Annotated in this window: 56 protein-coding genes (2 of these 56 only partly in view); 24 read left to right on the plus strand and 32 right to left on the minus strand. The window is 67.1% G+C overall.

What is annotated here, in order from left to right; all coding sequences use genetic code 11:
* Positions 1–329, minus strand: the start of a protein-coding gene (locus TEF_14850; protein ANK81932.1) for a hypothetical protein. The gene continues 610 nt to the left of window position 1, outside the view; the window shows 329 of its 939 coding nt (coding positions 1–329); its start codon is at positions 327–329; the stop codon falls past the left edge of the window.
* Positions 330–502: 173 nt separating this feature from the next.
* Here TEF_14850 and TEF_14855 point away from each other — a divergent pair, with 173 nt between their 5' ends.
* Positions 503–1,000 carry a hypothetical protein gene (locus TEF_14855; GenBank protein ANK81933.1) on the plus strand — a complete coding sequence of 166 codons (498 nt, stop codon included), beginning with the start codon at positions 503–505 and terminating at the stop codon, positions 998–1,000.
* Positions 1,001–1,012: 12 nt separating this feature from the next.
* Here TEF_14855 and TEF_14860 read toward each other — a convergent pair whose 3' ends face one another.
* From TEF_14860 to TEF_14870, 3 genes are all read right to left on the minus strand, one after another.
* Positions 1,013–2,266, minus strand: a complete 1,254-nt coding sequence (locus tag TEF_14860; protein ANK81934.1) for a sodium:proton antiporter — start codon at positions 2,264–2,266, stop codon at positions 1,013–1,015.
* A gap of 114 nt (positions 2,267–2,380) precedes the next feature.
* Positions 2,381–2,695: a hypothetical protein gene (locus tag TEF_14865; GenBank protein ANK81935.1), complete on the minus strand. Its 315-nt coding sequence runs from the start codon at positions 2,693–2,695 to the stop codon at positions 2,381–2,383.
* A gap of 94 nt (positions 2,696–2,789) precedes the next feature.
* Complete coding sequence (locus TEF_14870; protein ID ANK81936.1) at positions 2,790–3,755, minus strand: hypothetical protein; 966 nt, start codon at positions 3,753–3,755, stop codon at positions 2,790–2,792.
* Between the two features lie 152 nt (positions 3,756–3,907).
* On the opposite strand from TEF_14870, the gene TEF_14875 reads away from it, so the two are divergent.
* Positions 3,908–4,924, plus strand: coding sequence for a hypothetical protein (locus TEF_14875; protein ANK81937.1), 1,017 nt, complete (start codon positions 3,908–3,910; stop codon positions 4,922–4,924).
* A gap of 3 nt (positions 4,925–4,927) precedes the next feature.
* Here the strand turns inward: TEF_14875 and TEF_14880 are convergent, their stop codons facing one another.
* Positions 4,928–5,419, minus strand: coding sequence for a hypothetical protein (locus TEF_14880; GenBank protein ID ANK81938.1), 492 nt, complete (start codon positions 5,417–5,419; stop codon positions 4,928–4,930).
* 160 nt (positions 5,420–5,579) lie between these two features.
* Between TEF_14880 and TEF_14885 the strand changes: the two genes are divergently transcribed.
* Positions 5,580–6,245, plus strand: a complete 666-nt coding sequence (locus tag TEF_14885) for a short-chain dehydrogenase (GenBank protein ID ANK81939.1) — start codon at positions 5,580–5,582, stop codon at positions 6,243–6,245.
* 8 nt (positions 6,246–6,253) lie between these two features.
* Positions 6,254–6,733: a hypothetical protein gene (locus TEF_14890; GenBank protein ANK81940.1), complete on the plus strand. Its 480-nt coding sequence runs from the start codon at positions 6,254–6,256 to the stop codon at positions 6,731–6,733.
* Here TEF_14890 and TEF_14895 read toward each other — a convergent pair.
* Complete coding sequence (locus TEF_14895) at positions 6,730–7,080, minus strand: hypothetical protein (protein ID ANK81941.1); 351 nt, start codon at positions 7,078–7,080, stop codon at positions 6,730–6,732. The two genes, TEF_14890 and TEF_14895, sit on opposite strands and share 4 nt — an antisense overlap.
* A gap of 877 nt (positions 7,081–7,957) precedes the next feature.
* On the opposite strand from TEF_14895, the gene TEF_14900 reads away from it, so the two are divergent.
* Positions 7,958–8,212 carry a hypothetical protein gene (locus tag TEF_14900; GenBank protein ID ANK81942.1) on the plus strand — a complete coding sequence of 85 codons (255 nt, stop codon included), beginning with the start codon at positions 7,958–7,960 and terminating at the stop codon, positions 8,210–8,212.
* 117 nt (positions 8,213–8,329) lie between these two features.
* Positions 8,330–9,142: a transglutaminase gene (locus TEF_14905; protein ANK81943.1), complete on the plus strand. Its 813-nt coding sequence runs from the start codon at positions 8,330–8,332 to the stop codon at positions 9,140–9,142.
* Between the two features lie 9 nt (positions 9,143–9,151).
* Here TEF_14905 and TEF_14910 read toward each other — a convergent pair whose 3' ends face one another.
* Positions 9,152–9,838, minus strand: a complete 687-nt coding sequence (locus tag TEF_14910) for a hypothetical protein (protein ID ANK81944.1) — start codon at positions 9,836–9,838, stop codon at positions 9,152–9,154.
* Positions 9,839–10,053: 215 nt separating this feature from the next.
* Between TEF_14910 and TEF_14915 the strand changes: the two genes are divergently transcribed.
* Complete coding sequence (locus tag TEF_14915; GenBank protein ID ANK81945.1) at positions 10,054–10,590, plus strand: protease; 537 nt, start codon at positions 10,054–10,056, stop codon at positions 10,588–10,590.
* Positions 10,591–10,612: 22 nt separating this feature from the next.
* Here the strand turns inward: TEF_14915 and TEF_14920 are convergent, their stop codons facing one another.
* Positions 10,613–11,599 carry a hypothetical protein gene (locus TEF_14920; protein ANK83508.1) on the minus strand — a complete coding sequence of 329 codons (987 nt, stop codon included), beginning with the start codon at positions 11,597–11,599 and terminating at the stop codon, positions 10,613–10,615.
* 122 nt (positions 11,600–11,721) lie between these two features.
* On the opposite strand from TEF_14920, the gene TEF_14925 reads away from it, so the two are divergent.
* Entirely contained in the window at positions 11,722–12,522 is an 801-nt protein-coding gene (locus tag TEF_14925; GenBank protein ID ANK81946.1) for a methyltransferase type 11, read from the plus strand.
* A 12-nt stretch (positions 12,523–12,534) separates the two neighbouring features.
* On the opposite strand, the gene TEF_14930 is transcribed toward TEF_14925, so the two are convergent.
* Positions 12,535–13,650, minus strand: coding sequence for a DUF3066 domain-containing protein (locus tag TEF_14930; GenBank protein ANK81947.1), 1,116 nt, complete (start codon positions 13,648–13,650; stop codon positions 12,535–12,537).
* A gap of 183 nt (positions 13,651–13,833) precedes the next feature.
* On the opposite strand from TEF_14930, the gene TEF_14935 reads away from it, so the two are divergent.
* The gene (locus TEF_14935) at positions 13,834–15,177 is read left to right on the plus strand and encodes a hypothetical protein (protein ID ANK81948.1); all 1,344 of its coding nucleotides are present in this window, start codon (positions 13,834–13,836) and stop codon (positions 15,175–15,177) included.
* A gap of 5 nt (positions 15,178–15,182) precedes the next feature.
* Here the strand turns inward: TEF_14935 and TEF_14940 are convergent, their stop codons facing one another.
* Positions 15,183–16,823: a hypothetical protein gene (locus TEF_14940; protein ID ANK83509.1), complete on the minus strand. Its 1,641-nt coding sequence runs from the start codon at positions 16,821–16,823 to the stop codon at positions 15,183–15,185.
* A 175-nt stretch (positions 16,824–16,998) separates the two neighbouring features.
* Here TEF_14940 and TEF_14945 point away from each other — a divergent pair, with 175 nt between their 5' ends.
* The 3 genes from TEF_14945 (at position 16,999) to TEF_14955 (ending at position 21,312) form a co-directional block, all read left to right on the plus strand.
* Complete coding sequence (locus TEF_14945) at positions 16,999–18,138, plus strand: hypothetical protein (GenBank protein ID ANK83510.1); 1,140 nt, start codon at positions 16,999–17,001, stop codon at positions 18,136–18,138.
* An 83-nt stretch (positions 18,139–18,221) separates the two neighbouring features.
* Entirely contained in the window at positions 18,222–20,201 is a 1,980-nt protein-coding gene (locus TEF_14950) for a C4-dicarboxylate ABC transporter (GenBank protein ID ANK83511.1), read from the plus strand.
* 109 nt (positions 20,202–20,310) lie between these two features.
* Positions 20,311–21,312 (plus strand): ABC transporter substrate-binding protein, encoded by a 1,002-nt coding sequence (locus tag TEF_14955; GenBank protein ID ANK81949.1) that lies wholly within the window; start codon positions 20,311–20,313, stop codon positions 21,310–21,312.
* Between the two features lie 16 nt (positions 21,313–21,328).
* Here the strand turns inward: TEF_14955 and TEF_14960 are convergent, their stop codons facing one another.
* From TEF_14960 to TEF_14985, 6 genes are all read right to left on the minus strand, one after another.
* Positions 21,329–22,144, minus strand: coding sequence for an ABC transporter ATP-binding protein (locus TEF_14960; GenBank protein ANK81950.1), 816 nt, complete (start codon positions 22,142–22,144; stop codon positions 21,329–21,331).
* 96 nt (positions 22,145–22,240) lie between these two features.
* On the minus strand, positions 22,241–23,551 hold the full coding sequence (locus tag TEF_14965) for an ABC transporter permease (GenBank protein ID ANK81951.1): 1,311 nt from the start codon (positions 23,549–23,551) through the stop codon (positions 22,241–22,243).
* 125 nt (positions 23,552–23,676) lie between these two features.
* Positions 23,677–24,741: an ABC transporter permease gene (locus tag TEF_14970; protein ID ANK81952.1), complete on the minus strand. Its 1,065-nt coding sequence runs from the start codon at positions 24,739–24,741 to the stop codon at positions 23,677–23,679.
* Between the two features lie 3 nt (positions 24,742–24,744).
* On the minus strand, positions 24,745–25,635 hold the full coding sequence (locus TEF_14975) for an ABC transporter permease (protein ANK83512.1): 891 nt from the start codon (positions 25,633–25,635) through the stop codon (positions 24,745–24,747).
* A gap of 34 nt (positions 25,636–25,669) precedes the next feature.
* On the minus strand, positions 25,670–26,491 hold the full coding sequence (locus TEF_14980) for an ABC transporter ATP-binding protein (protein ID ANK81953.1): 822 nt from the start codon (positions 26,489–26,491) through the stop codon (positions 25,670–25,672).
* A 10-nt stretch (positions 26,492–26,501) separates the two neighbouring features.
* Positions 26,502–28,493 carry a long-chain fatty acid--CoA ligase gene (locus TEF_14985; GenBank protein ID ANK81954.1) on the minus strand — a complete coding sequence of 664 codons (1,992 nt, stop codon included), beginning with the start codon at positions 28,491–28,493 and terminating at the stop codon, positions 26,502–26,504.
* 212 nt (positions 28,494–28,705) lie between these two features.
* On the opposite strand from TEF_14985, the gene TEF_14990 reads away from it, so the two are divergent.
* Positions 28,706–30,238 carry a hypothetical protein gene (locus tag TEF_14990; GenBank protein ANK81955.1) on the plus strand — a complete coding sequence of 511 codons (1,533 nt, stop codon included), beginning with the start codon at positions 28,706–28,708 and terminating at the stop codon, positions 30,236–30,238.
* On the opposite strand, the gene TEF_14995 is transcribed toward TEF_14990, so the two are convergent.
* The 3 genes from TEF_14995 to TEF_15005 are packed head-to-tail and all read right to left on the minus strand — an operon-like array spanning position 30,215 to position 32,568.
* The gene (locus TEF_14995; protein ANK81956.1) at positions 30,215–30,988 is read right to left on the minus strand and encodes a cobalamin 5'-phosphate synthase; all 774 of its coding nucleotides are present in this window, start codon (positions 30,986–30,988) and stop codon (positions 30,215–30,217) included. The two genes, TEF_14990 and TEF_14995, sit on opposite strands and share 24 nt — an antisense overlap.
* Entirely contained in the window at positions 30,985–31,539 is a 555-nt protein-coding gene (locus TEF_15000) for a bifunctional adenosylcobinamide kinase/adenosylcobinamide-phosphate guanylyltransferase (GenBank protein ID ANK81957.1), read from the minus strand. Before TEF_15000 ends, TEF_14995 begins: the two co-directional genes overlap by 4 nt.
* Positions 31,540–31,542: 3 nt before the next feature.
* Positions 31,543–32,568 (minus strand): nicotinate-nucleotide--dimethylbenzimidazole phosphoribosyltransferase, encoded by a 1,026-nt coding sequence (locus tag TEF_15005; GenBank protein ID ANK81958.1) that lies wholly within the window; start codon positions 32,566–32,568, stop codon positions 31,543–31,545.
* 111 nt (positions 32,569–32,679) lie between these two features.
* Here TEF_15005 and TEF_15010 point away from each other — a divergent pair, with 111 nt between their 5' ends.
* Complete coding sequence (locus TEF_15010) at positions 32,680–33,237, plus strand: hypoxanthine phosphoribosyltransferase (GenBank protein ANK83513.1); 558 nt, start codon at positions 32,680–32,682, stop codon at positions 33,235–33,237.
* A 6-nt stretch (positions 33,238–33,243) separates the two neighbouring features.
* Here TEF_15010 and TEF_15015 read toward each other — a convergent pair whose 3' ends face one another.
* The 3 genes from TEF_15015 to TEF_15025 all read right to left on the minus strand — a co-directional run bounded on the left by TEF_15015 (position 33,244) and on the right by TEF_15025 (position 36,075).
* Positions 33,244–33,969, minus strand: coding sequence for a hypothetical protein (locus TEF_15015; protein ANK81959.1), 726 nt, complete (start codon positions 33,967–33,969; stop codon positions 33,244–33,246).
* Positions 33,970–34,268: 299 nt separating this feature from the next.
* Entirely contained in the window at positions 34,269–34,892 is a 624-nt protein-coding gene (locus TEF_15020) for a hypothetical protein (protein ANK81960.1), read from the minus strand.
* 37 nt (positions 34,893–34,929) lie between these two features.
* On the minus strand, positions 34,930–36,075 hold the full coding sequence (locus tag TEF_15025; protein ANK81961.1) for a hypothetical protein: 1,146 nt from the start codon (positions 36,073–36,075) through the stop codon (positions 34,930–34,932).
* Positions 36,076–36,241: 166 nt separating this feature from the next.
* Between TEF_15025 and TEF_15030 the strand changes: the two genes are divergently transcribed.
* The gene (locus tag TEF_15030; protein ANK81962.1) at positions 36,242–37,075 is read left to right on the plus strand and encodes a hypothetical protein; all 834 of its coding nucleotides are present in this window, start codon (positions 36,242–36,244) and stop codon (positions 37,073–37,075) included.
* Positions 37,076–37,084: 9 nt separating this feature from the next.
* On the opposite strand, the gene TEF_15035 is transcribed toward TEF_15030, so the two are convergent.
* Together TEF_15035 and TEF_15040 are read right to left on the minus strand one after the other, a co-directional pair.
* On the minus strand, positions 37,085–37,498 hold the full coding sequence (locus TEF_15035; protein ANK81963.1) for a hypothetical protein: 414 nt from the start codon (positions 37,496–37,498) through the stop codon (positions 37,085–37,087).
* Positions 37,499–37,513: 15 nt separating this feature from the next.
* Positions 37,514–40,258 carry a helicase gene (locus TEF_15040; protein ANK81964.1) on the minus strand — a complete coding sequence of 915 codons (2,745 nt, stop codon included), beginning with the start codon at positions 40,256–40,258 and terminating at the stop codon, positions 37,514–37,516.
* 128 nt (positions 40,259–40,386) lie between these two features.
* Between TEF_15040 and TEF_15045 the strand changes: the two genes are divergently transcribed.
* Together TEF_15045 and TEF_15050 are read left to right on the plus strand one after the other, a co-directional pair.
* Positions 40,387–41,760 (plus strand): hypothetical protein, encoded by a 1,374-nt coding sequence (locus TEF_15045; GenBank protein ID ANK81965.1) that lies wholly within the window; start codon positions 40,387–40,389, stop codon positions 41,758–41,760.
* Positions 41,761–41,867: 107 nt separating this feature from the next.
* Positions 41,868–42,398 carry a hypothetical protein gene (locus tag TEF_15050; GenBank protein ANK81966.1) on the plus strand — a complete coding sequence of 177 codons (531 nt, stop codon included), beginning with the start codon at positions 41,868–41,870 and terminating at the stop codon, positions 42,396–42,398.
* 12 nt (positions 42,399–42,410) lie between these two features.
* On the opposite strand, the gene TEF_15055 is transcribed toward TEF_15050, so the two are convergent.
* Positions 42,411–42,923 carry a hypothetical protein gene (locus TEF_15055; GenBank protein ID ANK81967.1) on the minus strand — a complete coding sequence of 171 codons (513 nt, stop codon included), beginning with the start codon at positions 42,921–42,923 and terminating at the stop codon, positions 42,411–42,413.
* A gap of 233 nt (positions 42,924–43,156) precedes the next feature.
* Between TEF_15055 and TEF_15060 the strand changes: the two genes are divergently transcribed.
* Positions 43,157–43,768 carry a flavin reductase gene (locus TEF_15060; protein ID ANK81968.1) on the plus strand — a complete coding sequence of 204 codons (612 nt, stop codon included), beginning with the start codon at positions 43,157–43,159 and terminating at the stop codon, positions 43,766–43,768.
* Between the two features lie 189 nt (positions 43,769–43,957).
* On the opposite strand, the gene TEF_15065 is transcribed toward TEF_15060, so the two are convergent.
* A complete protein-coding gene (locus tag TEF_15065) occupies positions 43,958–44,731 on the minus strand; it encodes a sulfur oxidation c-type cytochrome SoxA (protein ID ANK83514.1) in 774 nt (257 codons plus the stop codon).
* Here TEF_15065 and TEF_15070 point away from each other — a divergent pair.
* Together TEF_15070 and TEF_15075 are read left to right on the plus strand one after the other, a co-directional pair.
* Positions 44,724–45,107, plus strand: a complete 384-nt coding sequence (locus TEF_15070) for a lactoylglutathione lyase (protein ANK83515.1) — start codon at positions 44,724–44,726, stop codon at positions 45,105–45,107. The genes TEF_15065 and TEF_15070 overlap by 8 nt on opposite strands.
* Before the next feature lie 205 nt (positions 45,108–45,312).
* Positions 45,313–45,756: a hypothetical protein gene (locus TEF_15075; protein ANK83516.1), complete on the plus strand. Its 444-nt coding sequence runs from the start codon at positions 45,313–45,315 to the stop codon at positions 45,754–45,756.
* Here TEF_15075 and TEF_15080 read toward each other — a convergent pair.
* From TEF_15080 to eutB, 4 genes are read right to left on the minus strand one after another with little or no spacing between them, the layout of a single operon-like run.
* Positions 45,753–46,472 (minus strand): hypothetical protein, encoded by a 720-nt coding sequence (locus TEF_15080; GenBank protein ANK83517.1) that lies wholly within the window; start codon positions 46,470–46,472, stop codon positions 45,753–45,755. The two genes, TEF_15075 and TEF_15080, sit on opposite strands and share 4 nt — an antisense overlap.
* A gap of 41 nt (positions 46,473–46,513) precedes the next feature.
* Positions 46,514–47,881, minus strand: a complete 1,368-nt coding sequence (locus TEF_15085; protein ANK81969.1) for a hypothetical protein — start codon at positions 47,879–47,881, stop codon at positions 46,514–46,516.
* A gap of 13 nt (positions 47,882–47,894) precedes the next feature.
* A complete protein-coding gene (locus TEF_15090; GenBank protein ID ANK83518.1) occupies positions 47,895–48,884 on the minus strand; it encodes an ornithine cyclodeaminase family protein in 990 nt (329 codons plus the stop codon).
* Positions 48,877–49,839 (minus strand): hydroxyectoine utilization dehydratase EutB, encoded by a 963-nt coding sequence (gene eutB / locus TEF_15095; protein ANK83519.1) that lies wholly within the window; start codon positions 49,837–49,839, stop codon positions 48,877–48,879. Before eutB ends, TEF_15090 begins: the two co-directional genes overlap by 8 nt.
* A 132-nt stretch (positions 49,840–49,971) precedes the next feature.
* Between eutB and TEF_15100 the strand changes: the two genes are divergently transcribed.
* The 3 genes from TEF_15100 to TEF_15110 are packed head-to-tail and all read left to right on the plus strand — an operon-like array spanning position 49,972 to position 52,776.
* Positions 49,972–51,165: an ectoine hydrolase DoeA gene (locus TEF_15100; GenBank protein ANK81970.1), complete on the plus strand. Its 1,194-nt coding sequence runs from the start codon at positions 49,972–49,974 to the stop codon at positions 51,163–51,165.
* On the plus strand, positions 51,162–52,322 hold the full coding sequence (locus tag TEF_15105; GenBank protein ID ANK81971.1) for an acetylornithine deacetylase (ArgE): 1,161 nt from the start codon (positions 51,162–51,164) through the stop codon (positions 52,320–52,322). The genes TEF_15100 and TEF_15105 overlap by 4 nt, the downstream gene beginning before the upstream one ends.
* A gap of 43 nt (positions 52,323–52,365) precedes the next feature.
* Positions 52,366–52,776, plus strand: coding sequence for a hypothetical protein (locus TEF_15110; GenBank protein ANK81972.1), 411 nt, complete (start codon positions 52,366–52,368; stop codon positions 52,774–52,776).
* A gap of 13 nt (positions 52,777–52,789) precedes the next feature.
* Here TEF_15110 and TEF_15115 read toward each other — a convergent pair whose 3' ends face one another.
* Both TEF_15115 and TEF_15120 read right to left on the minus strand, forming a co-directional pair.
* A complete protein-coding gene (locus tag TEF_15115) occupies positions 52,790–53,314 on the minus strand; it encodes a hypothetical protein (GenBank protein ID ANK81973.1) in 525 nt (174 codons plus the stop codon).
* An 83-nt stretch (positions 53,315–53,397) separates the two neighbouring features.
* Positions 53,398–53,928, minus strand: a complete 531-nt coding sequence (locus TEF_15120; GenBank protein ANK81974.1) for a hypothetical protein — start codon at positions 53,926–53,928, stop codon at positions 53,398–53,400.
* A gap of 493 nt (positions 53,929–54,421) precedes the next feature.
* Here TEF_15120 and TEF_15125 point away from each other — a divergent pair, with 493 nt between their 5' ends.
* A protein-coding gene (locus TEF_15125) for a lipid kinase (protein ANK83520.1) crosses the window boundary here: on the plus strand, positions 54,422–55,178 show its 5' portion. 308 nt of this gene lie beyond the right edge of the window; the window shows 757 of its 1,065 coding nt (coding positions 1–757); it begins with the start codon at positions 54,422–54,424; its stop codon lies beyond the right edge, outside the window.

A 55,178-nucleotide genomic window follows, 5' to 3' on the forward strand; every position in this document is an offset into this window, starting at 1 on the left:
ATCACGTACACCGCCAGGGTCCAGAATGACGGCCCCTCGGCGAAAGCGGACATCACGTTGGCGAGCCCCCGGCCGCCGGCCATGATCGATGGCTCCGGCCAGCGCCGCTCCAGCTCTTCGGCGATCCGCCGGGTATCGCAATAGATATCGGCGCCGATCTGCATGACCGGCGTCTTGCGGTAGCCGCCCGTCAGCGGCATCAGGTCCGGTTTCGGCAGCGTCGAGGGGATTTCGACGCCCGACCAGCCAAGCTGCTTCAGGCCGAGCATGAGCCGGACCTTCTCCGCGAACGAGGAGATACCGTAGTGATGAAGAACCGGTCTGGTCACGACCGCCTTCCCCCGTGGTCGCCCTTAACGTTCGTTCAGTGTAAGCCCGCCCCGGCGCCACACCAACCGTGATGTACACGACCCTGCCATGTTGTTGGCCACCGGCCCGCTCGTCGATAGGCTGCGGACGGAGGAGAGGGAGCCGCAAGGGGGAGACGCGGATGACACTGCCGATGGACCGGAACAACCTGCAGATGTTCCATATCAACGTGAACTGCAGCGATCTTGATCGTTCCGTTGCCTTCTACAAGGCGCTCGGGTTCAAGGTGATCAACGATTTCAGCATGGATGAGCCGGCGGGCGGCCGCGACCCGACCATTGGCGAGAGAACGCCCAATCTGGCGGAGATCCTGGGCGTGGATCCGGGCTCGCGGATGCGGGCGGCTTTCCTGCGCCTCGGCGACGATCCGCGCGCGACGATCCTCGACCTGATCGAGTGGATCGAGCCGAAGAGCAGCGGGGCGCCCGCGCACATGACCCAGATGGGTATGGCGCGGCTCTGCTTCCGGGTGAAGGACTGTGACGGGGCCTACCAGGCCGCCGCGGCCGCCGGCGCGGAATGCTTCACCGCGCCGACGATGCTCGCCATGGGCGGTTCGCGCCAGAAGGTGTTCTGCTGCTACGATCCCGATCGCACGATCCTGGAGTTCCAGGAGTTCCAGAAGCCCTGAGGCGGCGGCGCCTCATTCGGGCTCGGGGTTCTTCCTGGCGAGGAAATAGCGGATCACGTTCTCCATCGTCAGGCCCTGGACGATGATCGAGAAGATGACGATCACGTAGGTCACCGTCAGCAGCAGCGGCTTGTATTCGCTCTCGTCGGGCAGCGAAAGCACCAGCGCCACGGAGATGCCGCCGCGCAGCCCGCCCCAGGTGAGCATGGGAATCGCACCCGTGGTGAACGTGCGGCGCAGGCGCAGGACCGTGACCGGCAGCCCCACCGCCAGGAAACGGGCCGCGATGACAAGAGGGATACAGACGAGGCCCAGCAGGATGTCTTCGGTGTGGAAGGCGACCGCCAGTACCTCCAGGCCCACCAGCAGGAACAGCACCGCGTTCAGAATCTCGTCGATCATCCGCCAGAAGGCTTCGACATGTTCGCGGGTATTCTCGCTCATGCCGTAGCGGACGCCGCTGTGGCCGATCAGCAGGCCGGCGACGACAACGGCGATGGGGCCACTGACGTGCAGGCGGATCGCCAGAGCGTAGGTTCCCATCACCAGAGCGAGGGTGAGCAACACCTCCAGCGCATAGTCGTCCATGCGCCGCATCGCCTGGAAGACGAGCCAGCCCGCCACGCCGCCCAGGACCGCGCCGCCACCGACCTCAACCACGAAGAGCCGCGCCACATCCATCGCGCCGAGCGGGGACTCATGGCCGCCGAAGGCCAGCGCCGTGACGATCAGGAAGAGCACATAGGCCACCCCGTCGTTGAACAGGCTTTCCGCCGCGATCTTGGTCTCCAGCGAATGCGGCACCTTGATGCGCTTCAACAGGCCGAGCACGGCGACCGGATCGGTCGGCGAAATCAGGGCGCCGAAGACCAGCGCGATGATGAAGGGAACCCCGGCGAGAAAATGGAACCCCGTCGCCACCAGCGCCGCAGAGGTGAGCACGCCGATGGTCGCCATGGAAGCGACCGCCCACTTCTCCTTGCGCAGCGCATCGAAGTCGACATGCAACGCACCGGCGAACAGCAGGAAGCCGAGCATGCCCTCCAGCAGGGTGTCGGCGAAATCGATGCCGAACAGTTCCTTGCGCACCCTGTCGTCGAGAGAAAAACCCGGTATCACGGCGTCGAGGCCGATCAGGATCAGGGACGCGACGAGGCCGATGACGACCAGGCCGATCGTGTTGGGCAGGCGCAGGGAAAACTGGTTGAGGACGCCGAAGCCTGCCGCCAGACAGACCAGAATGGCGGCGATCTCGAAGAAATTCACCTGGCGGGCCTCCGGACGCGGTGATGGCGGGGCCCGTCACCGGATCCCGCCGACACTCTGACCGCGCCGCGTCTACGCTTCAAGCCGCGCGCAGGCGGCTCGCGTCGGGTCCGGTCAGTCCTTTCGGCGCTTCGCCACCGTCGATGCGCTCCCCGAGGGCAACTGGCGGCCTGGCGCATAGGTCGCGGTTTCGAAGATGTCGTCCCGCCGCCGCGCCAGTTCGAGGAAGGGTTCGGCGTCGCGCTGCGGACCGCCCGGGTTCCGGGCACGCTCGCGGAAGGCCCTGCTCATCTGCTCCTCATCGCCGTGGGGCGGGCGGACATGACGAACAAGCGAGGCAACCGACCGTTTGCGCTTCCGCGCCTGATCGGCGATTCCGTCGACATTCGGTTGAATGCGCGCCTCGTCCGTATTGATCCAGTAGGCCATGGCTTGCCTCCATCAACGCGTGAGCCAAGGGACGCTACCCTTGTGGAAGAGGTTGGGGCAGAGGGCGTGCCGTTCAAGCCGGCGCCAACGCCTGTCAGACCCGGATATCGACGCCCGTCCGCCTGACGGGCGCGGCGGCCTCTGCTGCCGCGGCCGGCACGGCTTGCGCATCCAGACGGGTCATGCCGCCCGTCGCGATGCCGGCGATGCGGTCGATCCCCTGGGCCAAGGCCGCCATGAAACCTTCGGCGCGCGGCTTGCCGTCGTCCACCGTCTGCGTCCCATCCGGCACGGCGCCATCGTCCCGTTCGTTGCGGGCCTCGGCGCCGATGACATCGCCGGCTGACTGAGATCCGGCCGTGGCCGCCGCCTCGCCAGTCGGGATTTCGGCAGCTTCGCGGGGCTCCGGCGCCTTCACCTCGCCGCCCTCGTCGAAGCGCGCTCCGGCCTCCTCGGCCGTCCGGGCGGCGATCTCGGCCCGGGCCGCATTGCGCTTGGCCGTGGCGTCAGCAGCGACGCGGCGGTCCTGCCCCGACGGCTCGGCCGGAGCCAGCGCCGCCTTGCGGACGATATCCATCTTGTCGACGGTCGCTTGCGGGTCGCCGGGCACCGGACTGGTCGAAATGGAGACATGGCCGCCGGTGGCGTAGCTGCGCCCGTCCGGACCGCGTTCGAATTCGTATTCCGGCGCGCTGGCGTAGCGGCCGCCGGCGCGGGCGTGCGCCTGTTCATGGGCGCGGACCTCACGGTCCCGGGCCTGCAGGTCGCGGACTTCCTTCTTCGCTTCCTGGCCGAGTTCCGAATGCGCGCCCGATCGGGGCTCAACCGTCGGTTCTTCGGCCGGCTTGCGGGAGCGGCTGCCTTCTTCCTGGGCCGCCACCAGCGTCCCGCCGGCAACGGTGAAGCCGCCGCGGGCCTCGGCGAATCCGTTGCCGCGGCCCCGGTACTCGGCGCGGGCTTCGGCCACCGGACGCACGGCCTGCGGGGACGCCTCGCGGCTCGAGCGAGCAGTCGAGTTCGCGACCGTCGCCGAAGGCGTCGATGACAGTCCGGCGATCATGCCGACCGGTTCGGCGCGTTAGAGACTTCTCGGCTCATGCCGCCAGCAGAACCCGGACAGGTTAACAAATCGTCAACGCCGCGCCCTCTGGCCGCGGCGGGCGAATGCGGTCAGGATCGCCTGCGGGAGAGAGACAGACGGGGAGAGAAACCATGGCCCGACCGCCGCTTCGGATCGGCGTCGCCTACGACTTCCGCAATCCGCCGGATTCCGGCATCGCCAACACCGAGCTCTACGGCACAATCCTGGACCAGGTCGCCTGGCTCGATGGCCTTGGGCTGGACCTGGTCTGGTTCACCGAGCACCACTTCCTGGAGGACGGCTACCTGCCGTCATGGACGCCGGTCGCCGCGGCCATGGCCGCGCGGACGAAACATGTCCGCTTCTCGTCGGACATCTGCCTGATGCCGTTCCAGAACCCCGTCAGGCTGGCCGAGGACCTGGCCGTGATCGACAACCTTTCGAACGGCCGGATCGAGATCGGCATCGGCATGGGCTATGCGCCGCACGAGTTCCGTGGCTTCGGCATTCCGGTGAAGCAGCGCGTTTCCCGCACCGAGGAAGGGATCGAGGTGCTGCAGCGATGCTTCTCCGGCGAGAAGTTCAGCTTCGCCGGCAAGCGATACCAGTTCGAGGATGTCGAGATCCGGCCCGGCTATGTCCAGGAAGGCGGCCCGCCCATCTGGATCGCCGCCATGTCGGAGCCCGGGGCGCGGCGCGCCGCCCGCTTCGGCGCCAACCTGCTGCCCCAGGGACCGCGGGCAGAGGTTCTCGATCCCTGGCGCGAGGACATGCGCGCCGCCGGCCACGATCCCGACAGCCGCCGCGTCGGCATCATCCGGTCCTGTCTCGTCACCGACGATCCGGAGCGCGACTGGCCCGCGGTGAAACAGGCCGAGCGGTACCGCATGGAGGTCTATCTGCGCTTCAACCGGGAGTCCGGCGACGGTCTCGCCACCAGCCGGGATGTCGACCGCATCCCTCAGAGCTGGGTGGTCGGCGACGTCGATCACTGCGTCGCCGATCTGTCCGCCTTCATCGCCGAGTACGGCATCACGGATCTGGTGACCTGGGGCGTGCCGCCGGGCATGACCGCCGCCCGGATGAACCCGCATCTGGAGCGGTTCGTGCGCGACGTCGCCCCCCGCCTCAAGGCGGCGGCGGGCTGAGCGCTACTCCGCCGCCTGGGCGCCGGCCATGGCGCGCGGCATCTGCCCGCGGATGATGTAGGCCAGCGCCTGCACCACCTGCTCGGGCTCCCGGGCGACGGCATTGGCCGCGCCGTCGACTTCCTTCAGCGCATGATCGTGCTGTTCCGGATGCAGGGTGATGTAGGGAATGCCCACCGCGGCCGCAAAACCGGCGTCGAAGGCGGCATTCCACTGCTTGTACTTCTCCCCGAAGCGGACGACGACAAGGTCCGCCTCCCGGATGAGCGTCTGTGTGCGCATGGCGTTGAGCTGCGCGCCCTTGCGGTCGTGCCAGAACTTGTCCGGTTCGGCCCCGAAGATCGCGACGCCGCAATCGTCGGAGTCCTCGTGGACGGTGATGGGCGCGCTCAGATCGACCGGCAGGCCGGCCTCGGCAATGCCGCTCTCGATCCGCTCGCGCCAGTCGCTGTGGATTTCGCCCGACAGATAGACGTTCCAACGCTTCTCGCTCATGGTTTCGCTCCTCGTTGGCATGGTTTCCCGCACTATGGCTGGTGCGGCCTCCGGTTCCAACCGGCAGGGCGCGCGGCGGTTCCATCCCGGCGCGCCTTCATCTAGCTTCGGGCGGTCGACACCGCCTTTGCGCCAGGATCCGTCTTCCGGGAACCGAACCATGACCAAGCGAACCGCCCTCGTCACCTGCGCCGAGCGCTATATGGGCCCGGCGATCGCCCGCAGGTTCGAGGAGCTCGGTATTGACGTGATCCGGGGCGGCGAGCCCATGAAGAGCCAGGCCGAATGCGAGGCGCTGGTCGCGGAGGCAGGCCGGATCGACATCCTGGTCGCCAACCTGGCCGAGCCGCCGATGACCGGGCCGGTCGAGGCGATCGACAATGCGGACTGGCGGAGGCTGTTCGAATCCATGGTCGATCCGCTGATGTATGTGGTCCGCGCGGTGGTTCCACAGATGCGGGAGCGGCGGTCGGGCCGGATCATCGCCGTGACCAGCGCGGCGCCGCTGCGGGGCATCCCCAACAACGCCGCATACTGCGCCGCGCGCGGCGCGCAGAACGGCTTCATCAAGGCCCTGGGGCTCGAACTGGCGCGCGAGAACATCCAGGCCAACGCCATCGCGCAGAACTACATCAATAACGACACTTATTATCCGGACGACATTCTGGACAACGCGAAGTTCCTCGAGCACGTCAAACGCAACGTGCCGACCAACCGCGTGGGCGCGGCCGAGGAAACCGCAGAACTCGCCGCCTACCTCGCCAGCGAACGATGCAACCACATGGTCGGCCAGGTCATCCCCCTGGCCGGCGGCTGGGCGACCTGAGGCGTGTCATGACCCGCATCTTCGTCGACGCCGACGCCTGCCCCGTCAGACAGGAGGTCGAGCGCGTGGCCGCGCGGCACGGGCTGGAGGTCTACGTCGTTTCCAATGGCGGCCTCAGACCCAGCCGCGATCCGCTGGTGCAGACGGTAATCGTCGCCGAGGGCGCCGACGCCGCCGACGACTGGATCGCCGAGCGCGCCGGACCGGGCGACATCTGCATTACAGGCGACATACCGCTGGCCGGCCGCTGCCTGGAGCGGGGCGCGATGGCCATCCGCCACAACGGCGACGCCTTCACGCCCGACAACATCGGCGCCCAGCTCGCGGCGCGGAACCTGATGGCTGACATCCGCGCGGCCAATCCCCTCTGGACCGGCGGCGGCGGCCGCCCGTTCGCCAGGGCGGACCGCTCGCGCTTCCTCGACCGGCTGGAGCGGGTGGTGCAGGCCGTGCGGAAACTGTCCGGCCCGCGCGACGACGGTCCCTAGAATTCGGTGGCCAGCCGGTCCAGGCAGGCATTGGCGAGACTGCGGTCCGGCCGTTCGTCGCCGGGCATCGTCGCCCAGCCGCTCTCCATCAGCATCTCGGCACGGGAATAGGTCGGCGCCTCCTTCATCCGGGTCAGCACCGCGACCCGCTGCGGGTCCGCACCCGCGTTCTGTACACAAAAGGGCACCAGCGCGGCCACCACCTCGGCGTGGGCGCGCTGCGCTGCCATCTGCTCGGCGGAACCGCCTGTCTCCCAACCGGCCCAGGCAAAGCCGACCAGGGCGAGAAGCGCTGCGCCACCGGCCGCGCCGAAAAGGGCTGGTTTGGTCCATACGGGGGTATTCATGTAAGTATTCCTTAAATTTGAGCTGCTGTAACTTCAAACTACGTGTACATGATAAATCAAAAATCCGCCATGATGGATTTTTTTATTTTGATTTCACATCTTGTTTTTTCCCGATATCGAACCTGTTTCGAAGCCTTTTTCATATCTCTCGGATAAGATGACACCGCGCTTTCCATCGAGGGCACAAGTTCCCGAGGCAATTCGCGGGGGGCGGACCGGCCTTGCCGGCCGTTTCACCCAGTGCCGCAGAGCATTTCCACCGCGGGACCGATGCGGCAGGCCAGGCTGGCGTTCCCGGAAAACCGCTTCCAGTGCCTCCTCGGTCACTGTCGAAATCCATGATTGAATTTCCCCCGCCCTATGGCTATATTCGTGGCTGCAGGCAAATTGTCAGGCGCGGGCTTCGAAGAAGTATCCGGGTCATTCGACGCAATCTGCCTGCGAAGCGAAAAAAGCGGCACGAGACGGCATTGCATCGAGTAACGCCCGACGCCGCGAACTGTTCTGGAGAAAGACAATAACCGTAGGCACCGTTAAGTGGTTCAATTCGACCAAGGGGTTCGGATTCATCGCTCCTGACGACGGCTCGAAAGACGCCTTCGTCCACATCTCGGCCGTTGAACGCGCCGGTCTCAGCACGCTCGACGAGGGCCAGAAGGTCGAGTACGAACTCGTCACCGGACGGCAGGGCAAATCCTCCGCGGAGAACCTCACGATCGTCGACTGAACTCGCGGTCGGCCGGGGTCCGGACTCATCTAGATCCGGATCATGGTTCGGCCACCGTGCATGTGCGGGGGTGCTGGCGACAGCGCCCCCGTCATTGCTTTTGGGATCGGTCCGCGCCGCTCCCCTCCCCTCGCAGATTGGGAAACCTTGATGAAGAAGCCCGCGATGACCGCCGCCGATGCGCGCCGTGAGGCGGACCGCAAGAAGGACAAGCAGTTCATCCGCGACAAGGAGAAGGAGCGCCAGTCGCGTCTCGCCAAGACCGAGAAGCTGCGCCTGCTCCGTCTGGCGAAAGAGGAAGCCGAGATCGAGGAAAAGGCGGCCGCTACCGCCGCCAAAGCCGCCAAGAGCGCCAAGAAGACCGCCCGGCCCAAGGCGAAGGCGTCTGGAACGCCGGGCGAATAGACGCGCCACCGGGACGCGGCCGGAGCGTCCCGCCAGATTGTCGCCGACCATGCATTGAGGCGGAAGCCCGCCTTCCTCCTTCCGATGTTCAACAAAACACACAGGGAAGGACCGGCGATGCTCATCAGGATCGGCTACGAGATCGTTCATGATTGCCCGCAGCCGACGCCAATGCTGCTGCTGCTGCACACTCATTTTTCACGCGTTTCGGATTTCGTCCGCCCGGACCACATGATCGTGAGTCCATCGGTTCCGATGGACGCCTATCGCGACGGCTTCGGCAACTGGTGCACGCGGATCGTCGCCCCGGCCGGTCCGACGACGGTCACCGCCGACGCGTTGATCCGGGATTCCGGCCAACCCGATCCGGCGCTGTACTCGGCCGCCCAACACCCGGTGGAGGAACTGCCCGCCGAGGTGCTGACCTTCCTGCTCGGCAGCCGCTATTGCGAAACCGACCGGCTGATGGAAGCCGCATGGGATCTTTTCGGTCATACGCCGCCTGGCTGGCAGCGCGTCCAGGCGATCTGCGACTATGTGCATAACCACATCACGTTCGACTATTTCCGGGCGCGGCCCACGATGACCGCCCTGGACGTCTTCAACGAGCGTTTCGGCGTCTGCCGGGACTACACCCACCTGGCGATCGCCTTCCTGCGCTGCCTGAACATCCCGGCGCGCTACTGCACCGGCTATCTCAGCGATATCGGCTTCGAGCCGACCGAACCGGATTTCGCCGCCTGGCTGGAAGTCTGGCTCAACGGCGGTTGGCGTATCTTCGATCCGCGCAACAATACGCCACGCTATGGCCGCATTCTCATCGCCCGCGGCCGGGACGCCACGGACGTGCCCATCAGCCTGACCTTCGGCCCCAACACGCTTCAGAGCTTCCGTGTCTGGACCTATCCCGTCGACGACGCCGCCAACTGAACGGATGCGCTATTCCGCCGGCTGTTCCGCCGGCGCAGGCCCGGTGTCCACGGCGCCGAACAGCCAGTCGAAGAGCGGAAAGGTGAAGTTCATGTTCGCGCGCATCATTCGCGACGGTTCATGGTGTGCGATGTGGTGACGGCGCATCATGGCGATCAGCGGCGCGTGCCGGACGAAGGCGTTGTCAGGCATGTGGGCGCAGAAGTGCATGACCTCGAACAGGATGTACATCGCCGCCACCGTCGCCAGAAGCAGGAGCGCGGCGTTGGCGGAGATCGCAAGCCAGGCCAGCCCCGCCACAGGCGTCGACAGCAGCAGGGTCGCCGGCAGCGCGAAGACGGGAAAGAACACGATCTTCAGGTCCCGCGTCCCCTCGTAGCGCGCCAGTTCCCGGGTGAAGAAGCGGTGATGCGTATGGGTGTGGCGCTGGTAGAGCGCCCGCGCGATGCGGTTCTTCCGCGGCTGGTGCAGCACCCTGGCGTGCACCCACCATTCGACGAAGTTCCAGCCCACGATCCCGACGGCGATCATGGCGAGGTCGGTCCAGGCCAGCGGCGCGTCGAGTGCCCACAGGAACAGCGCGATGAAAGCCAGACCGATCCCCAGCGCCGTCAGGCCGTGGCGGACGCCGCTGTAGCCTGCCGGTATCGTATGCCGGAACTCGGCGCGGAATGCCTGTTGTTCGGCAAGGGTCATGGCCGTCCTCCCCGACTTGCCCCGCTGATCGAGCGATCATCCTAACGAAGCGGCGGGCCCCGGGAAACCGCCGCCGCGCAGGCCGGCGCGGCCAAGGGACACAGTCCCGCGGCCGGCCCGTTGTCCGGGGCGCACACCGTTCCCAGATCGCGATTTCAGCCGCAGGCCGCATCGAACGGCCCGCAACGCCAATCGCAGAGTAGAGGACGCGAGACATGGCCGAGAACAGCAAGCGGGTGGCCATCCTGGTCACCGACGGATTCGAGGAAGTGGAACTGTGCGAGCCCCGTGAGGCCTTGCAGGACGCCGGCATGGAGACGGTTATCGTCGCGCCGCACGACGGCAAGGTAACCAGCTGGCAGAAGACCGACTGGGGCAGCAAGTTCGAGGTCGACGCCACCCTGGCCGAGACGGACGGGGCCGACTACGACGCCCTGTTGCTGCCCGGCGGTGTGATCAATCCGGACGCGCTGCGCATCAAGGACAAGGCAGTCGCCTTCGTGCAGAGCTTCGTCGAGGCGGAGAAGCCGGTGGCCGCGATCTGCCACGGTCCCTGGACACTGATCGAGGCCGGCGCGGCGAAGGGCCGGAAGATGACCTCCTGGCCGTCGCTGAAGAACGATCTGGCCAACGCCGGGGCGGAATGGGTCGACCAGGAGGTCGTGGTCGACGGCAATTTCGTCACCAGCCGCAATCCCGGCGACCTGCCGGCCTTCTGCAGGGAGACGGTCCGTCTGTTCCAGGCTGCCTAGCCGGGTCTCATTCGCCGCCGCGTCACCGTTCGGCGGCGCGCCAGGCGGCGGGGGAAAGTCCACTGGCCTTCTTGAAGGCGCGGCTGAACGCCGCCTCCGACGCATAACCCACCTCACGCGCGACAGCAGCCACCTTGACGCCGTCGCGCAGATATCGGCCGGCCACGTGCATCCGCCACAGCGCAAGATAGTGCATCGGTGTCTCCCCCACCGTGGCGGCAAAACGGGCGGCCAGCACGCTGCGCGACAGGCCGGCTTCCTGCGCCAGAGCGGCCAGCGTCCAGCCGCGGGCGGGATCGGCATGGATCAGGGAGAGCGCGCGCCCGACGCCAGGATCGGCGAGCCCTGACAGCCAGCCGCACCCGCCCCCATCCGTGGCCGACAGATGGCGGCGAAGCGCTTCCACGAACATCAATTCGCTCAGGCCGAGACGGATACTGGCGCCCCCGGCCCGCTCGCGCCGGGATTCCTCGAGCGTCAGTTCGATCAGGCGGTCGAGCAGATCGGCTTCGCCGGCGGCGCTTCGGCGTATGTGCAGAAGCCGGGGCAGGTTCGCCAGCAACGGATTGAACGGCGACAGGTCGCAACCGAGAAAGCCGCAGATGAACTTCGCCGGCGGCGGCGCCCCGCCACCCTCCGGAATGACGAAGGGCAGCCGCCCTGCGGCAAGGTCGCGAAAGAAGTCCATCGTCTCCGCAGGGCCCAGTTCGGGCGGCGTCCCCGGTTCGCTGAGCATGGTGTAGGGATCACCGTGGGGAAACACGACGATGTCGCCGGGCCCGATCTCGACGGCAGGACTGCCGGGCACGCCGGCATGGCCCCGCCCCTCGACCACGACGTGATAGGAAATGATCTGCCGGGCGCCCGGCAGGATGATCTCGGCGAAGGACTTCGCCCGCGGGATGTCCACGCACCAGGGGCTCGAGGCATCGACGACGAAGAACAGCGCGCCTGTCAGTCGGATCGAACGCAGGACATCGGAGAGCGGGTCGGCGCCGGGCGGCGAAATGGACGCCGGAGCAAGGCTTGAGGACGCCTGGTCATGGGCTTCGGACATGGCGCTCCCTAACATCGGGGCGGTCGGGCCAGCCGCAAGACTAGGCCCCGCAACGGAGCAGGGGAAGCTCAGCCATGACGCCTACCGTCGCCGAGAAGCCGCCCGCCGAGATCTACGACGAGAAATTCGTGCCGGCCCTGTTCGGTCAGTGGGGACCCGTGATCGCCGGTCTTGCCGGAATCGGCGCCGGGCATCGCGTGCTCGACGTCGCCTGCGGCACGGGCGCTCTGACCCTGGCCTGCGCCGAACGCGCAGGCGACAGGGGCCGGGTCGCCGGTCTCGACGCCAATCCGGAAATGCTGGAGGTCGCACGGCGGAAGACGGACACCGTCGAATGGCATGAGGGGATGGCCGAGGCATTGCCGTTCGAGAGCGGCAGTTTCGATGCCGTGGTCAGCCAGTTCGGCATGATGTTCTTCGACGACCGGCCGCGGGCGCTCCGCGAGATGGCGCGCGTGCTCCGTCCGGGCGGCCGGCTTGCGGTCGCCGTCTGCGGCGACGTCGCCCGTTCGCCGGGCTACGCTGTCTTCGCAGGTCTGCTGGATCGCCTGTTCGGGCGGCAGGTCGGCGACGCCTTCCGCGCGCCCTTCGCGCTGGGCGACAGGGTCCTGCTCGGCGCCATCGCCGGAGAGGCCGGCCTCTCCGGCGCCGCGATCGAGGACCATTGGGGCCAGGTGCGCTTCGACAGCATCGAGGCGCTTGTCTCGACCGAGCGCGCCTGCGTCTGGACCCTCGGCGGCATTCTGGACGACGCGCAGTTCGAAAGCCTGCTGGCGGAATCGGCGCGCGAACTGGCGCCGTTCAGGGGAACGGACGGACGCGTCGCGTTCGACATGCCCGCCCTGATCCTGACCTGGCAAAAGCCGGCGGCCTGAAGCCGCCCCGGCTCAGATCGGCTTCTGGCCGATCACCTTGCGGCCCTTGTTGAGTTCCTTCAGGTACTCGATGCCGTCGGCCGCGATGGCCTCGCCGATGTGCAGGCCCTCCTCGCGCTCCAGATCGTCGACGTCGATCCAGTTGGCGTAGAGCGGCCGCGTGCGGTCGGTGATGATTCCGGCATTGAGCAGGGTCTTGACCAGCACGCGCATGATGTTGGTCGGATCCTTCAGGTCGTTGCGGCGTTTGGAATCGCGATCCCGGTAGACCTCGCGCACCGAGTCGCGCACCCACTCCCAGTCCAGGCCGAACTGCGGGTAGATCGCCCGCTTCTGGCGGATATTGGTGAGATTGAATAGCAGGGTCTCGAAGCACTTCGCCGCCCAGTCCTCGACGATGCGGTGCTCCTCTTCCGAGAGCTTCGGAATGGTGCGGTCCGCCCAGATCTTGCCGAACTTGTGGTGGAAGGCCTCGTCGGTCATGACCAGCTGTACCAGGCGCTTGAGCACCGGGTCGTTGGTGTATCGGTGAAGGTTGGCGAAGGCGCCCATGGCCAGCCCCTCGATCAGCATCTGCATGCCGACCAGCTTCTTGTACACCTCCGGCGCCAGCACGAGCTCTTCCATCAGCGAGCCCAGCGAGTCGCCGACCGGGTAGGCGGTGCCCCAGCGGTGGGCGATGTACTTCGCGAAGCCGGTGACGTGGCGGGCCTCCTCGCGGGCCTGGTTGGAGGCGTATTCCTGCGCGCCCGGATCGACCAGGATGTGGCAGAGGCTGGCCGAGAGGCTGAGCGCGCCCTGCTCGCCGTGCAGGATGGAAGAGACGCCCCAGCGCGTGGATTCGTTCGCCAACCGGATGCGCTGACCCTCGTCGAGGCGGTCGTAGACCGCGCCCGAAAGCTCCGGCACCTGCTCCGGCGGCATGATGTATTCGTTGTCGATGTCGAAGGGCTGGGAGAAATCCACGTAGACCGGGTTCAGCGGATCCCAGAAATGGTCGTGCGTGGCCGAAATGATCTCGTCGAAGGCGTCGGAGCGGCGATTGTAGCGCTCCACGTCCATCATGACGGAGAAGGCGTCCCGGTCGACTGTGTCGTAGGACCGGTCATGGGTAATGTGGCGGGACATTCGGGCTACCTCCCCAAAGCGACTTTTCCGACCCGGATACTGTCTGCCGCTTACGTTAACGTCAATAGGTTTCGACCCGGCAGCGCACCGCTCCCGCGTCCCGCGCCGAAAACCGGTTTCCCTTTCCGCCGCGTCCTCTAGTCTCACTGCCGGGCGTCACGCGGCTTGACGGAGGGGCGGCGAATGCAGGCGGGATTCAAGGCCCGGCTCGGCTGGGCCATGTACGACTGGGCGGCCCAGCCGTTCTTCACCATCATCTTCACCTTCATCTTCGGCCCCTATTTCGTGAACGTGGTGGTCGGCGATGCGGCAGCCGGGCAGACGCTCTGGGGCGACACCCAGACCATCGCCGGCCTGGTCATGGCCTTCATGGCGCCGGTGCTGGGTTCGCTGGCCGACGCGACAGGTCCGCGCAAGCCCTGGGTGGTCGGATTCAGCGTCGTCTGCATCGCCGCCTGTTTCGGGCTCTGGTTCGCCACGCCCGGCGCCGACGACAGCCGCATCGCGCTGATCGTCGCCCTGGTGGTGATCGGCGTCATCGGGGCGGAGTTCTCCATCGTCTTCAACAACGCCATGCTGCCGTCGCTGGCCAAGGGCGACCAGGTCGGCAAGCTGTCCGGCTTCGGCTGGGCCATGGGCTATGGCGGCGCCCTGATCGCCCTGCCCATCATGCTGTGGGTGACCGGGCAGCTGCCCGGCATGGCGGGACCGAGCTTCCCGGAAGGCAGCTATATCGGCGAGCGGCTGGCCGGCCCCTTCTCGGGCGTCTGGTTCATCGTCTTCCTGATTCCGTTCCTGATCTGGACGCCGGACCAGCCGCGGCTGGTCAGCGACCGCCTGGCCGCGATCCGCGCGGGACTCCGCGAACTGCGCCAGACCATCCGCACCCTGCCGAAGCGGCGGAACATGTTCCGCTTCCTGATCGCGCGCATGATCTATTATGACGGCCTCAACGCGATCTTCGCCTTCGGCGGCATCTACGTCGCGGCCCAGCTCGGCTGGACAACGCTGGAGCTTGGGCTTTTCGGCATTCTGACGCTGATCTTCGGCGTTCCGGGAAGCCTGCTGGGCGGCTGGCTGGACGACCGCATCGGCTCGAAGCGGACCCTCTTTCTCTCGATCGGCGGGCTGGTGCTGACGACGCTCGGAATCATCTCCATCGGCGACGACAGGGTGCTGTTCTTCGTGCCGATGGCCTTCCCCGTCGCCGGCGACGGCCTGTTCGCCGCCCCGGCGGAATGGGTCATGCTCGGACTTACGGCGCTGCTCGGCCTTGTCGCCGGCCCGTCGCAGGCCGCCAGCCGGTCGATGGTCACGCGCCTCGCCCCGCCCGGACAGCTCGGTCAGTTCTTCGGCCTGTTCTCGCTGTCGGGCAAGGTCACGGCCTTCCTGGCCCCCTTCGCCATCGCGCGCGTGACCGACGCCAGCGATTCGAGCCGCATCGGCGTTTCGGTGATCCTGGTCTTCCTGATCGTCGGCCTGTTCCTGCTGGCCGGCGTCCGCGAGGAACGCGACCAGCCGTTCTGAGGGACTCAGCCCTTCAGATCGCCGATCGAGACATAGGCGGAGATCCGTTCCAGGCTCGAATGGACATCGGCCACGACCGGCCCGTCATGCGCCATCACCTCGGCGACCTTCGCAGCGAGATCATCGTCCTTCGTGATCGTCACCCCCATCGCGCCGAAGCTCTCGCCCCATTTGGCGAAATCGGGATTGGCGAGCTGGGTCGAGGCGACAGTGCCGGGAAAGAACTTCTCCTGATGCAGGCGGATGGTGCCGTAGGAGCCGTTGTTTGAGACGAAGACCTTGAACTTCACGCCGCGGGCGATCGCGGTCGCGAGCTCGTGGCCCGTCATCATGGCGCCGCCGTCGCCGAGAAAGGTGATGATCTGCCGTTCCGGCGCGCGCAGGCTGGCAGCCACCGCCGCCGGCGTGCCCATGCCCATGGCGCCGGAGACCGCGCCCAGCATGGTCTGCCGCCCGTTGAAGCGGACATGGCGGTGAATCCAGCTGGAGAAATTGCCCGCGTCGGTGACCACGATGGCGTCGTCGGTCAGGTGCGGCTTCAGCGCCTCGACGACAAGGCCGAAATTGACGCCGTCGTCCGCCGGCTCAGGCGCGCCGCCCATCAGCTTGTCGACATAGGCTTTCAGCCGCGCGTTCCAGTCGCCCCGGCCGCCCCCGCTCCCGCGCGCGGCGAGCGCCTCGAGAAAGGCGACGGGGTCCGCCGTCAGACCGATTTCGGCGGCGAAGATCCGGCCGACGACGCCGGCGTCCGGATAGACGTGCACCAGCGGCTGCTTCGGCGGGATCGAGGGGAAGACATAACCCTGCGTGGTGGTGTCGCCCAGGCGCGTGCCAACGGCGACGATCAGATCGCTTTCCGACAGCAGCTCCACCTGCGGCTTCGGAATGTTGAAGCCCAGATAGCCGGCATAGAGCGGGCTGTCGTTCGGGAAGACGTCCTGATGCTTGAAGCTGGTGACCACCGGCAGCGACCACGCCTCCGCCGCCTTCAGCAGCGCCGCGCGGGCCGGCGGCAGGTCGAGCAGGCCGCCGGCGATCATCACCGGCCGCTCGGCCTTTGCCAGCAGCTTCGCGACACGGTCGACATCGTCACCCGCCGGCGCCGTGCGCGGCACGGGCATCGGCTCGGCGGGCCGCGCCTCCGTCTCGTCGAACTGCATGTCTTCGGGCAGCACGATGACCACCGGTCCGGGCGTCCCGCTCTGCGCGATCTGGTAGGCGCGGGCGACGATCTCCGGGATGCGGTCGGCGTCGGAGATGGTCCAGACCGCCTTGGCGATGTCGCCGAACATCTTCGAATAGTCGATCTCCTGAAAGGCCCCGCGGCCGATCTCGTCACGGGAGACCTGGCCGATGAACAACACCAGCGGCACGGCGTCCTGCTCGGCCGTGTGCACCGCGATGGAGGCGTTGGTGGCGCCGGGTCCACGGCTGACCAGCGCGATGCCGGGCCGTCCGGTCAGCTTGGCGTCGGCCACCGCCATGAAGCCCGCGCCCGATTCGTGGCGCGCCTGGACCAGCTCGATGCGGTTGCGCCGCGCGAAGGCGTCCAGCGTTGCCAGGTAGCTCTCGCCCGGCACGCAGAAGGCGCGGTCGGCGCCTTGCGCCTCCAGGCAGGCGACGATCAGATCGGCGGCGCGGGTCATCGGCATGTTCCTCCCCGGGATCAGGTTTTTCTTGTTCTCCAAGTGCTTCCTAGCACGGCCTGATTCTGCATACCAAGCTTGCAGCGGACGCGCGTGTCTGGAAGTATACGCCCTTCCAACAGGCCACGTTCGAGATGGTCAAGGATCAACAGGGAGGAGTTTACCCATGCGAATCATGACTCGAGTTGCGGCCGCCGCCGCTCTGGCCACGCTGCCGTTCGCGGCCGGCGCGGCCGAGGGCGGGCTGCCGGACAAGATGACCTGGACCGCCTATGGCACCACGGCCTCGGGCTACGCCCAGTCGGTGGCCGTCGGCGATGCGCTGAACAAGGCCTATGGCGTCAAGATGCGCGTCATTCCGGGCAAGAACGACGTTTCCCGCATGGCGCCGCTGCGCGACGGCCAGGCGGACTACTGCGCTTGCGGCGCGGCCGCCTATTTCGGTCAGGAAGCCGCCTTCCTGTTCGCTTCCGAGGAGTGGGGCCCGCAGCCGCTGCGCGTGGTCATGACCGCGATCGGCAAGAACAACCTGTCGCTGGCCACCGCCAAGGACGCCGACATCAAGACCATGGCGGATCTAAAGGGCAAGCGGGTTTCCTGGGTGGTCGCGGGTGACGCGCTGAACTGGAACGCCGCCGCCAACATGGCCTTCGCCGGCCTGACCTGGGACGATGTCGAGAAGGTCGAGGTCTCGGGCTTCAAGGCGTCGATCGATGCCATCATCAACGGCCAGTCCGACGCCGCCTTCATGTCCACCGTGACGCCGCATGCGCAGCGTCTGGCGGCTTCCCCGCGCGGCCTCCACTGGCCGCCCCTGCCGCATGACGACACCGAAGGCTGGAAGCGCCTGCAGGCGGCGCAGCCGATCGCGCTCAAGCACGTGGGCACCCAGGGGGCGGAAATGTCGCCCGAGAACCCGCATGTCGGCTACACCTATCCGTACCCGATCCTGGTGACCAACGCCGATCAGGACGCCGACGAGGTCTATGCCCTGATCAAGGGGATCCACGAGAACTTCGACGCCTACAAGGACTCCGCGCCGGGCGCCGACGGCTGGTCGATGGACAATCAGTCGATGGTCTGGGGCATTCCCTATCACGAGGGCGCCATCCGCTTCTTCAAGGAGCAGGGCATGTGGACCGACGAGGCCCAGGCCAACCACGAGACGCTGCTGAAGCGCCAGAAGCTCATCAAGGACGCCTGGGACTCGATGGGTTCGGTCGCCGGCATGAGCCCGGAAGAGGTCAGCGCCAAGTGGCTGCCGATCCGCGCCAAGGCCCTCAAGGACGCCGGCATGCCGGTGGTCTTCGACTGAACGGTTGGACCTGAATGAACCAAAGCGCCGGTAACGAGCCGGCGGGCCCCGCTGGGGGCCCGCCGGGCGCCGCGCGACCGAAGATGGCGGTGGCCGATGCCGAGAACCGGTATCGGCCACTGTCGCCTTTCTGGCGCGGCCTATTGATGACCGCAACGGTCATCACCGTTCTCCTGTCGATCTACATGCTCTTCAACCTGGGACATACCTTCGGCTACGTCCCGGTCGATACGCAGTATTTCTTCATCCTTCTGGCGCTGCTGCTGCCGCTCTGCCTCCTCGTCTTTCCGCTTCGGAAGACCGGCAAGGTCGGTTCGCGCGGGACCGAGCGGGCCCTGTTCGGCTTCGACCTCCTGCTCATGGCTGCGGCCATTGGCGCCAACGTCTATCTGTTCACCTACGCCCGCGACATCGTGAACCTGGGCTGGGAATGGGCGGCGCCCACGCACATCCAGATCGCCTCGGGCATTCTCTGGCTGCTGGTTCTCGAGGCCACGCGGCGGGCTGCCGGACTCTCCGTCTTCCTGATCGTGCTCGTCTTCTCGACCTATCCCCTTTACGGCGAGTGGCTGCCGGATCCGCTGGAGACCTTCGAGAACGAGCCCTTCGGCAAGACGGTCGCCTATCACGCGATCTCGTCGGAATCGATCCTGGGCATCCCCTTCCGCGCCTTCGCCAATCTGGTCATCGGCTTCCTGATGTTCGGCGTGGCGCTGCAACACACGGGGGGCGGCAAGTTCTTCATCAACCTGGCCTTCTCGCTGCTCGGACATGTCCGCGGCGGCCCGGCCAAGGTCGCCATCTTCTCCTCGGGCCTGATGGGTTCCATGAGCGGCAGCGTCATCACCAACGTGCTGACCACCGGTTCGCTCTCGATCCCGGCGATGAAGCGGACGGGCTTCAAGGCTCACTATGCCGCCGGCGTCGAGGCCTGCGCCTCGACCGGCGGAGTGCTGATGCCGCCGATCATGGGCGCCACCGCCTTCATCATGGCGATCTACCTGAACGTGCCCTATTCGGAGATCATCATCGCCGCGGCGATCCCGTCCTTCCTCTACTTCTTCGGCCTGTTCATGCAGATCGACGCCTATGCGGCGTGGATGGGGCTGAAGGGCCTGCCGCGGCACGAGATGCCGTCGGTCAGGGAAACCATCAAGGAGGGCTGGCACTACATCTTCGTGTTCTTGCTGCTGGTCTTCATGCTGCTCTACCTGCAGCGGGAGGCGCTGGCCCCCTACTACGCGACCGCCCTGCTGATCGTCCTCAACCAGGTCACGCCGGGCAACCGCTGGGGCTGGAAGGAAGTCGAGAACTTCATCACCGGCGTCGGCCGCCTGTTCGCCGAACTGGCCGCGATCCTCGCCGGCATCGGCATGATCGTCGGCGCACTGTCGATGACTGCCAAGATATCGACGCTCGCCAACGAACTGCTCTCGATGGCCGGCGGCGACATCTTCCTGTTGCTGCTGATGGGCGCGCTCGCCAGCTTCATCATGGGCATCGGCGTCACCGTCACGGTCGCCTACATCATCCTGGCGATCACCCTGGCCCCGGCGTTGACGCAGTCGGGACTCAATCCGATGGCGGTGCACATGTTCATGCTCTACTGGGGCATGCTCAGCTTCATTACCCCGCCCGTGGCGCTGGGCGCGTTCGCGGCGGCGAGCCTCGCGGGCTCCAATCCCATGCGAACGGGGTTCGAGGCGATGCGGCTGGGATCGGTGATCTATTTCATCCCGTTCTTCTTCGTCCTCAATCCGGGCCTGATCATGCAGGGCACGGTGCCGCAGGTGCTGGTGGTCACCGGCACCGCGATTATCGGCGTCGTGCTGCTCGCCTCTGCGCTTCAGGGATACATGATCGGCGTCGGCAAGCTGACCCATCACCGGACGCTGCAATGGCCCATCCGGTTTGCGGTCGGACTCGCGGCGCTTCTGTTCCTGGCGCCGGGCGGCGAACTGACCGGATACACCCATGTCGAACTGGTGATCGCCGGTCTTGCCATCGGCCTGCCGGCCGTGGCGCTGGCCTGGATCCAGGCCCGAAGTCACGCCGTGGCCTGAGAAATCCGACCATCGCCGGGCCTCCCGAGGGGGCCGTCCTGACAGGGGCGGCCCCCTCGTCTATGATGGAGCGGTGAAACAGCAACGAAACCAACGAGCGCGCAACGGCATGACGCGTACTCTCCGGGCTGCCCTCGCAGTCCTCGCCATCATGACCATCGCGCCTGCGGCGCTGGCGCGCTGCGAGGTGGACAAGCCGGTGACGCTGGCCGACCTGAACTGGGATTCCAGCGCCTTCCACGTCGCCGTCGCGGCCCGCATCCTGAAGGATGGCTATGGCTGCCACGTCGAACGGAAGCCGGGGGCGACCCGGCCACTGTTCAAGGCGCTCGCCCGCGGCGAGGTCGATATCATGATGGAGGTCTGGAAGGACAACATCCCGACCCTCTGGCGGCAGGCCGCACAGGCCGGCGACGTGGTCGAGATGGGCGTCAACTATCCGGACGCGGTTCAGGGCTGGTTCGTGCCCGCCTATCTGGTCCGCGGCGAGGACGCCCCTGCGCCGGATCTGGAATCCGTCCGCGACCTGGCGGACTATCGCGACCTGTTCGCGGACCCCGAGGACCGCGGCAAGGGCCGCTTCTACAACTGCATGCTGGGCTGGGGCTGCGAGAAGGTGAACACGCGGAAGCTTCACGCCTACGGACTGGCCGACGACTTCAACAACTTCCGGCCCGTTTCCGGCCGCGCCCTGGTGCGCGCCATTGCCGGCCACTACGAAAAGCGGGAGCCGTTCCTGACCTATTACTGGGGACCGACCTGGGTGCTGGGAACCTACGACCTGGTCATGCTGGAGGAGCCGCCCTACGACCCCGAGATATGGTCGGAGATGAACCGGAACCGAAGACCCGAGGCAGCGACGGCCTATCCGACGTCCGCGATAACCATCGCTGTAAGCGACGAGTTCGCCGAAGCGGCGCCGGAGATCGTCGGCTTTCTGGAATCCTACCGGACCTCCAACGACCTGGTCTCGGCGGCGCTGGCGGACATGCGCCGTCTCGAAGGCGACGCGGAGGCGGCGGCGCGGCGTTTCCTGACGGCGCGCCCCGAAATATGGACAGAATGGGTGCCGGAGGATGTCGCCCGGCGCGTGCGCGAGGGGCTTTCCTGACCCGGCCGGCTGCGGCTCAGGACAGCCAGCGCTTGCGCCGGCGGTAGTGCTTGGTCTCGCGGAAGCTCCGCCGGCCCTCGGAAGACAGGCCCAGATAGAACTCCTTGACGTCTTCGTTGTTGGCCAGGCTCTCGGCAGTGCCGTCCATCACGACGCGGCCGTTCTCCAGGATGTAGCCGTATTGCGCGAAGCGGAGGGCAATATTGGTGTTCTGCTCGGCGACAAGAAAGCTGACGCCCTGTTCGCGGTTCAGGCGGGAGACGATCTCGAAGATTTCCTCGACCAGCTGCGGCGCGAGGCCCATCGACGGTTCGTCCAGCAGGATCAGATTGGGCCGCGCCATCAGTGCCCGGCCGATTGCCGTCATCTGCTGCTCGCCGCCGGAAATGTAGCCGGCCTCGGCGCTCCGGCGCTCCTTCAGGCGAGGAAAGTACTGGTAGACCAGGTCGATATCCTTCTGGATCTCGCCCGCTCCGTCGCGGCGCGTATAGGCGCCGGTCATCAGGTTCTCCTCCACCGTGAGGTGGCCGAAGCAATGCCGGCCCTCCATCACCTGCACGACACCCAGCTTGACGACGTCGTTGGGCGTCAGCCGGTCGATCCGCTTGCCGCGGTACTCGATCGCCCCCTTTGTGACCTCGCCGCGTTCGGATCGCAGCAGGTTGGAGACGGATTTCAGGGTCGTCGTCTTGCCTGCGCCGTTGGCGCCGAGCAGACAGACGATGCGGCCCTCGGGCACTTCGAGCGAAACGCCGCGCAGCACCAGGATGACGTGGTCGTAGATGACCTCGATATTGCTGATCGACAGCAGAGGCTTGGTCGCTTCGCTCATCGGGGGCTCCGGCAGAATCGGTTCAAAGGGGCCTGACGGGCCACGGCGCCCCGGAGCATTCACCGGGACGCCGCGCCGTCAATCGGATCGCGAGGATCAGGCGCCGCAGTCGCGGGGCGTGATGCCCTTCTCCGCCGCATAGGCCGCGGCCGACTTCTCCACCATCGGACGCACGATCGACTGGTCCGTCTCGATCCAGTCCGAGGCGGACGTCCACGCGCCGTTGTTCCACTGCAGGAAGCGCACCGGCGCGCCGCCCTCATGGTCCTCGCAGGTCATGGCGAACTCGGGCAGCAGGCCGACAGCGCCCAGCTTCTCCAGCCGGGCCTTGTCGAAGGTGAGCTGCTCCAGTGCGGCCTGTACCTCGGGGCCGGTCACCGGCCGGTTCTCGCCCACCATCTTCATGGCGTCGCGGATCGCCTCCGTGCCGACCATGGCCATGGCGAAGGCGCGGTTGACGTAGATCGTGCCCAGGCGGTCCTGATCGACCGAACCCTTACCCTTGCTGTAGAGGTGCTCCATCATCCACTGGATCACCGGATAGTCGGTGCCCGCGCCGTGGTAGCCGGCGGCGTAGTAGCCCTCGGCCGCATCACCGGCGGGACGGGTGTCCTCCTCGGAACCCGACCACCAGACGCCGACGATCTTGTTCGCCGGGAAACGCACGCGCGCGGCTTCCTTCAGCGACGTCGGGTTCATCACGCCCCAGCCGCGCAGGATCACGTAGTCCGGCCGGTACTGCCGGGCGATCTGCAGCCAGATGGCCTTCTGATCAAGACCCGGATGGGCCACGGGGAAGTTGCGGAACTCGAAGCCGTACTTCTTCGCCTGCTCCTCCAGGACCGGGATGGTCTCCTTGCCATAGGCGGAGTCGTGATGGACGTTGGCGATCTTCAGGCCCTTGAGCTTCTCCATCCCGCCCTCGAGCGAGCCGATGAACTTGATCTTCGCCGTCGACTGGCTCCAGTAGTTGGTCAGAGCCGGGAACAGATAGGGGAAGACCCGGCCGTCGGAAGCGTCCGTGCGGCCATAGCCGATGGTGATGATCGGCACCTTGTCGGCTTCGGCGCGTTCGAACACCGCGTAGGTGCCGCCGGTCGAGAACGGATGGTAGAACGGCGAGCCGGTCGGCCCGTTGTTCTTCATCTTCTCGTAGCATTCCACGATGCGGTCGGTCTTGTAGGCCGTCTCGCACTTCTCGTAGGTCAGCTTGACGCCGTTGATGCCGCCGTCGCGGATGTTGAGGAACTCGTAGTAGTCGGCCATGCCGTCGCCGAAAGCCGAACCGCCGGCGGCGTAAGGTCCCGTCCAGTATGCCGCTACCGGAATGAACTGTTCGGCCGCTTGCGCCGAGCCCGCCAGCATGGCGGCGGCGGTCACGCCGATCGCAACTTTGCGGAATTGCATCGTTGTCTCCCTGTATGTCGCGCTCCGTGTTCGGAGCCCTGATTATTGTCGCCGGTAACGATACCATGCGGAACCAGGCTCCGCCAGCCGATCACCGCCCTCCGGCAGGGGCAGCGCCGACCGTTTCAGTACGGGAACGGCCAGAGTCTGAGCTTTTCCTTCGCCAGTTCCCAGATCCGGGCCAGGCCGAACGGCTCCACGATCAGGAAGAAGACGATCATGCCGCCAAACACCACCAGTTCCAGGCTCGCCAGCGTGTCGGTGGCGACCGCGCCGCCGAACAGGCCGGCGACGTTGGTGATCACGATCGGCAGGATCACGAAGAAGCCGGCGCCCAGATAGGAGCCGACGATGGAGCCCAGACCGCCGATGATGACCATGAACAGCACGTCGAAGGCGCGGAAGATGTCGAAGGCCTGCGCCTCGACCGAGCCGAGGAAGACGAAGGCCCAGAGCGCGCCGGCCAGGCCGCAGTAGAACGACGAGATGGCGAAGGCCAGCAGCTTGGTCTTCAGGATCGGGATGCCGATGACCTCGGCTGCCACGTCCATGTCGCGGATCGCCATCCATGACCGGCCCAGAGACGATCTGACCAGGTTCTTGGCGATCACGGTCATGACGACGAGGAAGGCGAGGCAGAGCAGGTATCGCTCCCAGGCCGCGTCGATGACATAGCCGAACGTCACCAGCGGCGGCGACGAGATGACGCCGGAGCTGGCGTAGTTCGAGAACCAGCCGAAATGGGTCAGCGTCCATTCGATGAAGAAATGCGCCGCCAGCGTGGTCACCGCCAGATAGAAGCCCTTGATCCTGAGACTGGGCAGGCCGAAGGCGATGCCGACCACCGCGGCCACGACTGCCGCGAGCACGAAGACGATACCGAAATGCATCCAGGGGAACGACGTCGCGATCTTGTAGGCGGCGAACGCCCCCACGGCCATGAACCCTGCGGTGCCCAGCGAAATCAGCCCGGTATAGCCCACCAGGATGTTCAGCCCGATCGTCGCCAGGGCAAAGATCAGGAACGGGATCAGGATGGAGCGCAGCAGGTACTCCCCGGCGATGGCCGGCACCACGACCGCGGCGAACAGCGTCACCGCCAGGACGAACAGGCGCTCCTCGCGCAGGACCAGGTGCGCCTCGTCCTCGCGGTAGCTCGATTTGAACTGGCCGGCTTCTCTAAAGATCATGGTTCAGACCCGCTCGATGATCTTCTCGCCGAACAGGCCCTGGGGCCGGAACAGCAGGAAGACGGTGGCCAGCACGAAGGGGAACCAGTTTTCGGTTCCGCCCCCGAAATAGCTGCCGATGAACACTTCGAAGAACTTCTCGCCGGCGCCGATGATCAGGCCGCCGACGACCGCCCCGGTGATGGAATCGAAGCCGCCGATGATCAGCACCGGCAGGGCCTTCAGCGCCAGCAGCGCCAGACTGAACTGCACGCCGGTCTTGGCGCCCCACATCATGCCCGCGACCAGCGCGATGATGCCCGCGGCGCCCCAGGTGATGGCCCAGATGGTCTGCAGCGGGATACCAACCGACAGCGCCGCCTGATGATCGTCGGCGACCGCGCGCAGGGCGCGGCCGTATTTCGTCCGATTGAAGAAGATCGTCAGGATCACGACCATGCCTGCTGCGATACAGGCGGCGACGATCTCCTGGCGGGAGAGGAACATGCCCGTATGCTCGATGAAGAACTCGACCGGCGTGTCCTCGATCCGGATGTCGAGGGCGTAGACATCCGACCCCCAGGTGACCTGGGCGATGCCCTCGACGAGGAAGTTAAGCCCGATCGTGGCCATGAACAGGATGATCAGTGGCTGGTTCACCAGCGGCCTGAGCACCACGCGCTCGATGGCGATGGCCAGCACCAGCATGATGATCAGCGTCAGCACCAGCGCCAGCCAGAAATTCACCCCCATTTCGAGCAGACCGACGAAGCTCAGCGCGGCGAAGAAGACGAAGGCGCCCTGCGCGAAGTTGAAGATGCCCGAAGCCTTGAAGATCAGCACGAAGCCCAGCGCCACCAGGGCGTACATCATCCCCGTGAGGAGACCGCTGACGATCACCTCCACCAGGAACATCGGCTGTTCCGGAATGATTTCCAGCATGTCCGCGCTACCCCTCTTCGCCGTCCTGGTGCGAGACCCCGAGATAGGCCTCGATGACCTTCGGATCCCTCTTGACCTCGTCCGGCGTGCCGTCGGCGATCTTGCGCCCGTACTCCAGCACCGCGACCCGGTCGGAAATGTCCATCACGACGCCCATGTCATGCTCGATCAGGATGATCGTGGTACCGAACTCCTCGTTCACATCGAGGATGAAGCGGCACATGTCCTCCTTCTCCTCCATGTTCATGCCGGCCATGGGCTCGTCCAGCAGCAGCAGGTCCGGTTCGGCGGCCAGCGCGCGGCCCAGTTCGACCCGCTTCTGCAGGCCGTAGGGCAGCCGCCCGACAGGCGTCTTGCGGATCGCCTCGATCTCCAGGAAGTCGATGATCTCCTCGACCTTGCGGCGATGCGCCAGTTCCTCCCTGAGCGCCGGCCCCCAGCGCAGCGCCTGCAGCAGCCAGTGCGACTTCATCATCAGGTTGCGGCCGGTCATGATGTTGTCGAGCGTCGACATGCCCCGGAACAGGGCGACGTTCTGGAAGGTTCGCGCGATGCCGCCGGCGGCGGCCTCATGGGGTTTCATCTGCCGGCGCTTCTCGCCGCGGAAGGTGATCGTCCCCTCCTGCGGATGGTAGACGCCGTTGATGCAGTTGAGCATCGACGTCTTGCCGGCGCCGTTGGGACCGATGATGGCGAAGACCTCGCCCTCGTTCACTTCCAGGCTGACGCCGACGATCGCCTTGACGGCGCCGAAGCTGAGCGAGACGTCCTGGACCGAGAGAAGCTCCGGCCCGAAGGTCCGGGCGGGAAGCTGTTCCGCTGTGCTCATGATCCCTCCCTCAGCCGGCCTTGCGCAGCGGCTCGGCCGGCGTCGACTGCGGCGACTGGCGCAGCGGCTCGAACGTCCGGGCGTCGCGCACCTTCACATTGGCCCTGAGCGAGCCCTTGCGCCCGTCCTCATAGGTCACCTGGCTCTCGATGGAGGCTTCCTCGGCGCCGGAGAACAGCGCCTCGATCAACGGTTCGTAGCGTTCCGCGACAATGCGGCGGCGGACCTTGCGCGTGCGGGTCAGTTCGCCGTCATCGGCGTCCAGTTCCTTGTGCAGCAACAGGAAACGCCGGATCTGGGAACTCGCCAGTTCCGAATCCCTGGCCAGGTCGGCGTTCACCTTCTCCACACAGCCGGCGATCAGGTCGGAAACCGCGTCGCGGGCGGCCAGATCGGCATAGGACGCGAAGGAGATGCTGTTCTTCTCCGCCCAGCTGCCGACCGCTTCCTGATCGATGACGATGAACGCGGTCACGAAATCGCGGCCATCGCCGTGACACACCGCCTCGCGGATGGCGGGGAAGAACTTCAGCTTGTTCTCCAGGAACTGCGGCGCGAACAGCGTGCCGTCGTTCAGCTTGCCCACGTCCTTGGCGCGGTCGATTACCTTCAGATGCCCGTCGTCGGTGAAGATGCCGGCGTCGCCAGTGTGGATCCAGCCGTCGACCAGCGCCTCCCGCGTCGCCTCGTCGTTCTTGTAGTAGGCCGTGAATACGCCCGGCGTGCGGACCAGTATCTCGCCGTCGTCGGCGATGCGTATCTCGCAGCCCGGCGCCGGCGGTCCCACGGTATCGGGACGGACGTCGCCATTGCGCTGGATGCAGGCGTAGGCGCAACTCTCCGTCTGGCCATAGAGCTGCTTCAGGTTGAAGCCGATGCCGCGGTAGAAGTTGAAGATGTCGGGGCCCATCGGCGCGCCGCCCGTATAGGCCAACCGCACCCGTGAGAAGCCCAGATTGTCCTTCAGCGGTCCGTAGACCAGAACACGGCCGATGGTGTAGAGTAGCCGATCGATCAGGTTCACCTTCCGCCCCTCCAGGATATCGATGCCGCAGCGGCGGGCAACGCCGATGAAGAACTCGTACATCCAGCGCTTGATGGCGCCGGCGTCGTCCATGCGGATGGTGATGTTGGTGAGCAGGTTCTCGAAGATCGCCGGCGGCGCGAAGAAATAGGTCGGCCCCAGTTCCCGGATGTCGTTGAGCAGCGTCTCCGCGCTCTCCGGGCAGCTTACGGGAAACCCGCCGATGACGCCTTGGGCGAAGAAGAAATGATCGCCCACCCAGGCCATGGGCAGGTAGCAAATGATCTCGTCGTGTTCGTCCAGTTCCTCGAAATCGATCACCGCCTGAGCTGCCGTGATGATCGAGTGATGGGTGTGCATCACACCCTTCGGATTGCCCGTGGTGCCGGAGGTGTAGGCGATCAGGCTGACGTCGCCGGGCTCGCCCTTCGCCACCTCGGCCTCGAAAAGGTCGGGCTTGTCGGTCTGCAGCCGGCGGCCCATCTCCTGCACATGCTCGAAGGAATGCAGGAACGGCATGTCGTAGTTCCGCATGCCCCGCTGGTAGAAGTAGACCACCGTCTCGATGGACGGGCAGGCGTCCTTGATCTCGAGGATCTTGTCGACCTGTTCCTGATTCTCCGCCACGACGAACCGGACCTCGCCATGGTCGAGGACGAACCGGGCCTCTTCGGCGCCCGAATCCTGGTAGATGGGCACGGCGATGCCACCCATGGCTTCGACGGCGAGGAAGACCCAGTAGAGCTGGGGCCGGTTGTCGCCGACGATGGAAACCTTGTCTCCGCGCTGCAGGCCCAGGGCCTTGAAGCCCATGGCGAGGGCGCGGATGCCCTCCTCGGTTTCCTTCCATCGATAGCTCTGCCAGATGCCGTAGTCCTTCTCGCGGAAGGCGACCCGGTCCGGCCATTGACGTGCGTTTCGCAAGACGAGCTTCGGCAGCGTGTCGCCACGCGCGATGCTCGCGCTGACATCGGTCATGCGCTCGCGACCTCCCAATCGCAGCGGCGGAACCCCTGTCGTTCCGCCTTGTTCGTGACCCGACCGGATGTTCTGTTTCGCTTCCGTGACGGACCGTTCCGTGATTAAGGCGCGCCCGAAACGATCGGTCAAGCAAAGGCTTGGGACGTGTTCTCCGGATACCGGCACGACCGACGCCGGAACCCGTCGGGACTGAACCGGAGGAAGACGCCATGCTGGACGCCACCCCTCTCATGAAGATCTACGCCAGCTGGCGGATCGCCCGGCTGAAGCGGCGCAGCCCGCGCGAGGCGCAGGAGCGCGAGTTGATGAAACTGCTCCACTGGGCGAAGGACACGCGTTTCGGCAAGGCCCACGGTTTCGCGAAGATCCGCACGGTCGAGGACTTCCAGGCCGCCGTGCCCATTGCCAGCTACGAGGACTACTGGCGGGACTGGTGGCGCGAATCGTTTCCCGTCCACGACAACATCACCAGCCCCGGCCGCACGCCTCACTTCGCCGTCACTTCAGGCACGACCTCGGGCAAGACCAAATACATCCCCGTGACCCGCGAAATGATCGCCTCCAACAAGAAGGCGGCCGTCGACGTCGTGGTTCACCACCTGGCGAACCATCCCGACAGCCGTCCGCTTGCCGGCAAGACCTTCATGATGGGCGGATCCACCGACCTGGTCGAACAGGCGCCCGGCATCGACAGCGGCGACCTCAGCGGCATCGCGGTCACCACCCAGAGCGCCTGGACGAAGCCCTTCGCCTATCCGCCGACCGACGTCGCGCTGTGGGAGGACTGGGAGAAGAAACTGGACCGCTTCGCCCGCGACGCCTTCGAGGAAAAGATCACCATCTGGACCGGCACGCCGAGCTGGATGCTGATCCTGATCGACAGGATGCGGGAGATCGCGGCGGGGCGGCCGCTGTTCCCGAACCTGGAGCTGCTGGTTCATGGCGGCGTCTCGTGGGAGCTCTACCGGGAACGGTTCGCGCCCTTCCTGGCCGAGACCGGCGCGAAGACGCGGGAAGTCTATCCGGCCTCGGAAGGCTTCATCGCGGTCGCCGACAAGGCCTATGAGGACGGTCTGCGGCTGATCGCGGACAACGGCATCTTCTTCGAGTTCGTGCCGCTGGAGGAGCTCGACTCCGACAATCCGACCCGGCACTGGGTCGGCAATCTGGAAACGGGACAGGACTACGCCGTGGTGCTGTCGTCGAACGCCGGCCTTTACGCCTATCTGGTCGGCGACACGGTCCGTTTCGTCGACCGGGACGGTCCGAGGCTGAAGATCACCGGGCGGACCTCGTACATGCTTTCGGCCTTCGGCGAGCACCTGATCGGCAGCGAGATCGAGACCGCCGTGCACGACGCAGCCGGCGACCAGGGCGTCCAGGTGGCCGAGTTCACCGTCGGCCCGGTGCTGCACGCCGAACGGGGCGGCCGCGGCGGCCACATCTATCTGATCGAGACCGAGGGCGGGAGCGCCGATGCCGACCGTCTGGCCAGGCGGATCGACGAGCGGCTTTCCGAGGTCAACGACGACTACGCAGCCCACCGCGTCGAGGGGACGGGCATGGAGCCGCCGCGCGTTGTGCTGGTCGGCGAGGGCGGCTTCGAGCGCTGGATGGCGTCCCGGGGCAAGTCCGGCGGCCAGCACAAGGTGCCGCGCGTGATCGCCGACGCCGACCGGTTCCGCGCCATGCTGGGGGATTTCGGTGTCGACCCGGAGTCAGGCGAGCAGCAAGGCCAGTAGTATCAGTACTGCCGTCTCGCTCATCACGCAGGCCGCGCCGAGAACATCGCCGGTATAGCCGCCGAAACGCCGCGCCGCCTTGCGCCCCACCGCTTCCGCCGCGGTCAGCGCCAGAACCGGCGCCAGCACCAGTCCCGCAATGCCGAACGGCGCCACCAGGGCGGCGGCCACAAGCGCCAACAGCGCGAATCCGCCGGCGGCGGCAACCGCGCCTTCGCCCGGCTCGCCCGCGGCCCTGCCCGCGCCGTCCGCGCGCGCCGGGGCGCCGGTCAGCATCAGCCAGGCCATGGCCGCCCGCGACAGGGTCGCCGCGGCGAGCAGCGCCGCCAGCGCCTCGCCGCCCGAGAGGCCGGAAAGCGCCGCGACACGCGCGGCCAGGAGCAGGAACAGGGCGATGACGCCATAGACGCCGATACGGCTGTCGCGCATCGCCGCAAGTCGGGCGGCCCGCCCGCCCCGCGCGCCCAGTCCGTCGAAGAAGTCGGCCACACCATCCTCGTGCAAGGCGCCCGTGACAACCACCATGGCCGCGACCGCGAGCACCGCCGCCAGCAGACCCGGCCCGCCGAAGCAGTGGGCCACCACGAAAGCCGCGGCGCCTGCGGCAGCGACAACGACGCCGGCCAGCGGAAAGGCCCAGACCGCCTCCGCCAGTGTCCGCTCGCCGCCCCCGCCTGCGGGAAACCGCACCGGCAGCCGGGTCAGCCAGCCGAGGGCCAGCGCCAGTTCAACCTGCCGACGCCGGTTCATGACCGCTTCATCACCAGCGGCAGGCCGGCGGCCACGAACAGCACGCAATCCGCCTTCGCGGCGACCTCCCGGTTCAAGGTGCCCTGGGCATCGCGGAAGGCGCGGCCCAGCCGGTTGTCGGGCACCAGCCCAAGTCCGACCTCGTTCGAGACCACCACGGTGGGACCGGAGCGGCCAGCGAGCGCCGCGATCAGTCCAGCCCGGTCGGCGGCGAGATCGGCCTCCGCCAGCAGGCGGTTGCTCAGCCAGAGTGTCAGGCAGTCGACCAGCATGGGCGTCTCGGCGTCCTCCCGGATCGCGGCAGGAAGGTCATGCGGCGCTTCGATCGTGCGCCAGTTCCGGCCCCGCTCCGCCTGGTGGCGGGCGATGCGTTCGGCCATCTCGTCGTCCAGCGCCTCGGCGGTGGCGACGTAGACCGGGGTCGCCGCCCCTGCCGCGGCCCGGATCAGCCTCTCGCCCCAGTGGCTCTTGCCCGAGCGCGCCCCCCCCAGCACCAGGGTCAGCGCCGGGGCTGGGGCCGCATCACCCAGCGCTTCGGACCAGGCGTCCATCGATCAGGCCTCGGCCTTCCGCCCGGCGACGGCGGCTTCGGCGAAGGTGGCCATGCCGTTGTGACAGGCCAGCGCGGCGCGGACGAGGCCCAGCGCGGTTGCCGCGCCCGAGCCCTCCCCCAGCCGCATGCCGAGATCGAGCAGCGGATCGAGCTCCAGTCGCTCCAGCACCCGCCGATGGCCGGGTTCCGCCGAGCAATGGGCAGCCATCGCATGATCGAGGCCGGCGGGATCGAGCATTCGCAGCGGCGCCACCGAGGCGCAGACGATATAACCGTCCAGCAGCACCGGCACGCCATGGCGGCGGGCGGCCAGGCAGGCGCCCATGATGGCGGCCATTTCCCGGCCGCCAACGCGGCGGAGCGCCTCCAGCGGATCGCCAAGGGCATCGCCATGGAACGCCAGCGAGCGATCCACAACCGCGGCCTTGCGCGCCAGCCCCGTCTCATCGAGCCCCGCTCCGCGGCCGGCCCAGTCGGCTCCCGTGCCGCCGAACAATGCGGCGGCGACCGCTGCCGCAGCGGTCGTGTTGCCGATGCCCATATCGCCGAAGATCAGAATGTCCTCGATGCCACCAACTGCGTCCACGCCCTTGCGCACCGCCTCAAGGAAGCCTTCTTCGGTCATCGCCGGCTCGCTCGCCAGGTCGCCGGTCGGCTCGCCGACACCGCAATCGATCGCCTCCAGCCGCGCGCCGAACGCCTCGGCCAGCTGGCAGATCGCGGCGAAGCCCGCGCGGAAGCCGCCCAGCATCTGGGCGTTGACCTCGTCGGGGAATGGGGAGACGCCATTGCGGGTGACGCCGTGGCTGCCGGCGAAGACGATGATGCGCGCATCCGCCAGGCGCGGCCGCGGGGTACGCTGCCAGCGCGCCATGTGAACGGCGATATCCTCCAGCCGGCCCAGCGAGCCCTCGGGCTTGACCAGTTCGGCCTGACGCGCGCGCGCCGCGTCGGCCGCCGCCGCATCGCCATCGGCGAAATCGGTGCAGGCTGCCCGGAGGGCCTCCATGGAAGACAGATCGATCATGACGCTCCCGTTCGTTCCTGAATCCGCAATTTCCGCGCCCGGCCAAGGCGGCTTGGAATCGTGGTGGCGGCGCGATATGGCATGAAGCCGTTTCGCACAACCGGAGCCGACATGGAAAAGATTTATGTGACCGCCGACGAGCTGTTGCGCGATTCCTTCGAGCTCGGGCTCAGGGTCTACGAGAGCGGCTTCCGCCCCTCCTTCATCGTCGGCGTCTGGCGCGGCGGCGCACCCATCGGCATCGCCGTGCAGGAGGTGCTGGACCACTACGGCGTACGAAACGACCACATCGCCATCCGCACCGCGTCCTATATTCGGCCCGGCGAACAGGCGAACACGGTGCGCGTCTTCGGCCTCAACTACATCATCGACAACATCGACGCCGACGACCAGTTGCTGATCGTCGATGACACCTTCGATTCGGGGCGCAGCATCGATGCCGTGATCACGGAGATCGAACGCAAGTGCCGGCGCAACACGCCCACCGAGATCCGCGTCGCCACCGTCTTCTTCAAGCCGGCGCTGAACCGCACCAGCCGCGAGCCTGACTATTTCATCCACCAGACGGACAGGTGGATTGTCTTTCCGCACGAGATCCACGGCCTGACGCCCGACGAGATTGCCCGCCACAAGATCCATCCGGGGATCGACCGGGCGAGGTCGTCCTGACCGGAATCAGACCAGATCGGCGCCCGTATAGGGCTGCAGACCGACGCATTGCACCTTCGCCTCGCCGCTTTCCAGCAGGGTGACGCGGCGATTCCAGTATTCCGCTTCCGATACCAGCCAGGGCTGCAGCCTGGGCGCCAGCGGACCCGCGGCGGCCAGAATCTCCCGGGTCTTGGCGAAGGCCTTACGGATGGCCTCGGTATAGAGGGGGGTGATGTCCTCGAAACTCGGCGCGTCGAAGCCGATGTCGTCGGCCATGTCGCGAAAGCGTTGCGGGCTGACCAGATGCATGGGCTGCCGCTCCAGCGCCGACCACACAGCCACCTCGGGGCACTCCGGATCGTCACCCGTGAGAAACAGATCGCTGAAATAGATCTTTCCGTCCGGTTTCAGCACGTGGAACAGGTGCTGCAAGACCCGGTGCTTGCGCCGGACGTGGGTGATGGGTTCCTTGCCGATGATGGCGTCGGCAAAGCCCCGCTTGAGGCCCGTGTCATGGTAATCGCGCCGGTCCGCCTTGACGCGGGAGCCCCTGGAACCGAGCCAGGCCTGCGCCAGATCGGCATGCTCGACCTCGTCGTTGTAGGCGAAAATCGCGGCTTCGCAGTCGCCGGTCAGCCGATGGCCCAGACCGCCCATGCCTGCGGCCAGTTCCACCACGCGTGATTCCTCGTTGAGTTGCAGAGGGCCGGCGAGGCGTTCGTAGACGGCGTCAGCGGCGGGACTGATCATGCCGGGACCGAAGAGACCCTCCAGCAGAACGATGCGTTCCTGCGGCCACGGCCCCTTGCCGGATTCGCTTTCCGCATCACGTGCGCCGGTCTGTGACGCGCGCCGGGACGGCGCCGACGGTCGTGCGTCCTCGTCACCGCCCCACCAGGAGTTGAGGCGCTGCCACAGGCCACCATTGCGTGTCGTTCCGCCCTGTTCGTACTGGGTGCTCAAGCGATGAATCCTGCCCGGTCACGGGTTCTTCGAACCACCACCCATAACAGCCGCGCCCTAAGGCTTGGTAAACGGCGCAGGGCCGATCAGGAAGGAAGCCGCAGAAGCCGGCCGCCGCAGCCCGAATAGGTCGCACCGTCAATGCGCATGCTGACCGTGTCGCTGAACACGGCGCCATTGCGGGAATCCGTGCAGCGACGGTCCGTCCGGGTAATCCGGACCTCGTGATCGGGCGTGCGGGATTCGAACTGCCGCTGATCCGTGGTCCCCGGCCTGCGATTGGCCGGTATCACCAGGGGTGGCCAGTTGGGCCGGTGGACCCGGATCAGGTCCTCGGAAATGGCCAGATTCCAGTCCGGATCCCAGCCCAGCGCCGTGAACTGGGCCTGTGGTCCAAACGCGGAGACACGGGTGCAGTTGTCGAAGCTCCTGTGGCCGAACACAAGACGGGCGCCGCCACCCTCCTCGCGGAAGGTGACGGCCTGGTTCTCGACTGTGCCGGTGTAGAACGCGCCCGACGCCTTCTCAAGACGCTGAAGGTCGGCGCGCTGCTCGCCCAGAGTCAATTGGGCCCGCTTCCCGTCGAAGACCGCGCGTACGTCGAGATTGCCGCAACGATAGAGCACCGCCGTCTGGCCCGCGGTGGCCTCGGGCAAGCCCGACTCGTTCTGCGGGGCGCAGGCCGCCGCCAGAACGGCGACCAGAATCATCAATGCAGGAAGACATGCTCGCATCACGCTCATCGGTTCAACTCCCAAGCAAGGCGCGGGCGAGAACCACGTTCTGGATCTCGGTCGCGCCGTCGATGTACTGGCTGATCTTCGCCGATGCGAGGTGTCGGGCGGCGGGCTCCTCCAGCCGTAGGCCGTTCGCGCCCATCACCTGCATGCAGTCCGCAATCCGCTGCAATGCGGCGCGGGTCGCGAATTTCTTGGCGTGGGCCGCCGCCCGGGTGGCGTCCTGGCCTGCGTCGACCAGCGCCGCGGCGCGGTAGGTCAGCAGCCGGCTCGCCTCCAGGTCCGTCTCGACATCCGCGAGCATCCATTGCACGCCCTGGAAGTCGGCGATCCGCCGGCCGAACGCCTGGCGTTCCTTCACATAGGACACGGCCCGATCCAGCGAGGCGCGCATCATGCCGACCGACATGCCGCCGACGAAGATACGGGCCGCGTCGATGCCCGACATGGCCGCGCGGAAGGCCCGCTCCTGCGGCAGCAGGATGTCCGCCTCGGTCAGGCGGACGCCGTCGAAGCGGAATCCGCCTGCGCCGAGCGCATGACCGCCGGCAAGGTCATAGGGTCCGACCCGGCTGACGCCCGGCCGTCTGGCCTGGACCAGAAAGCACATGACGCCCCGCCAGCCCTGCTCCGGGTCGGCCTGTGCATAGACCGACAGGACGTCAGCGTGGGCGGCGCTGGATATCCAGGCCTTCTCGCCCTCCAGACGCCAGCCACCGTCATCGGCAACCGCGCGGCAGGCCACCGCCGTCGCGTCGGAGCCCATGCCGGGTTCGGTCAGGAGGAAGGTGCCGATGCTCCGGCAGGCGAGCATGTCCGGCAGCAGGGCGCGGCGCTGCGCCTCGCTGCCATTGCGGGCGATATTGCCCATCAGGTTGTCATGGACGATCAGACCGAAGGCGAACGGCATGCAGGCCGCGGCCAGTTCCTCGAAGACCCGGCAGGCGCCGGTCAGGCTGAGTCCGTGCCCACCCTCCGATTCCGGCACCAGCAGCCCGGTCAGGCCGGCGTCGGCGGCCCGGCGCTGGGTTTCGGCGGGGTAGACCCGGTCCTTCTCCCAGCGCGCGGCGTGCGGCGCCACCTCTTCGGCGGCGAAACGGCGCGCCGTTTCGGCGATCGCGGCTTCACGCTCCGTCAGTTCCGGCTCGAAGGCCATGCTCCCCTCCCCTGTCGATGACTCCGCCGAGCATAGCCCCGGCGCCGCCAACGCGAAATCGATCAGCCCGGCGCAGGAGCGATGACAGCGTGGCGTCAATCCGGTTACAGTTCGGCGTCGGAAACACCGGGGAGGCGTCCGGTCCGCAGCCGCGCGCCCGTTCACCATGCCGAGAACGCTCAGTTCGGCCCAGGTCGAAGCCTTCGATCGTGACGGATATCTGTTTCCGTTCAAGGCCTTCGCGCCCGAAACGGCTGCATCCTATCGCGCCCGGCTGGAAGCGTTCGAGGCTGCCGAAGGCGGTCCCATCCGTTCCAACATGCGCCACAAGGTGCATCTGCTCTTCACCTGGGCCAACGAAATCGTGCGTCATCCGCGTATCCTCGACGCGGTGGAGGATATCATCGGAGCGAACATCCTCTGCTGGTCGACCAATTTCTTCATCAAGGAGGCGCGCGATCCCGGCTTCGTCTCCTGGCATCAGGATTCGACCTACTGGGGGCTGGAACCGCCGGAGGTCGTCACCGCCTGGGTGGCGCTGTCGGACGCGCCCCTCGAAGCCGGCCCGATGAAGTTCCTGGCCGGGTCGCACCATCTGGACCAGTTCGCCCATCACGACACCTTCCACGAGCACAATCTGCTGAGCCGCGGCCAGGTGATCGACATGGCGATCGAGGAGGAACGGGCGGTCGATGCGCCGCTCAAGGCGGGCGAGTTCTCGCTCCATCACATCCGGCTGGTGCATGGCTCCCGCCCCAACCGCACCGACGACCGGCGCATCGGGCTCGCCATCCGCTACATCCCGCCCCACGTCCGGCCGGTGAAGGCCGCGAACTCGGCCATGCTGGTGCGCGGGGTCGACGCCTGCGGCCATTTCGAGATGGAGCCGGACCCAGCGAGCGATCTCGATCCGGCCGCGCTGGCCGCCCACGAGGACGCCATGAAACGCCAGCTCGGCGCGCTCTACGAGGGCACAGGCGTCACCGTCGCCCGGGACTGAGGTCCGGAGTCAGATCGCCATCATGCGGGCGCGGGAGCCACGCTCGATCGCCGCCGCCGGCAGACGGCCGACGCCCAGCGACTGGCGGATGATCATCAGCACCTGAAGTTCCGGCTGGCTGGCCTGGCCGTCCGCGGCGGCGACGTCGCAGGCCAGAGCGTAGGCGGTCTCGGCCAGGCGCGGCGGCAGGGCGTCGGCGACATCGCGCATCAGTTCCTCCAGCCCCTCTTCCTTTTCAAGATAGCCGAGGCAGGATTCGGAATCGGCGGAAAGATCGTCGAGATCGTAACCCCGGAAGACGGGCAGAATGCGGATCATCTCGCTCATCAGGATGATCTCCTGCTCGGCCAGTTCCTTGTCTGCGCACGCGGTCAGCACCATGACGTGCACCAGCGCGCTGTGCGGGCTCATTTTCGCGGCCATCGGTTTTTCCTCATTTCACGCGGATTTGCCGGACGCCTCGGGGACGCCGAAGAAGGTTCTAACACCCTCGACGGCTTCGGCAATGCCCACCCGGCGGATTTCGACCTCGGGCGGAAAGGCGTCGCAGAGCCTGCTGGGCAGCATCGGATCCAGCATCACGAAGACGCCCCGGTCCCCGGCGCGGCGGAGCAGACGGCCATAGGCCTGCTTCAGGCGGAGCCGCACCAGCATGTCGTCATAGCGCCGGGCGCCGAAGGCCTTGCGCCGGGCCTTGTGGAGGATGTCCGGCCTGGGCCAGGGCACGCGATCGAAGACGATCAGCCGCAGCGACTCGCCCGGAACATCGACGCCATCGCGCACCGCGTCGGTTCCCAGCAGGCAGGAATCGGTCTCGGCGCGGAAGATGTCGACCAGCGTCGAGGTGTCCATCGGGTCGACATGCTGCGCATAGAGCGGCAGGCCGGCATTCTCCAGCGGCTCCAGCAGACGTTCGTGGACATTGCGCAGCCGCCGGATGGCCGTGAACAGTCCGAGCCCCCCGCCACCCGAAGCGAAAAACAGCTCGCGATAGGCCGCGGCGATCTCGTCGGGCCGGTCGCGGCGCACGTCGCCGACGACGAAGATCCGGGTGTTCTCGCCATAGTCGAACGGCGAAGGCACGCTGAGACGGACAGCCGGCGCAACCATATGCGCGAGACCGGTCCGGGCCTCGGCGGTGCTCCAGTCGTCCCCGTCGCCCGAACGGTCGCGCAGGCTGGCCGACGTGATGACCGCCCCGTGGGCCGGCTTCAGCACGGTCTCGGCGAAGGGCTCGGTAGGATCGACGACATGGCGATGAAAGCCGACATCGACCTCCCGCCCGCCGATGCGCCGCACGGAGAACCAGTCGACGAAGCCTTCCGCCTGCGGTCCGCCCACGCCGCCCAGCATCGACATCCAGGCGCCCAGCACCGCCTCGCAGCGGTACTCGATGCCGTTGATCGCCGCTTCCAGCCTGACCCGCTCGCCCGTGGGCAACTCGTCGGTCTCCTCGTCCAGCCGGGACGCCAGCGCCGACTTGAGCCCGACCAAGGGTTTGCGGATCTCGTCCAGTGCCTGCGCCAGGGCCAGCGCCGCCTCGGGCAGGCCGGGCACGGGGGGATCGGTTTCGCATTCCAGGCCGTAGGGATTGTCCGGCCCGTCGCTGCGCGCCATCACCTGCTGACGCAGCCGGGTCAGGAACGCCTCCGTCGGACCGGTCGGGTTCTCGCCCTTCAGCCGCGTCAGCCAGTCGAAGCCTGGCAGGACCCGGGCGGCGTGGGTCACCCGGTCCAGCGCCGCGGTCGCATCGTCGTCGCCCGCGATCAGGTCGGCGATGCGGCGGGTCAGGCCCCGCGCCCGGCCGCGCGCGCCATCCTCGGCGCCGCGGATCCAGCGACGGAGTTCGGCAGCCTCCAGGCCCGACAGTTCGGCCGAGAAGGCGCTGTCGGCGGCGTCGAACAGGTGGTGGCCCTCGTCGAAGACATAGCGCCGGGCCACGCTCTCCTCGGCCCGGAGCTGGACCGCACGGGCCAGCACCAGGGCGTGGTTGGCCACGACGATCTCGGCGCGTTCGGATTTCTTTCGCGCCACCTCGATGAAACATTTCCGGTAATGCTCGCAGGCGGAGAATACGCACTCCCCGCGCCGGTCGGCGAGGCCGGTGGTGCGTTCGGAGCCGAACAGCAGCGTCAGCCAGGACGGGAAGTCGCCGCCGGCCAGGTCGCCGTCGCGGGTCGCCTCGATCCAGCGCGCGACCAGGGCGAGCGGCACGATGTCCGCGCGCCGCGCCGCGCCGCCCTGCACCGCCTCCATGAAATTCAGCAGGCAGAGATAGTTCTCGCGCCCCTTGCGGATCACTGCCCGCTCGGCCTTCAGCTTCGGGTCCGGGTAGAGGCGGTCCAGTTCCTGATCGAGCTGGCGCTGCAGGTTCTTGGTGTAGGTGGAGATCCAAACCGCGCCGCCATTCTTCTCCGCCCAGACAGAGGCCGGCGCGACATAGCCCAAGGTCTTGCCTGTGCCGGTCCCCGCCTCGGCCAGCACGATGCGCGGCTCGTCGACATGGTCCCGGGGCCGGAAGGCGTGCGCCGCGCCCTCGGCGTAGCGGCGCTGGGCCTCGCGCTCTTCCGAGCCTGTCCCCAGCATCGCGCGCAGACGTTCCGCCGCCTCCACCGGTTCGACAGCGGCGGAACCGGGCGGCGGCGGCGGGGCCATGTCCGGGAACTCCGGCACCCGCGTCCAGGCGTCGAGGCCGCGGAAGCGCGATTTCGCCCCCCCCTCGCCCAGCGCCTTCAGCACCGGCACCGCCCAGGGCCAGCCGCCATCGGCCATGGCCTGGGCGAGCGAGGCCGCGCGCGTCCGCGCCTCGCCGCCGAGTTGCGGGAGTTCGGCCAGCAGCACCTCGGCGATTTCCGGCAGGCGCGCCGGATCCGGGGGTTTGCCGGCCGGCGCAAGGCTGACGGCGCGGGCCAGGCCGTCCAGGGTCGGCAGACAGAAGTGTGCAGGTCTGACGAAGGCGAACAGCTCCAGCAGATCGTGCGCGGCGAAGCGCCGGATACCCAGCCGCCGCGCCACCGTCGGCATACAGACCACCAGCGGCAGGTCGCGCGCGATGCGGCGTCCGGCGACCTCCGCATCGAGGTCCTCGATCTCGCCGTCGGCGGTCATCAGCACCCCGCCGCGGCCCGCCATGGCAAAGGCGGGGACGTCGGGCAGGGCGATTTCGGGCGCACGCGAATCCATCGCCCGGACTATAGCGATCCCGAAGCCGTTCCGCGCCGCCCGATCCGCTTTCCCTTTGCGTCATCCGGCACAACTGACTAGGGTTCACTTAGAAAATTCCGAGCCTCAGGAACTGTGGAGCAGCACCCATGGCCGTTGCCGAAAGCGTCGAGGAAAAGGACGGGGGCCACTACCGCGCCGGCGCGGAAGAGCTGGCGCACCTGCCCGGCAAGCCGAGCCGGATTCCGCTGAAGGGCACGATCGATTTCATCCGCGATCCGCTGGCCATGACGATGAAGGCGCATGCCGATTACGGCAACGTCTACAAGTCGCGCACATTCATGCAGTGGTCGGTCTCCATGCTGGGTCCCGACGCGCTGGAACTCGTCCTGATGGACCGGGAGAAGAACTTCTCCTCCCGCGCGGGCTGGCACCACATGCTCAGCCGCCTGTTCTCCGACGGTCTGATGCTGCGCGACTTCGACGATCACCGGGCGCACCGGCGGATCATGCAGGTCGCCTTCAAGCCGGCGCCCATGAAGGACTACCTGCTGCGCATGAACGGCGGCATCCGGGAGCGCCTGGACGCCTGGGAGCGCGCGCCGGAGTTCCTTTTCTACCCGCAGATCAAGCAGCTCACGCTGGACCTTGGCGCCAGCGTCTTCCTCGGCATCGACGCCGGACCCGAGGCGCGGCGGATCAACCAGGCCTTCGTCGACGAGGTTGCGGCCTCCATCGCAGTCGTCCGCAAGCCGGTGCCGGGTCTGAAGATGTACAAGGGCGTGAAGGCGCGGCAGTTCCTTTCCGAGCTGTTCGCGCGGCTGATCGAGGAACGCCGCGGCAGCGAGACCGAAGGCGACGACATGTTCAGCCAGCTCTGCCGCGCCGAGTCCGAAGACGGCCGGATGCTGACCGATCAGGAAATCATCGATCACATGAACTTCCTGCTGATGGCGGCCCACGACACGACCACCAGTTCGCTGACGACGATGATCTGGGCGCTGGCGGCGCATCCCGAATGGCAGGAGCGCATCCGCCGCGAGATCGCGGAGATCGGCGGCGCGGAACTGGGCTATGAGGACGTCTCGCGAATGGACGTGGCCGAGCGCGCCTTCAAGGAAGCGCTGCGCATGATCCCGCCGGTGCCGTTCATCCCGCGCCGGGTGGTGCGCGAGTTCGAGTTCCAGGGGCAGCGCATCCCCGCCGGCGCGAACGTCTCGGTGAGCCCGGGCTATGTCCACATGATGCCGGAGCTCTGGACGGACCCGCAGAAGTTCGACCCCGACCGCTTCAGTCCCAACCGCGCCGAGGACAAGAACCACAAGTTCGCCTGGGCGCCCTTCGGCGGCGGCGCGCACAAGTGCCTTGGGATGCACTTCGCCTACATGCAGGTGAAGGCCTTCGCCTTCCAGCTGCTGCAGCGTTTCGAGGTCTCGATCGAGCCCGGCTACGAGCCGAAATGGGCGCGCATCCCGATCCCGAAACCCCTGGACGGTCTGCCGGTGAAGCTGACCCGGCTGTAGGCCGGGCGGCCTCATGGACGGACGCGTCGCGCCCGTTCCATCCTGCCGGGGATTGCTCTAGGCTCGCCCGCCAATCGACCGGACACATCATGTAGTGGGAGCAGACGATGGCGATCGGTTCCAATGCGGTCCGCATGGGCGCAATGGCGCTGGCGGCCCTGGTCATGCTGGACGCGCCGGAGGCCGGCGCGCAGAACCAGGCGCAACAGCCCCGGAGCGAAGTCGTCGGCACGCACGGCGACTGGGAGAAGCGCTGCATCGATCTGCAGGCGCAGGGCCGACGCTGCGCCCTGGTGCAGATGGGCGACAACCCGACGGCCCAGGTCCGCGCCGTGGCGACGCTGACCCGAGGCGGCGAGAACGGGGCCGAGACCGTCGCCCGCTTCGAGGTGCCGATCGGGGTTCACCTGCCGAGCGGTCTGCGGGTCCATATCGACGGTCAGGATTTCGGCGGCGTGCCGTACCAGTTCTGCCACCCCGACCGCTGCGCCGCGATCGCCATCCTGTCGGCTGAGCAGGAAGCCGCACTGAAGGGCGGAAGCACGGCGACGATCACGTTCTTCGCCGATCCGAAGGTGCCGATCGAGGTGCCGATCTCGCTGATGGGCGTGACCGCCGGACTCCGTACCCTCGAATAGGCCGAACGGGGCTCAACCGGCGCTGCGTTGCCGCCGCCGCAGCGCCTGCATGGGCATGACCTGCCCGCTTGCCGATCTGCCGGCTGCCGTGAGCGGCTTCATCTGCACCCTGGAATCCGGCTCGCCCTCGATCCAGAGCCCCTGCCCCGATGCGGGCGTGAAGCCGTATTGCAGATAGAGCTTGGGATCGCCGATCAGCACCACCAGGTCGATGCCCGCATCGGCGACCTTCTGCAGGCTCTGATTGACCAGCGCCCGCGCCGCGCCGCGCCCGCGATAGGACGGCGCCACAGCCAGCGGTCCCAGCAGCATGGCGTCGACGCCGCCGGCCTGGCAGGGCCAGTACTGGATCGCACCGATCATCAGGTCGCCATCCCAGGCGGCCATGCCGAAACGCTTGTCCTCGTCGACGTGATCGCGGAAACGATAGGCGATCTTCTTCTCCCTGTCGGGACCGAAGGAGACGTCGAGCAGGGCGGGGAGCGCCGCCCGCGCGGCGGCGTTCAACAGGGTGAATTGGAACATGGAGGGACTTTCGGATCGGCTGGTGGGGACGATTTCAGGGCATCGCGTCCCGGACGCCTCTGCCGCCCCGGACACGTCAGACCTGTCGTCGTCGTGCGATCCGAACTCTCATCATGGATTCCCAGATAAGCGATACGGGCCGGTTCCGCAAAGGAAATCGTCCCGCCGTCGTTGATAGCCCGACCCGGGCGGACTAGGTTGCCTGCCCGCAGGGGAGATCAGGGGAGACATCGATGTTCTACCGCGCCGACCAGGACCACGGCCTGAAGCACAACCCGTTCAAGGCGCTGGTCGCGCCCCGGCCCATCGGCTGGATTTCCACGCGGGATCGCAATGGCGGCTTCAACCTGGCGCCCTTCAGCTACTTCAACGCCATCACCGACTACCCGCCGACGGTGGTGTTCGGCTGCAACGGCCCGCATCCGGAAGGCGACACCAAGGACACCGCCGCCAACGCCCGCGACACCGGCGAGTTCGTGGTCAACATGGCTACCTGGGAACTGCGCGAGCAGATGAACCGAAGCTCCGCCCACGTGCCGCGCGATGTCGACGAGTTCAGGGAGGCCGGGCTGACGGCCCTGGAGAGCGAGATGGTGTCCGCCCCCCGCGTCAAGGAGAGCCCGGTCAACCTCGAATGCCGGTTGGTCCAGGTCATCCAGCTCCGCTCCAGCAATCCGAAGATCACCAATAACATGGTCATCGGCGAGGTCGTCGGCATCCACATCGACGAGCGCATCATCAAGGACGGCATGATCGACATGCCGACCTACCGCCCGATCGCCCGGCTCGGCTACATGGACTACACCGTGGTCGAAAAGGTCTTCACCATGGACCGGCCGGATTAGGGGACGTCCCCTTCGGGATCAATCAGGTCAGAATACTCTGGTGTCATGCCCGCCCCCGTGCGGGCATCCGGGCAGAATATCGACTTGTGGCGAAGCCGCACCGGACCCCCGCACAAGCTTGCCCCTGACCCCGTTCGGGGGGCGGGGGTAACGAGTTAGGCAGCGTGAACACAATTTGAAACCGGTCAGCTAACGCCGGACCGCCGGCGCTTCGACGGGCAGGCCGTTGCCGCGCCAGGCGACGTAGAGTTCCAGCGCCAGGTAGGCGTCGGAACCGAGCGGCCGCGGCTCGGCGACGCGCTGGTCGTCGCAGAAGCGGAAGCGCCGGTGCGTCGAGCCCACACCGGACCAGCGCAGCAGATAGGCCGGATAGCCGTTGATCTGGCCCTGGCTCAACTGCTCGCCGCGGACCCATTGTCCGGCGCGCTCGTCGTGGCACTGGAAGCAAGCCAGGTTCATCTGCCCGCGCCGCTCGCGGTAGAGGGCCTTGCCCCGCTCGAAGAAGGGTTCCGCTGCGCCGTCCACGGCGACGTCGACCGGCATGCCCGCCGACAGGCTGCGCAGGTAAAGCGCGAGCGACAGCATCGGCTCGGATTCAAGCGGAAATGGCTCTGCCTCCATGCGCGCCTGCCGGCAGTCATTGATCTGGCGCTCCAGATTCACCACCCGTCCGTCCCGGACCACGGGATAGCGCGCGGCCACCCCTTCCAGATCAGCCGGCGCATGGCAGTCGGCGCAGGCCCGGTCCGCGGCGCCCGTCTTCCGCGCGAAGATCGCCCGCCCCTTCTCCAGCCAGAACAGACCCGGATTGGCGAAGGGGTCGGCCTGCATCTCGCGGACCGCGGGCGTCGCCCATTCCAGGCCGGACTTCGGGGGATCGGGCGGCTCCGCCATTGCCATCGGCGCGGCTGCCGCCAAGATGCATCCGACATATATCGAGAAACGGGGCCAGTTCATGAGCATCAGCATCGCAAAGATCGACCACGTTGTCCTGAACGTCACGGACACGGATCGCGCCATCGCCTTCTACCGCGACGTGCTCGGCTGTGAGGTCGAGCGTACGGTCGAACGCATCGGTCTGGTGCAGATGCGCGCCGGCGCCTCGCTGATCGACCTGTTTCCGGCAAAGGCCCCGTCCGAGACGCCGAACATGGATCACTTCTGCCTCCGCGTTGAGCCGTGGAATGTCGACGAGATCATGGCGCACCTTGAAAAGCATGGTGTCGAGAAGGGCAAGACGGTCACCCGCTACGGCGCCGAGGGCGACGGCCCGTCGATCTACATCCGGGACCCGGACGGCAACACGGTCGAACTGAAAGGCCCGCCGGTCGGCCGATGACGATGCGCCGGCGGCCATGGCGATTGACAGCAGCGACGCCGGGCCCTATCTCCCGCTGCGGCTGAAGGCGCCTGCCGCTCGCCGGCTTGTCCGTTGGTGAAGTCCTTCTTTCCGATCATCCGTCCCGTTCGATCAGACGAATGCGGCCCGATGGCAATGCGAGCCCCGTCCAGCTTCCGCATTCGAAGACCGAATGAGGACCACGATGACCGGAGCGACGACACCCCCTCCCCCGCTCGACGAGTTGAAGCGGCAGGCGAAGCGATTGCGCGCCAGCCTCGAGGCCGCCGGCCAGACCGTCGGCCACGGGCGCGCGCTCGAACTGATCGCGCATCAGCATGGCTACCGCGACTGGAACACCCTGCACGCCGCGATCGGCAACCGGCCGCCGCCCCCGCCGCTTTCGGTGGGCCAGCAGGTACGCGGCCGCTATCTCGGCAAAGGCTTCACCGGCGAGATCGTCGGGCTGCGCCAGCTCGGCGAGGATGGCCGCTATCGCGTGGCCCTTCGTTTCGAGGATCCCGTCAATGTCTCCGCCTTCGAGAGCATGACGATCCTCCGCCGCCAGATCACGGCGGTGGTCGACCGGCGCGGCGTCACGGCGGAGAAGACCTCGGACGGCGTGCCGCACCTGAGACTGGAGCTCTAGGCCAGTCCGAAGGTGCCGGCCACGCCGTCCCAGAGCAGCTTGAGCCCGACCAGGAAGACGAAGACGTAGCAGATCAGGTAGAAGGGCCTCTCGGGGATCCGGTGATGCAGCCAGACCCCCGAGAGCATCGCCAGCGGGCAGATCGGCGCGAGCACCAGGGCGGTCATCAGGTTCTCTTCCGTCAGCAGCCCCAGATAGCCATAGGGCACCAGCTTGGCGTAGTTCACCGCCATGAAGAACACGGTCGTCGTGCCGACGAAGACCGTCTTGTTGAGCTTCAGCGGCAGCAGATAGACCTGCAGCGGTGGGCCGCCGGCATGGCCGATGAAGCTGGTGAAGCCCGAAACCGCGGACCAGAATACGCCCCGCACAGGGCTTTCCGGCCGCGCCTCGTCGCGGCGGCGCCCGCCCAGCCAGTAGTTGAGCGAGAACAGCACCGCGATCGTGCCGATGATAAGGCGGATCATGTGCTCGTCGACCCACCCTGCCAGCGCCGTGCCGATGCCGATGCCCAGCAGTGCGCCGGGCCCGAGATAGAGCATCAGCTTCCGGCTCCAGTCTCGGCGGTAGCTCCAGACGCCGAAGATATCCATCAGACACAGGATCGGCAGCATGATGGCCACGGCCTGCAGCGGCGGCACGACAAGCGACAGGGTCGGCACCGCGACGATGCCGATCCCCGCGCCGAACCCGCCCTTCGAAATGCCGGTCAGCATCAGGACCGGCAGCGCCACCGCGTAGAAGACGGGGTCCTGGATCAAAGATGTCGCCCGATGGCCTCGACCGTTGCGGACACGATCTCGTCGGCCTCAGCCCGCGTCAGGCAGAGCGGCGGCGCGAAGCCGATGATGTCGCCCTGGGGCATGGCGCGGGCGACGACGCCGAGTTCGGCCATGGCGCCGACCACGGACGGGCCGACCTTCTTCGCCGGATCGAAGAACCTGCGCGCGCCCGGATCATCCATCAGTTCGACCGCGGCCAGCATCCCCTCGCCGCGCACTTCGGCGACGTTCGGGTGGTTCTTGAGGCTGTCGGCCAGGGCTTCCCGGAAATAGCCGCCAACCTCGGCCGCGTTGTCGACCAGCCCCAGTTCGTCCACCAGCTTCAGGTTGGCGATGCCGGCGGCGGCCCCGATCGGATGCGCCGAATAGGTCCAGCCATGGCCGATCGGGCCCAGCTCGTCGGTGCCCTTCATCAGCACATCGTAGACGTCCTTCGAGATGATCGAGCCCGAGAGCGGCGCATAGGCCGAGGTCAGCCCCTTGGCGATGGTGATGATGTCGGGCGTGATGCCGTAGTGAGCGGAGCCGAACATGGAGCCGAGGCGGCCGAACCCGGTCACCACCTCGTCGGCGATCAGCAGGATGTCGTGCTTCTTCAGCACCGGCTGGATCGCCTCCCAGTAACCCTCCGGCGGCGGCACGATGCCGCCGGTGCCCAGCACCGGCTCGCCGATGAAGGCGCCGATCGTCTCCGGTCCCTCGGCCTGGATCATCTCCTCCAGCTTCTCGTCGCACCAGGCGGAGAATTCGCGCTCGCTCATGCCCGCATCGGGACGGCGGAGATAGTAGGGCGCCTCGGTATGCAGGATCCGGTCGAGCGGCAGATCGAACTTCTTGTGGAACAGCTGCAGCCCGGTCAGGGAGCCGGTGATCAGCCCGGAGCCGTGATAGCCCCGCCAGCGGCTGATGATCTTCTTCTTCTCCGGCCGGCCGAGCACGTTGTTGTAATACCAGACCAGCTTGACGTTGGTCTCGTTGGCGTCGGAACCGCCGAGGCCGAAATAGACCGACCGCATGTTCGCCGGCGCGCGCTCCACGATCATGTTGGCCAGCGTGATGGAGGCCTCGGTGCCGTGGCCGACATAGGCGTGATAGTAGGCCAGTTCCTTCGCCTGGGCGGCGATGGCGTCGGTGATCTCGCTCCGGCCGTAGCCGACGTTCACGCAGTAAAGCCCGGCAAAGGCGTCGAGCAGGCGCTTGCCGTCGCGATCCTCGATGTAGACGCCCTTGCCGCCCTTCACGATGCGGTTCGGCGACTCGCCGCGGGCGTGCTGGCCCAGATGGGTGGACGGATGGAAAAAGCTGTCGCGATCCCACTGGTCGAGCTGATCGTTTCTGAGCATGGCTACCTCGCTCTCAGGTGTTGATGACGGATCCCGCACCGGCCGCGCGCGCGCGGCTGAGCGCATGGGTGGCGATGGCCGTGTCCTGCGCCCCCGTGCCTGTGAGATCCACGATGGTGACGTCCCGGCCGCTTGTGCGGCCCGGCACGTCGCCGGCAATGACCGCTCCGAGTTCGGGCGGCGCCTTCCCGCCATCCATGCCGGCGGCGAGCACGGCCTGCCATTCGCCGGCGGTTCCACACTGGCTCAGCCGGTCGGCGACATAGAGATCGGAAGCGGCAATCGCCGCCGGATCGATCTCGTTCTTGCCGTCCTGGTCCGAACCCATGGCGGTGATGTGCAGCCCCGGATGCAGCCAGTCGGCCCGCACCAGAGGCCCGCGGGAAGGGGTGGTGGTGACGACGAGTTCGCTTGCGCGCACCACTTCTTCGGGACTGCCCACCGCTTCCGCCGCGACCCCGAGAGCCGTTTCGAGATCGCCGGCGCAGGCGAGCGCCCGGTCGCGGTCCCGCGCCCAGACCAGCACGCGCTCGAAGGGCCGCACGAAATACGCCGCCTGGAGCTGCAGCCGGGCCTGAACGCCGGCGCCGATGACACCCGCGGTCGTCACCGTCTCCGGCCCCAGATGCCGCGCGGCCACGGCGCCTGCGGCGGCCGTCCTGATGTCGGTCAGATAGCCGTTGTCGAGCAACAGCGCGTCGACCAGACCGGTCTTCGCGTTGAACAGGATCATCAGCCCGTTGAGGCTCGGCAGGCCAAGCTGCGGATTGTCGAAGAAGCCTGGCGAGACCTTGATCGCGAAGCCGCCGAAGCCGGGAATGTAGGCGGTCTTCACGTCGACTTCGCCATTCACCATCGGCAGGTCCATCGACAGGATGGGCGGCATCACGACCTCACCGCCGGCCAGGGCGAGGAAGGCGTCCTCGATTACGTCGACAAGCTCGAGGTCGAGGGCCACGACCCGGCGCAGTTCGGTCTCGGTCAGCACCGCAATCTCAGGCATGGCCGCCGCCTCCCACTTCGACATTCCCGAGTCCCAGTCTCTCGCCGGCGATCACGGCCGAGAACTGGCCCATGTCCACATTGCGCCCGGTGATCAGGAACGCCGCAGGACCGCCCAGGTCCAGCTTGCCCGCGAGCAGCGCCGCGTGACCCACGGCCGAGGCGCCCTCCGCCACCAGGCGGTCGCCGGCATAGAGCGCACGCATGCCGTCATAGATCTCCTGCTCGGTCACCAGCACGATGTCGTCGAGCAGAGCGCGGCAGAGCGCGAAGGTGAGTCGGTTGTCCAGGCCGATGCCGCCGCCCAGGCTGTCGGCCAGCGACGGCACCTCCTCCACCTCGACCGGATGCCCGGCGCGGATGCTGTCATGCATCGCTGCGCCGCGGTCCATGCTGACGCCGACGATCCGGATGTCCGGACGGATCGATTTTGCCGCCAGGGCGACGCCAGCCGCGAGCCCGCCGCCCGAGAGCGGAATGACGATGCAGGCGAGGTCAGGCCGCACTTCCAGCAGCTCCAGCCCGATCGTGCCCTGCCCCGCCACCACCAGAGGGTCGTCGAAGGGCGAAATCCCGATCATGCCGTGGTCGGCGATCAGCCGGTCCGCTTCCCGCTGCGCCTCGTCCTGGCTGCGGCCGATGCGCCGCACTTCGGCGCCCAGTTCGGCAATCGCGGCCGCCTTTCCCTCAGGCACCAGATTCGACAGGCAGATGACCACGCGGATGCCGAGGCGGCGCGCGGCATAGGCCACGGCGCGGCCGTGATTGCCCGTGGAGACCGAGACCACGCCGCTTGTGCGCGCAGCGGCCACGTGCGCCGTGACCGCGTTGGCCGCGCCACGCAGCTTGAAGGCGCCGGTCGGCTGCAGGACCTCCAGTTTCAGCAGGATCTCCTCTCCGGCCGGCCCGGAGAGCGCGGACGCGACAAGCGGCGTCGCCACGGCGACACCCGACATGCGCTGTCGCGCGGCATAGATATCGCTCAGATTCAACACCGCGTTGTTCCCTTGGGCTGTCCACACGTCATTGACACGGCGCGCGCGTCAATTCAACGCTGGCCGCGCCAACCCTTTCGAGCGAGAGACGACATGCCAGACGTGACCCTGCCCTTCGATCGTGCGGAGTACCACGACCGGCTCGCGAGGGTCAGGCGGGCGATGGACGATGCCGGGCTGGACGTGCTGTTCACCTGCGATCCCTCCAACATGGCCTGGCTGACGGGCTATGACGGCTGGAGCTTCTACGTCCACCAGGGCGTCATCGTCGGGCCGGAAGGCGAGCCGGTGTTCTGGGGCCGACGCATGGACGCCCTGGGCGCGATGCGCACCTGTTACATGGATGCGGCGAACATCGTCGGCTACTCGGACGACTACGTCATGTCGAGCGACTCCCACGCCATGGAACATCTGGCGGAGACCATCAAGGCGCGTGGGTGGGACGGCCGCCGCATCGGCGTGGAGAAGGAGAACTACTACTATTCCGCCCGCGCCCACGAGGTGCTGGAACGCAATCTGGAGGGCGCGCTGGTCGACGCCACCCTGCTGGTGAACTGGCAGCGCGTGATCAAGTCGCCGACCGAAATCCGCTTCATGCGCCGCGCCGCGCGCATCGTGGAGAACATGCATCGCCATATCCTGGAAATCGTCGAGCCGGGCCGGCGGCGGAACGAGATCGCGGCCGCGATCTACCATACCGGCCTGTGGGGTTCCGAGGACGAGGACGGCCTGTTCGGCGGCGACTACGCGGCGATCGCGCCGCTGATGCCGACGGGCCGGGATGCAACGGCGGCGCATCTGACCTGGGACGACCGGCCGTTCGAGGAGGGCGCGGCGACCTTCTTCGAGATCGCCGGCTGTTATCGGCGCTATCACGCGCCGCTCTGCCGCACGATCTTCCTCGGCGAGCCGCCCGCCGACATGCGCTTCGCCGAAGAGGCGGTGATCGAGGGGATCGAGGCCGGCATTTCCGCGGCGCGCCCCGGCAACACCGCCGGCGACGTGGCCCGCGCCTTCTACGGCGTGCTGGAGAAGCGCGGCATCAAGCGCGAGGGCCGCTGCGGCTATCCGATCGGCCTTTCCTATCCACCCGACTGGGGCGAGCGCACCTTCTCGATCCGGCCCAACGACCAGACGGTGCTGAAGCCGAACATGACGTTCCACCTGATGACGGCGCTGTGGATGGACGAATGGGGCCTGGAGATCACCGAACCGCTCAGGGTGCGCAGCGAAGGACCGGCGGAATGTCTCGCCAACTATCCCCGCCAGCTGTTCGTGAAACCATGACCGTTCTCGACCAGACCCGCGAGATCCTGGACCACCTGATCGGCTTCGCGACCGTTTCCGCCGACAGCAATCTGGAACTGATCGCCTATGCCAACGAGCGCCTGGACCGCATCGACGCCCGCACCCACCTGACCCTCAACGCCGAGGGCACCAAGGCGAACCTGTTCGCGACCATCGGCCCGGACGTCGACGGGGGCGTGGTCCTGTCGGGCCATACCGACGTGGTGCCGGTCGAGGATCAGGACTGGTCCAGCGATCCCTTCACCGCCCGTTTCCAGGACGACCTGATCTATGGCCGCGGCGCCTGCGACATGAAGGGATTCATTGCCTGCGCGCTGGCGATGGCGGAAAGCTTCGCCGAAGCGGACCTCAAGCGTCCCTTGCATCTGGCGCTGACCTTTGACGAGGAAGTCGGCTGCCTGGGAGCAAGGGTGATGCTGGAGGCGCTGAAGGACTCCGGCCGCCGTCCCGCCGCCTGCATCATCGGTGAACCGACCGGCATGCGGGTGATCGAGGGCCACAAGGGCTGTTGCGAATACAGCACCAGCTTCGACGGACTGGAGGGTCACGGCTCCCGGCCCGAACTCGGCGTCAACGCCGCCGAGTACGCCGTGCGCTACGCGGCGGAACTGATCGCGGCCGCCGAAGACCTGAAACAGCGGGTTCCCGCCGAGAGCCGGTTCGAACCGCCCTGGTCGACGATTTCCCTGGGCCGGATCCATGGCGGCATCGCCCACAACGTCATTCCCAATCACTGTTCGGTGGACTGGGAGTTCCGTCCGGTGAACCGCGCCGACGCCGACTATGTCCGTGAACGCATGCGCCGCTATGCCGAGGATGTGCTGCTGCCACGGATGCAGGCCATCCACCCGGAGGCGGCGATCCATCATCGCGTCATCGGGGAGGTCGGCAGTCTGGAGCCCATGCCGGGCTCGGAGGCCCTGGCGCTCGCCCGCGCGCTGACCGGGGGAAACTCGTCAGACGTGGTCTCCTTCAACACGGAGGCCGGTCTGTTCCAGGAACTCGGCATCCCGACCGTCGTCTGCGGCCCAGGCTTCATCGACCAGGCCCACAAGCCCGACGAATTCGTCAGCCTGGACCAGCTCTCCCAGTGCCTCGACATGATCGCCGGGCTGAAGGTGCGGCTGGCGGCCTGACCGGGAATTCCCTACACTTCCGGGAAAGCACTGGGAGGATGCCATGAACGATCAGTCCAAATCGCCGAAGTTCGGCAAGGCGGTGCACGCCACGCCGCAGAGCGCGCCCGAGGTTCCGGGCCGCCGCGCCTTCTTCAGCTACCGCGACCTGGGCGTGACGGAAGCGACCGGCGGCAAGATGCGCGCCCAACTCACCACCGCCGACAAGGGCATGACCGAGTCCACCGGCTGGCACTATCACGAGTGCGAGGCGCAGTTCGTCTACTGCACGAGCGGCTGGGTCGAGCTGGAATTCGAGACCGGCGAGTCCGTCCGGGTCCAGGCCGGCGAGTCGATCTTCATCCCGGGCGGGGTGAAGCACAACGAGTTGCGGACCTCCGACGACTTCCAGATTCTGGAGGTCTCGGTTCCGGCCGACATGGGCACGGTGCCCTGCGAGAACCCGAACGGCTGAGGCGCGGCGGAACCTATTTCCGCCAGTCCAGGATCATCTCGACGTCGCGGTCCTTGCCTTCGCGGCGGGTGTCGCCCAGCAGCATGTCCAGGCCGCACAGAACCTTGTCGACCCGGCCGCCGTCCCCGAAGGGCAGAAAAAGGTGTTCGGCCGTCACCCAGTCCTTGTCGACAAAGTGGATGGTCCCGAGGATCGCCAGCGGCTCGGCGGATTCGGCGCAGCGGCGATAATGCCAGGTCATGTACTCCAGCCGGTCGCCGTAAAGGTCGCGGTCGAGCCAGCGGCCGGTTGAATCGCGCCCTGCAAGCTGCGTGACGAAGGTTCCGATGACCCGGAAGCGGAATCGGCCGCCGCCGTCCCCGACATCCACGACGATCAAGTGCGGCAGGATCGCCTTCACTGGGGCCGGGTCGAACGACGACCACTCCGGCAGCCTGCTCTCCGGCGCGAGGGTCAGCCAGTGGTCCCGCAGGCGCCGGTTGACGCGGCTGCGCATCGCTTCATCGGTGACCGGCCGCAGCGCCTCGTCCATGTCCATCCGTCCCCGCCCGATAGTATGGTTGGAAGACCTACGCGCCGACTGCGCCACGCGATCATAGCAATCTGCGCTCGGAAGCCCCGCTATTTCCGCCAGTCGAGGATCAGTTCCACGTCCCGCGCCCGGCCGGCCAGCCGTTGGTCGCCGGCCAGCACGTCGAGCCCGCTCAGGACGATGCCGGCGCTGTCGCCATCGGGGCCCCGGGCGAAGGGCAGGAAGATATGCTCCGCCGTGACCCATTCCTTCTCGGCAAAGTGGACGCTGCCCAGCGTGGCCAGCGGCACGCCCGTTTCGGCGCATTTCCGGAAGGTCCAGATCATCGCCTCCAGCCGGTCGCCGTAGAGCGCCGCGTCCAGCGTCCGGCCCGTGGCGTCCCGGCCGGCCAGTTCGGTGACGAAGGTGCCGACCAGCCGATAGCGGAAGACGGCTGGATCGCCGACGACCTCGACAACCACCAGATAGGGCAGGAGCCGGGGCACGGCCACCGGATCGAAGGCGTCCCAGGAAGGCAGGTCCGGCCCCTCGCCGCGGAGCGTCAGCCAGTGGTCGCGAAGCGCGCGGTTCACATCGCTGAGCAATGGCTGGCCGGTCTCCGGATGCAGTGGATCGCTCATCGTACCTCGGATCGTCATTCGTCAGGGGGGAGCGCCGACCGCAAACGCGGCAAGGCGCGGCTCTGATGCCAATTCGTAACGACCGGCGCAAGAGTTGGAACGCGCATGGCGGCAATGTGGCGGCACTGCCCGCAAATTGACCAACGACCGTCTGTGCGCCGTGAAATTGGGCACCGGGAATCCGTCTGAGCGCCCCGTGAAGCGGGCCATTTGCGGAAGTGTCTGAATTCCCGTGCCGATTCGGCCTGGGCTCCCCTGTCGCCGCTCTGGCACGGCGATTGCCAAGAGAACCGCAATGGGCGGCTAGGGTTCCGGTCCGCGCGTCGCCGCGGGCGACTGGTCCGAGAGCCGCCATCCCGGCCGCGCACAGGCCGGGACACACGGCGGGCCAAAATCCCGGGAGGTCTCAATCGGCGGCTTGGTGTCGGCCGGGAGCCTCTTTCTCCTCGCCGCGCAGGCCGGTCGGCACAGGCGCAGCGAGGAGGACGAACTCATGAAACGCATCATCGCAACCATCGCCGCGGCGGCGGTCATCGCCATCGGGCTGGGCGGAGCGGCGCAGGCGGAGAAGAAGGACAGCTTCCGCGTCGCCTGGTCGATCTATGTCGGCTGGATGCCGTGGGGTTACATGGAAGACTCCGGCATCATGGACAAATGGGCCGCGAAATACAGCATCGACGTCGAGATCGTGCAGATCAACGACTACATCGAGAGCATCAACCAGTACTCCGCCGGCGCCTTCGACGGGGTCAGCGCGACCAATATGGACACCCTGTCCATTCCCGCCGGCGGCGGCGTCGATACGACGGCGCTGATCGTGGGCGACTTCTCCAACGGCAACGACGCCGTGCTGGTGAAGGGCGATCGCGCCTTCAAGGATCTGAAGGGCGAGCAGATCAATCTGGTGGAGCTCTCGGTCTCCCACTACCTGCTGGCGCGCGGCCTGGAGAGCGCCGGCATGTCGGAAGCGGACATCAGCGTCGTCAACACCTCGGACGCCGACATGGTCGCGGCCTTCGCGACGCCCGGCGTCACCGCCGCGGTGACCTGGAACCCGCTGGTCTTCACCATCATGGAAATGCCGGGCGTTTCGAAAATCTACGACAGCGCGGACATCCCGGGCGAGATCATCGACCTGATGGTCGTCAACACCGAGACGCTGGCCGACAACCCTGACTTCGGCAAGGCGCTGGCCGGGGCCTGGTACGAGACCATGAGCCTGATGGCCGCCGACACCGAGGCGGGCAAGG

The organism is Rhizobiales bacterium NRL2 (assembly GCA_001664005.1).
GTDB lineage: Bacteria > Pseudomonadota > Alphaproteobacteria > Minwuiales > Minwuiaceae > Minwuia.

Bases quoted from the DNA above. Each gene is read 5' to 3' on its own strand.
- eutB (ANK83519.1), bottom strand. From the start codon at position 49,839: ATGTCGGGTGTCGCCGTGGCGACGCCGCTTGTCGCGTCCGCGCTCTCC.
- TEF_14935 (ANK81948.1), top strand. From the start codon at position 13,834: ATGCAGGCGGGATTCAAGGCCCGGCTCGGCTGGGCCATGTACGACTGG.
- TEF_14875 (ANK81937.1), top strand. From the start codon at position 3,908: ATGGCCCGACCGCCGCTTCGGATCGGCGTCGCCTACGACTTCCGCAAT.
- TEF_14915 (ANK81945.1), top strand. From the start codon at position 10,054: ATGGCCGAGAACAGCAAGCGGGTGGCCATCCTGGTCACCGACGGATTC.
- TEF_14890 (ANK81940.1), top strand. From the start codon at position 6,254: ATGACCCGCATCTTCGTCGACGCCGACGCCTGCCCCGTCAGACAGGAG.
- TEF_14955 (ANK81949.1), top strand. From the start codon at position 20,311: ATGACGCGTACTCTCCGGGCTGCCCTCGCAGTCCTCGCCATCATGACC.
- TEF_15030 (ANK81962.1), top strand. From the start codon at position 36,242: ATGCCGAGAACGCTCAGTTCGGCCCAGGTCGAAGCCTTCGATCGTGAC.
- TEF_15055 (ANK81967.1), bottom strand. From the start codon at position 42,923: ATGTTCCAATTCACCCTGTTGAACGCCGCCGCGCGGGCGGCGCTCCCC.
- TEF_15075 (ANK83516.1), top strand. From the start codon at position 45,313: ATGACCGGAGCGACGACACCCCCTCCCCCGCTCGACGAGTTGAAGCGG.
- TEF_15090 (ANK83518.1), bottom strand. From the start codon at position 48,884: ATGCCTGAGATTGCGGTGCTGACCGAGACCGAACTGCGCCGGGTCGTG.
- TEF_15080 (ANK83517.1), bottom strand. From the start codon at position 46,472: ATGCTGACCGGCATTTCGAAGGGCGGGTTCGGCGCGGGGATCGGCATC.
- TEF_15040 (ANK81964.1), bottom strand. From the start codon at position 40,258: ATGGATTCGCGTGCGCCCGAAATCGCCCTGCCCGACGTCCCCGCCTTT.
- TEF_14910 (ANK81944.1), bottom strand. From the start codon at position 9,838: ATGACCCTTGCCGAACAACAGGCATTCCGCGCCGAGTTCCGGCATACG.
- TEF_15010 (ANK83513.1), top strand. From the start codon at position 32,680: ATGGAAAAGATTTATGTGACCGCCGACGAGCTGTTGCGCGATTCCTTC.
- TEF_15050 (ANK81966.1), top strand. From the start codon at position 41,868: ATGGCGATCGGTTCCAATGCGGTCCGCATGGGCGCAATGGCGCTGGCG.
- TEF_14905 (ANK81943.1), top strand. From the start codon at position 8,330: ATGCTCATCAGGATCGGCTACGAGATCGTTCATGATTGCCCGCAGCCG.
- TEF_15035 (ANK81963.1), bottom strand. From the start codon at position 37,498: ATGGCCGCGAAAATGAGCCCGCACAGCGCGCTGGTGCACGTCATGGTG.
- TEF_14980 (ANK81953.1), bottom strand. From the start codon at position 26,491: ATGAGCACAGCGGAACAGCTTCCCGCCCGGACCTTCGGGCCGGAGCTT.
- TEF_14965 (ANK81951.1), bottom strand. From the start codon at position 23,551: ATGCAATTCCGCAAAGTTGCGATCGGCGTGACCGCCGCCGCCATGCTG.
- TEF_14990 (ANK81955.1), top strand. From the start codon at position 28,706: ATGCTGGACGCCACCCCTCTCATGAAGATCTACGCCAGCTGGCGGATC.
- TEF_15085 (ANK81969.1), bottom strand. From the start codon at position 47,881: ATGCTCAGAAACGATCAGCTCGACCAGTGGGATCGCGACAGCTTTTTC.
- TEF_15115 (ANK81973.1), bottom strand. From the start codon at position 53,314: ATGGACATGGACGAGGCGCTGCGGCCGGTCACCGATGAAGCGATGCGC.
- TEF_15100 (ANK81970.1), top strand. From the start codon at position 49,972: ATGCCAGACGTGACCCTGCCCTTCGATCGTGCGGAGTACCACGACCGG.
- TEF_14940 (ANK83509.1), bottom strand. From the start codon at position 16,823: ATGACCCGCGCCGCCGATCTGATCGTCGCCTGCCTGGAGGCGCAAGGC.
- TEF_14945 (ANK83510.1), top strand. From the start codon at position 16,999: ATGACTCGAGTTGCGGCCGCCGCCGCTCTGGCCACGCTGCCGTTCGCG.
- TEF_14865 (ANK81935.1), bottom strand. From the start codon at position 2,695: ATGGCCTACTGGATCAATACGGACGAGGCGCGCATTCAACCGAATGTC.
- TEF_15025 (ANK81961.1), bottom strand. From the start codon at position 36,075: ATGGCCTTCGAGCCGGAACTGACGGAGCGTGAAGCCGCGATCGCCGAA.
- TEF_14995 (ANK81956.1), bottom strand. From the start codon at position 30,988: ATGAACCGGCGTCGGCAGGTTGAACTGGCGCTGGCCCTCGGCTGGCTG.
- TEF_14950 (ANK83511.1), top strand. From the start codon at position 18,222: ATGGCGGTGGCCGATGCCGAGAACCGGTATCGGCCACTGTCGCCTTTC.
- TEF_14960 (ANK81950.1), bottom strand. From the start codon at position 22,144: ATGAGCGAAGCGACCAAGCCTCTGCTGTCGATCAGCAATATCGAGGTC.
- TEF_14870 (ANK81936.1), bottom strand. From the start codon at position 3,755: ATGATCGCCGGACTGTCATCGACGCCTTCGGCGACGGTCGCGAACTCG.
- TEF_14895 (ANK81941.1), bottom strand. From the start codon at position 7,080: ATGAATACCCCCGTATGGACCAAACCAGCCCTTTTCGGCGCGGCCGGT.
- TEF_14930 (ANK81947.1), bottom strand. From the start codon at position 13,650: ATGTCCCGCCACATTACCCATGACCGGTCCTACGACACAGTCGACCGG.
- TEF_14970 (ANK81952.1), bottom strand. From the start codon at position 24,741: ATGATCTTTAGAGAAGCCGGCCAGTTCAAATCGAGCTACCGCGAGGAC.
- TEF_14985 (ANK81954.1), bottom strand. From the start codon at position 28,493: ATGACCGATGTCAGCGCGAGCATCGCGCGTGGCGACACGCTGCCGAAG.
- TEF_14900 (ANK81942.1), top strand. From the start codon at position 7,958: ATGAAGAAGCCCGCGATGACCGCCGCCGATGCGCGCCGTGAGGCGGAC.
- TEF_15120 (ANK81974.1), bottom strand. From the start codon at position 53,928: ATGAGCGATCCACTGCATCCGGAGACCGGCCAGCCATTGCTCAGCGAT.
- TEF_15005 (ANK81958.1), bottom strand. From the start codon at position 32,568: ATGATCGATCTGTCTTCCATGGAGGCCCTCCGGGCAGCCTGCACCGAT.
- TEF_14855 (ANK81933.1), top strand. From the start codon at position 503: ATGGACCGGAACAACCTGCAGATGTTCCATATCAACGTGAACTGCAGC.
- TEF_14925 (ANK81946.1), top strand. From the start codon at position 11,722: ATGACGCCTACCGTCGCCGAGAAGCCGCCCGCCGAGATCTACGACGAG.
- TEF_15105 (ANK81971.1), top strand. From the start codon at position 51,162: ATGACCGTTCTCGACCAGACCCGCGAGATCCTGGACCACCTGATCGGC.
- TEF_15070 (ANK83515.1), top strand. From the start codon at position 44,724: ATGAGCATCAGCATCGCAAAGATCGACCACGTTGTCCTGAACGTCACG.
- TEF_15065 (ANK83514.1), bottom strand. From the start codon at position 44,731: ATGCTCATGAACTGGCCCCGTTTCTCGATATATGTCGGATGCATCTTG.
- TEF_14880 (ANK81938.1), bottom strand. From the start codon at position 5,419: ATGAGCGAGAAGCGTTGGAACGTCTATCTGTCGGGCGAAATCCACAGC.
- TEF_15015 (ANK81959.1), bottom strand. From the start codon at position 33,969: ATGATCAGTCCCGCCGCTGACGCCGTCTACGAACGCCTCGCCGGCCCT.
- TEF_15060 (ANK81968.1), top strand. From the start codon at position 43,157: ATGTTCTACCGCGCCGACCAGGACCACGGCCTGAAGCACAACCCGTTC.
- TEF_14975 (ANK83512.1), bottom strand. From the start codon at position 25,635: ATGTTCCTGGTGGAGGTGATCGTCAGCGGTCTCCTCACGGGGATGATG.
- TEF_14885 (ANK81939.1), top strand. From the start codon at position 5,580: ATGACCAAGCGAACCGCCCTCGTCACCTGCGCCGAGCGCTATATGGGC.
- TEF_15110 (ANK81972.1), top strand. From the start codon at position 52,366: ATGAACGATCAGTCCAAATCGCCGAAGTTCGGCAAGGCGGTGCACGCC.
- TEF_15020 (ANK81960.1), bottom strand. From the start codon at position 34,892: ATGATTCTGGTCGCCGTTCTGGCGGCGGCCTGCGCCCCGCAGAACGAG.
- TEF_15045 (ANK81965.1), top strand. From the start codon at position 40,387: ATGGCCGTTGCCGAAAGCGTCGAGGAAAAGGACGGGGGCCACTACCGC.
- TEF_15000 (ANK81957.1), bottom strand. From the start codon at position 31,539: ATGGACGCCTGGTCCGAAGCGCTGGGTGATGCGGCCCCAGCCCCGGCG.